This is a genomic window from Pseudomonas sp. FP597 (assembly GCF_030687435.1).
GTDB lineage: Bacteria > Pseudomonadota > Gammaproteobacteria > Pseudomonadales > Pseudomonadaceae > Aquipseudomonas > Aquipseudomonas lactucae.
This window is the reverse complement of sequence record NZ_CP117432.1, coordinates 4136846-4193430: the sequence shown is the minus strand read 5'-3', so window position 1 is coordinate 4193430 and position 56585 is coordinate 4136846. Positions and strand designations below refer to the sequence as shown.

The following is a 56585-nucleotide window of genomic DNA, read 5'->3' as shown; positions in this document are numbered from 1 at the left end:
CGAGGCTGCCGTCGTGGTGCGGGGTGAGCTGGAAAAAGCCGGTTTCCATCCCGGCGACCCAATTGCCCGCATCGGTGCGGGCGATGCAGGCGAGCATCTGCGGGGCTTTCCACGCGGCGAGGTGGCCGGTGTCGGCGCTCCAGCGTTGCAAGCCGCCGTTGGGGATATCCACCCAGTACAACGCGTTTTCCTCCGGCACCCACACCGGGCATTCGCCCACGGCATTGCGGGCGTCGACGATCAATTCAGCGGTCATGGCAACACATTCCCTTGGGTTGGTATGAACTCAGTCACCGAACGGCCCGGCCGCGCAGAACGCGCCGCCCTGATACACCGCTGCCGGGTCATCGGCGGGCACCGGCGGTTGAGCTTCGACCTGGGCGCGGAACACTTCGGAACTGTCCTTGGGCACAAAGCCCAGGTGCGCGGCGTAGCGGTTGTCCCACCAGGTGGCGAGGTTGTCCGACACACCGTAGACCACGGTGTGGCCCACATTCGGCGTGTACAGCGCACGTTCGAGCAGTTGGGTGAGGTCATCGAAGCTCAGCCAGGTGTGCATCATCCGGCGGTTCTGCGGCTGCGGGAACGAGGAGCCGATGCGGATGCTCACGGTCTCGATGCCGTAGCGGTCGAAGTAGAAACTGGCCATGTCTTCGCCATAGGACTTGGACAGGCCGTAGTAGCTGTCCGGGCGGCGCGGGGAGTGGGCGTCGATGGTTTCGGTCTGTTTGTGGAAGCCGATCACATGGTTGGAACTGGCGAAGATCACCCGCTTCACGCCATGGCGACGCGCCGCTTCGTAGATATGGAAGGTGCCGCTGATATTGGCGCCGAGGATTTCTTCAAACGGACGCTCTACCGATACACCACCGAAATGCAGGATGGCGTCGACGCCTTCCACCAGATGGTGCACGGCTTGTTTGTCGGCCAGATCGCAAGGCTGTACTTCTTCCGAGGCATCGGCGGCCGGGGCCATATCGGCGATATCCGACAAGCGCAATACCTGAGCGTAGGGGCGCAGGCGTTCGCGCAGCACTTTGCCAAGGCCACCGGCGGCGCCGGTGAGGAGCAGGCGGTTGAAGGGAACTGGGGTAGTGGTGGTCATGGGAATTCCAATTTTTTTGTTGTAGGTTGTCGTATGACTGTGTCGAAGTATTGTTAGGGAGCCCCAGGTTGTCAACGTTCTTCCCGACGAGTGAGATGATCGTTCCCACGCTCTGTGTGGGAACGATCATCAACCTTTAAAGCAAGGAGATTGGATAGCTGACAAAAATCCGATTCTCATCGAACTCGTTGGTGCTGAAATCCCGACGCAGGGTCGAGTTGCGCCACTTCACGTTGAGGTTCTTCAACGCGCCGCTCTGCACGGTGTAGGCCAGTTCCGATTCGCGCCCCCACTCCTTGCCATCGGTGATCGCCCCGGTGTGCACGTTGCTGCCGCTGATATAGCGGTTCATCAGGGTCAGCCCCGGTACGCCGAGTACCACGAAGTTGAAGTCGTGGCGTACCTGCCAGGATTTTTCCTTGGCGTTGTCATAACTGGAGTTGTAGCTGTCGTTGGCCAGGGTGCCGCCGCTGGTGCCGTTGACGCGCATCCACACGCTGTCGCCGGTGAGTTTTTGCAGGCCCACATAGAAGGTGTTGCCGCCGTATTTGGCCGAAAGCAGGGCGAAGGTGGTCTTGTTGTCGAGGTCGCCGGCCAGGGCGCTGCCGTCTTCCTTGCCGCTGAAGAAGCCGAGGTTGGCGCCCAGGGTCCAGTCGCCCACGGGTTGGCTGTGGGTCAGGTTGACGTAGCGTTGCTGGTAGATATCGCTGAGTTCGGCGTACCACAGGCCGACCTGGGTGCGTTTGTCGTTGAAGCTGTATTCGCCGCCGCCGAAGTTGAACCGGTCGGAGGTGAACGCGGCTTTGCCGTTCATGAACATGTCTTCCATGCTCGCGTCGTTGCGCGGGCTGTTGCCACGGAACTGACCGCCGTAGAGGGTCAGGCCGGCAATCTCGTTGGACGTCACCTGGCCGCCGCGGAAGGTCTGGGGCAGGGAACGGCCATCGTCGGAGCGCAGGATCGGCAGCACCGGCATCCATTCGCCGACTTTCAGTTCGGTCTTCGACAGCTTGGTCTTCAACGCCACGCCCAGGCGCCCGAAGTTATCGGCGGGACGGCCGTCGTCGTGGATCGGCAGCAACTGGGTGCCACCGGTGCCTTTGCCGCCATCGAGCTTCTGCGAATACAGGCCCAGCACATCCAGCCCGAAGCCCACGGTGCCTTGGGTGAAGCCGGACTTGGCGTCGAGAATGAAACTTTGCGTCCACTCTTCAGCCTTGCCCTGGGCGTTGGCCGGGTTGGTGAAATTGCGATTGAAGTAGGCGTTGCGCAGGTTGAGCGTGGCCTTGGCGTCGTCGACAAAACCATCGGCATGCGCGCCGAGAGGCAGGGTGAAGGCCAGGCTGCCGAGGCCGATAAGGCCCAGGCGTGAGGAGGAATTGCGGACGAATTGACTCACAGCGGTGCTCCCTTCTGTTTTGTTGTTTTTATTATTTGTTATACGTCGTCGTACAACATTGAGCGGATATTTACGGGGTTTCCGTGGAGTGTCAAGCGGAAGTTATACGATGACTAAATGTGAGATGACCTAAAGTGAGCAGGCTCAATGGAGTTGCATTCAAACTTGAGATCGGTGGGATTCAGCCAGCCAAGACCATCGGAGGCAAGGTGCCAAGCACTGAAACGGCGGCTACCGCACAAACACCCAGCCCCCATTCCAGCATCACACTGGTCTTCAGGGCGGCGAGGCGCTGCTCGCACTGCTCCAGGCGCAACCGGTTCAGCAAGGCCAGCGCCACCATGCCCAGCACCAGCATCACCTTGATCAACAGAATCAGCGCAAACCCGCTGAACAGCGGCGTGGGCCACAGTTGTCCGGTGAGCACGCGTACGTTGATCAGCCCGGTGACCAGCATGCCGGCAACCAGGCCATAGCCCACACCGCTGAAGCGCCGCAGGATCGGCGCCAGCGCAGATCCGGGCATTTGCCTGAGGATCAACACCAGCAACAACAACCCACCCAGCCATGCACCCACACACGCCAGGTGCACCACCTGGTTGAGGATCAGCAGTTGCCCACTCAGCCCGTCGAGCATCGCGCCATGGCCGACCGGGGCCAGGGTCGCCAGCAACAGCGCAAGCAACGGCAGGCGCACGGCCGGCCAGGGTTTGACCAGCGCGATCACCAGCAGCAGGTTCAGCAGCAAGTGCCAGATCCACACCTGGCCAAAAAAGGTCTTGCCCAGCACCAATTGCACCGTGGCCGGTTGCAGCGCTGCGTGCCAACTGCCGGCCATGCTCGCGGTGATCAACAGCAGCCATGCCACGCCGGAAATCAGTGCCACCCAGGCCAGCGCCCGGGTCGTGCGCAGCAGTGTGCGGTCCAGTGGCGGCTGCGGCGCAGCGCCCAACAGCCAGGGCCTGAACGCACAGGCACCGAACATCAGCAACACCACGATGAAATGCACGAAGCGGCACAGCACCAGCAGCGTTGCCATAGGTTATTGGCCGACCTTGAAACTGTATTCACCGCTGCTTTTATGGGTGTCGACCGACACTGCGTTCCACACGACTTTGTAGTTGCCGGCTGCCAGCGGAGCGGCAGGTGTGACCACCAGGACTTTCTTGTCTGCGTTCGGCGTTTCCAGGCCCTTGATGGCAATTTCGGTGCCGTCCTTGCTCAGGGACACCTTGGTGAAGGTGGCCTCGACGCCTTCGCTGAAGGTCAGGCGCAGCTCCTTCGGCGCCGTGACGCTGCTGTCGGCGGCGGGTTGCGAGCTTTTCAGATGGGCGTGGGCAAAGGCCGCCGAGGCACCCAGCAAGGAAGCAAGCAGGGCGAGGGTGGCGAGGGAGTTCTTGATCAACATCGTTCAATACCAATCAATGGGCAGGAGCGGGCAGTGTACGAAGTTTCGACTGCGCCTGTCGCCCCGATCTAGAGCGGATGGTAGTCTCTGAGCCAAGTTGTTGTCAGGGAGCCCTTATGGGCAATCACAAGATCGGAATTCGTCGGGTCAACGTCGAGAAAATCCTGCTGGCGGCGGAGAAAGTCTTCGCCGAGAAAGGCTATGGCAGCACCGCCATGGCCGACATCGCCAAGGAAGCGCAGCTGCCGCGCTCCAACCTGCATTACTACTTCACCACCAAGAGCGAGCTGTACAGTGCGGTGCTGTTCGACCTGCTCGATGTGTGGAAGCAGGATGCCTTGAGCTTTGAAACCTTCGATGATCCCCGTGTGGTGCTCAGCAGCTACATTCGCGCCAAGATGCAGCGTTCGCGCACGCGGCCGTATGGTTCCAAAGTCTGGGCCAACGAGATCATCCACGGCGCGCCAACACTGGGTGAGGCATTGGATGAGAGCCTGTACGACTGGGCCAAGATGAAAGAAGCGAAAATTCGCCAGTGGGTGGAAGACAAACGCATCTCGCCGGTGGAGCCGTCGAGCCTGCTGTACATGATCTGGGCCTCGACCCAGCACTATGCCGACTTTGATCACCAGGTGAAGATCTTGAATGATCACCAGCCGTTGTCGGATATGCAATTCGAGAGGGCGATACAGACGGTGACCAGTGTGATTTTGCGGGGGATTGGGTTGGAGCCCTGAGCCCTGTGGCGAGGCTGATGGCCCTATCGGGAGCAAGTCTCCCGATAGCGGTCTGAAGGACTACACAGCCTCCCGGTAAGGATTCCTCGGATCCTGTGTCCAGTTCAAAAACGGCTTACCCGTGTCCACCGGCACCATCTCGATACAGTCCGCGACCGGGCAGGTGATCTGGCACAGGTTGCAGCCCACGCATTCATCATCGATCACCTCGTAGGCATGCGTGCCGTCCGCCTGTTTCAAGCTGGCGATGGCCTGGTGCGAGGTGTCCTCACAGGCAATATGGCAACGGCCACAGCCGATGCAGGCCTCTTGATCGATCTTGGCTATCACCTGGTAGTTGATGTCCAGGTACTTCCAATCCGTGGTGTTGCCCACCGCTCGCCCGGAAAAATCCTGCAGGCGGGTGTAGCCCTGACTGTCCATCCATCGCGACAGCCCATCCTTCATCTCTTCTACGATGCGAAAGCCATGCAGCATCGCCGCTGTGCACACCTGCACCGCGCCGCAACCCAGGGCGACGAATTCGGCCGCGTCGCGCCAGTTGCCGATGCCACCAATGCCGCAGATCGGCAGGCCTTGGGTCTGCGGGTCGCGGGCGATTTCCGCGACCATGTTTAACGCGATCGGCTTGACCGCCGAGCCGCAATAACCGCCGTGGGTGCTTTGCGTACCGACGGTGGGCAGGGCAACCATGCGTTCCAGGTCGACACTGGTGATGGAGTTGATGGTGTTGATCAGCGACACCGCATCCGCACCGCCTCTATACGCGGCACGGGCGGCCACGCGGATGTCGGTGATATTCGGCGTGAGCTTGACGATCACCGGCAGTGAGCAATAGGTCTTGCACCAGCGCGTCACCTGTTCCACATACTCCGGCACCTGGCCCACCGCCGCGCCCATGCCGCGCTCGGGCATGCCGTGGGGGCAGCCGAAGTTCAGCTCGATGCCGTCGCAGCCGGTGGCTTGCACCAGCGGCAGAATGTTTTTCCACGATTCTTCAACGCACGGCACCATCAACGACACGATCAGCGCACGATCCGGCCAGTCCTTTTTGACCTGGGTGATTTCCCGCAGATTGATCTCCAGGGAGCGGTCGGTGATCAGTTCGATGTTGTTGATGCCCAGCACTTCGCGGTTGGCGCCGTAGTGCGCCGAGTAGCGCGACGACACGTTGACCGCCGCCGGGTCTTCACCCAGGGTTTTCCACACCACGCCGCCCCAGCCGGCCTCAAAGGCACGGACCACGTTGTAGGCCTTGTCGGTGGGCGGCGCGGAGGCCAGCCAGAAGGGGTTGGGGGCTTTGATACCGGCGAACACAATCGAGAGATCGGCCATTACGCAGCCTCCACATTAAGCATGAGTTGAGCGTGCATGGCTTCGGCGGCCAGCTTGCCGTGTTGCACCGCCTGTACGGTGAGGTCCTGGCCGAGGCTCACGCAATCGCCGCCGGCGTAGACCCCGGGAATGCTGGTGCGCAGCTGCTCGTCGACGAAAATCCGCTCGCCCACGCGGTGCAGCTGTTGGGCCAGCGGGTCGTGCAACGCCGCGTTATCGAAGCCTTGCCCGATGGCCTTGAAGATCGCATCGGCGGCCAGTTCGAAGGTTTCCCCGGTGGCGCTCAGGCGACCGTTTTCCAGGCGTGTGCGAGCAAAGCGCATGCCGCGCACATGGCCGTTGTCGTCGAGCAACACTTCTTCAGGCTGGGCCCAGGTCAGCAGGCGTACCTGGTTGGCCTTGGCGATGTCCTGTTCGTGGTGCGTGGCACCCATGTCCGCCAGGCCGCGACGGTAGACCAGATTCACGTCGCGGGCACCCAGGCGGGCCATCTGCACGGCCATATCGATGGCGGTATTGCCGGCGCCGAGCACGATGCAGCGGTCGGCCAGGGGCAGTTGGGTCAGGTCATCGGCCTGGCGCAGTTCGCGGATGTAGTCGGTGGCGGCCAGCAGGCCGGGAGCGTCTTCATGGGGCAGGCCGAGTTGCTTGCTGGCGGCGAGACCCAGGCCAAGGAACACCGCATCGAATTGCTGGTGCAGTTCGCTCAGGGTGAGGTTGTCACCCAGGCGCTGGCCGTGGCGAATGTCGATGCCGCCGATTTGCAGCAGGAACTCCAGCTCCTTCTGGGCGAAGTCGTCCACCAGCTTGTACTTGGCGATCCCGTATTCATTCAGGCCGCCGGCCTTTTCCCGTGCTTCGAAAATCACCACGTCGTGGCCGTGCAAGGCGGCGCGATGAGCGCAAGCCAGACCGGCGGGGCCGGCACCGACCACGGCGATGCGCTTGCCGGTCGGCGCGGCGCGTTGGAAGGGGTGTTCGCCAAAATGCGCGTTGTCGATGGCGTAACGTTGCAGCAGGCCAATCAGCACCGGAGCGCACTCTTCGGCGTTGTTGCGCACGCACGCCTGTTGGCAAAGGATCTCGGTGGGGCACACCCGTGCGCAACTGCCGCCGAGGATATTGGCCGAGAGGATTTTCTGCGCCGCGCCCTGCACGTTTTCGGTGTGGATGTTGCGGATGAACGAAGGGATGTCGATCTCGCTGGGGCACGCATTCACGCACGGTGCGTCGTAGCAATACAGGCAGCGCGAGGCTTCCAGTTGGGCCTGGCGGGCGTTGAGTGGGGGCGCCAGGTCGGTGAAATGGCCGGCGAGGGTTGCGCCATCTTCACGGGGGTGGGGGAGGTGCGTCAGGGTCTGGATCACGGTGGTGGCCTCACGGTTATTGAGGTGCTGCCTCTGATGGGCATTGTTTTTTTGTTGCCTGTGCTGGCCTCATCGGGGGCAAGCCCCCTCCCACATTTGACCGCGTTTTTCCAATTGGAATGAGATCAGTGTGGGAGGGGGCTTGCCCCCGATGACGGTCTCAGCGTTTCACAGCAATCGGTCTGGAATGCTCCGCCCGCTTGCTCAACTGCTCGAACACCGGCGGGTACGCCGGCCGCTCCACATAGCGCCCGGCCCCGCGCTCGGCGCGCAGGTCGCCGTCGGCCCACACGAGTTTGCCCTGGCTGATGGTATGGCTGGGTACGCCGCGCACGGTCTTGCCTTCGAAGATGTTGAAATCGACTTGCTGGTGGTGGGTCTTGGCGGAGATGGTCCGCGTACCTTCGGGGTCCCACAGCACCAGGTCGGCATCGGCCCCCACGCGGATGGCGCCTTTGCGTGGGTAGAGGTTGAAGATTTTCGCGGTATTGGTGGAGGTGAGTGCGACGAATTCCTGCATCGACAGACGCCCGCTGTTGACCCCTTCGTGCCACAGCAGCGCCATGCGGTCTTCGATACCGGCGGTGCCGTTGGGGATCTTGCTGAAATCGTCACGCCCGGCGGCTTTTTGCTCGGCGCAGAAGCAGCAGTGGTCGGTGGCGGTGGTGTGCAGGTTGCCCGCTTGCAGGCCATGCCACAGCGCCTCCTGGTGCCCGCGCGGGCGGAACGGCGGGCTCATCACGTAGCCGGCGGCGGTTTGCCAGTCGGGGTGCTGGTAGACGCTGTCGTCCAGCAGCAAGTGGCCGGCGAGCACTTCGCCGTACACCGGCTGGCCCTTGGCGCGGGCGTAGGTGATCTCATCCAGCGCCTCTTTGGTGGACACATGCACCAGGTACAACGGTGTGCCGAGGGTCTCGGCGATACGGATCGCGCGGCTGGCTGCTTCGCCTTCTACCTGGGACGGGCGCGACAGCGGATGCGCTTCCGGCCCGGTGATGCCCTGGGCCATCAGCTTGCGTTGCAGGTGGTACACCAGCTCGCCGTTTTCCGCATGCACGGTGGGCACCGCGCCCAGTTCCAGGCAGCGTTCGAAGCTGGCGACCAGGGTGTCGTCCGCCGCCATGATCGCGTTCTTGTAGGCCATGAAATGCTTGAAACTGTTGACGCCGTGATGGCTGACCAGCTCGGCCATTTCCTCGCGCACTTGCTCGCTCCACCAGGTGATCGCCACGTGAAAGCCGTAGTCGGCCGCGGACTTTTCGGCCCAGCCACGCCATTGGTGAAAGGCCTCCATCAGCGATTGCTGCGGGTTGGGAATCACGAAGTCGATGATCGAGGTGGTGCCCCCCGCCAAACCCGCCGCCGTGCCACTGAAAAAGTCTTCGCTGGCCACGGTGCCCATGAAGGGCAGTTGCATGTGGGTATGGGGGTCGATACCGCCGGGCATCAGGTATTGGCCGCTGCCATCGAGTACTTCGGTGCCGGCGGGAATATCCAGGTCCGTGCCGACGGCGCGAATCAGACCGCCCGCGCATAAAACATCGGCGCGGTAACTTTCATCATGGGTAATAACGGTGGCGCCACGGATCAACAGCGACATGTCGAGTTCCTCACAGGCTTGACCGGCTTATGCCAGTTCTAAGTGTTTTGATGTGGCTTGCCGATGAGTGGATTAATTCCTGTCATCGGTGACAGGAATAGAAACTAGCCCGAGTTTTTAGATTGGGCAAGAAGATTTTTTATAAGCTTATTCATGTATTAGCTTATTGATTTATAAGCATAAAAAATAAAAATCACCAAAATGCGGCGTGCGTTCACCATTTTGACGCACTTGACAGGTTCCCAATATGAGCAACATTTCTTATTGCAAATCAGGTGCTTGAGATATGCCGCTTGACGGCAGTAGGAAATAAAAATAATTGTGTTGCACCAGATTGAGTCCTGACAGTTCGGGCAACTTCCACATCATCCAGCCTGAGTGACGTTGCAAGTTCCCAAGGTGTGATCGGAAAGCTGATGGATATCAGCACGTTATATAAGCGGTGCGGGTGCGCTGGTGGTTTTCGGCACGGTTATTGAGTGCGATGCCGACTGGCCGGTCCCGTGACGTCATGTTGTTTACGAGGTACTCCGGCCAGCTGCGTTAACCCCGCAGGTGAGCAAAAAATAATTCGAAAAAACCGTGGAGCGGCCATGCAACAGAACAGATCGCAAGTCATTGAACGCAACGGCCTGTACGAACTCGACGCCGGCCCCGACGTCCTCGACAGCCCTCGCTACAACCACGACATGGCACCGACCAAGGTGCACGAACGCACCTGGAACAAGTGGCACATCACCGCGCTGTGGGTTGGCATGTCGATCTGCGTGCCGACGTACACGCTGGGCGGGGTGCTCACTGCGTATTTCGGGTTGTCGGTGGGCGAGGCGCTGATGGCGATCTTACTGGCCAATATCGTCGTGCTGATCCCGCTGACACTCAACGCCTTCCCGGGCACCAAGTACGGCATTCCATTTCCGGTGTTGTTGCGTTCATCGTTCGGCATTCTCGGCTCCAACGTACCGTGTTTGATTCGGGCGCTGGTGGCGTGTGGCTGGTTTGGCATCCAGACGATGTTTGGCGGGCTGGCGATTCACCTGTTCCTTGGGTCGATTTTCGAGGGATGGAAGGCCCTTGGCGGTACCGGGGAAGTGATCGGCTTCATGATTTTCTGGACGCTCAATTTGTGGGTGGTGCTGCGTGGCGCCGAATCGATCAAGCGCTTGGAAACCCTGTCGGCGCCGTTGCTGGTGGCGGTGGGCATTGGCCTGTTGGTGTGGGCGATGCCCAGTGTGTCGCTCAGCGAACTGATGGCGATCCCGCCCAAGCGTCCCGAAGGCGCGAGCCTCACCGGTTACTTCATGGCCGGCCTTACCGCGATGGTGGGGTTCTGGGCCACCCTGTCGCTGAACATTCCCGACTTCAGCCGTTACGCCAAAAGCCAGAAGGAGCAGATCCTCGGGCAGATTTTCGGCTTGCCGCTGACCATGTTCCTGTTCGCCGCCCTCGGCGTGGTAATGACCGCCGCGTCGGTGAAACTGGTGGGCGTGAGCGTGTCCGACCCGGTGACCCTGATCGGGCATATCCAGAGCCCGGTATGGGTGGCCGTGGCCATGGCGCTGATCATTGTGGCCACGTTGTCCACCAACACGGCAGCGAACATCGTCTCGCCCACCAACGACTTCCAGAACATCGCGCCCAAGCTGATCAACCGCACCACGGCGGTGATCCTCACCGGGTTGGTGGGGCTGGTGTTGATGGGGCATGAACTTCTGAAAAAACTCGGGCTGATCGTCTCCGATGTGAGCCTGGAGACGGTGTATTCCAATTGGTTGCTGGGCTATTCGAGCCTGCTGGGACCGATTGCCGGGATCATGGTGGTGGACTACTTCATCACCCGCAAACAGCAACTGGACCTGGCCGGTCTTTACCGCGACGACGTGTACCCGGCGTGGAACTGGACGGGCTTTATCGCCTTTGGCGTGCCGGTGGTGCTGACCTTGCTGTCGCTGGGCAGCGATGTGTTCAGTTGGTTCTACAGCTATGGCTGGTTTACCGGTTCGGCGTTGGGTGGGGTGTTGTATTACGGGTTGAATGCCAAGCGTGGAGTCAGTCCGGTCGCCGCCAAATCGTCGTTGTAACGAAGTGGAATGCAAATCCAAATGTGGGAGGGGGCTTGCTCCCGATAGCAGTCATTCAGCCAATGCATGGGCGACTGACCCACCGCAATCGGGAGCAAGCCCCCTCCCACATTTTGATCCCATTTCAAAAGTGGAATGAGTCAATCCATAAGAACATGTAGCCTGAGGAGATCCCCCATGAACGCTGCCCTCGACGTTCTGCAATCGAGCCACCCGCACGTCAACCGCGACCGCTTGTGGCAGTCGCTGATGGACCTGGCCACACTCGGTGCCACGCCCAAGGGCGGTGTGTGCCGCCTGGCGCTCACCGACCTGGACCGCAAGGCCCGCGACCTGTTTGTGCAGTGGTGCGAGGCGGCTGGATGCACCGTGACGGTGGATGGCATCGGCAATATTTTCGCGCGCCGCCCGGGACGCAATCCCGACCTGCCGCCGGTGATGACCGGCAGCCATATCGACACCCAGCCCACCGGCGGCAAGTTCGACGGGTGTTTTGGTGTACTGGCCGGCGTGGAAGTGCTGCGCACCCTGAATGATCTTAAGATCGAAACCGAGGCGCCATTGGAAGTGGTGGTGTGGACCAACGAAGAGGGGTCGCGTTTTCCGCCGTGCATGATGGGATCAGGGGTATTTGCCGAGAAATTCACATTGGCGGACACCTTGGCCAAGAGGGATGTGGACGGTGTCAGCGTGGGTGAGGCACTGAATGCGATTGGCTATGCGGGGACGCGGCCTGTCAGTGGGCATAAAGTCGGTGCGTATTTCGAAGCGCATATCGAACAAGGGCCGATTCTTGAGGATGAGAAAAAAACCATCGGCGTGGTGCTCGGCGCGCTCGGGCAAAAATGGTTCGACCTGAAACTGCGCGGCGTCGAAGCCCATGCCGGGCCGACGCCGATGCACTTGCGCAAGGACGCCCTGGTAGGCGCGGCGGCGGTGGTTGCGGCAGTGAATGCGGCGGCGTTGGGGCATCAGCCCCATGCGTGCGGCACGGTCGGTTGCCTGCAGGCGTACCCCGGTTCACGCAATGTGATTCCCGGTGAGGTGCGCATGACCCTGGATTTCCGTCACCTGGAACCGGCGCGGTTGGATTCGATGATCGCCCAGGTGCGCAAGGTGATCGACGACACCTGTGCCAAGCATGGGTTGAGCTTCGAGATGGAACCCACCGCCGATTTTCCGCCGCTTTACTTCGACAAAGGCTGCGTGGACGCCGTGCGGAATGCAGCGAATGGCTTGGGCTTGTCGAACATGGACATCGTCAGCGGGGCGGGGCACGACGCGATCTTCGTCGCCGAGCTGGGCCCGGCGGGGATGATTTTCGTGCCGTGTGAAGGCGGCATCAGCCATAACGAAATCGAGAATGCCAACCCGGATGACCTGGCGGCGGGGTGCGCGGTGTTGTTGCGTGCGATGGTTGCTGCATCGGCAGCCATCGCCAGCGGCAAACTCGCGGCCTGAAATGCGGTGAAAAATGTGGGAGGGGGCTTGCTCCCGATAGCGGTGGATCAGTTGAGACAAATTTACCTGAACCACCGCTATCGGGAGCAAGCCCCCTCCCACAGTTGAACTGCGGCGCTACAACCAAATTGCATCCCATAGCGGATAGTCGCCGATTCGCTTCACCAGCCCGGCGCGCAATGGATTGGCTACTACATACCGGGCCATTTTCACCAGATCATCCTCCTTGCGCAGCGCCCGGTCGTGAAAACTCTCCTGCCAAAGCCGCCCTTTACGACCGCTTGCACCATTAACGGCTCGCGTGCTTTTGGACTTCACCTGGCACATCAGGCTAGCCAGCGAGCCTTTTTGCAGTTCGATAATCCAATGAAAATGATCCGGCATGATTACCCATGCCAGAGAGTTCGCCAGTCCTTGGTACTGGGCCAATCGAAACTGCCAGACCACTAGGCGACCGAGATGGAAATTATCGAATATCGGCATCCGTTCGTGGGTGTTGGTGGTGATGAGGTAGATGCGGTTCGGTTCACTGAAGCGGCCGATGCGCAGGCGGTGTGAAGCGGGTAGATCTGCCATTCCCTGGCCTCTTGTGTAAGTGAGTTCAGAGAGGCTAGAACGCGTGAATTGAACTTGATCGGCAGGTTTTTGGCTGGATGTGTCTGGATTACCTATATCGGGAGCAAGCCCCCTCCCACAGGGGCCTGTGGTGTTCATACATTGTGTGTCTTGCACAAAACCAGTGTGGGAGGGGGCTTGCTCCCGATAGCGGTAGGTCAGTCACCCATGCCTCAACTGAAGCACTGCAACCGAAAGCCCCCCTCAGAACTGAGCGGCCCCTGAAAACCGCGTCAGGCACCCGGCTGCCAGCCGCCGCCGAGTGCGGTGATCAACCCCACACTCGCCTGCAACTGCCGCGTCTGCACCGCCTGCAGTGTCCTCTGCGCCTGTAATGCCGCCGTCTGCGCCGTCACCACATCCAGGTAGCTTACTGCGCCCGCTTGATAGCTGTTCATCGCCAATGCCTGGGTGTGCTGCGCCGCATCCGCCGCTGCTTGCTCGTCCTGTGCTTCCTGCTGCAAATCGCGCAGTTGCGCCAGGTTGTCTTCCACCTCGCGCACGGCCTTCAACACCTGGCTGCGGTATTGCGCCGACGCTTCTTCAAACTCGGCCCTGGCCTGGCGTTCATTGGCGCTCAGGCGCCCGCCGTCGAAGATCGGCAGATTCATCAGCGGCCCCAGCGCCCAGTACCGATTGCCGGCGGACAGCAAATTGCCCACGCCCTGCGTCTGCCCGCCGATCAAGCCGGTCAAGCTGAAATCCGGGAACCATGCGGCCTTGGCCACGCCGATCGTGGCGTTGGCGGCAAACACGCGTCGCTCCGCCGCTGCGATATCCGGGCGACGTTGCAGCAGCTGGCTTGGCAGTTGTGAAGGAATGCCCGGCAACGCCATCAACCCCTGGCTTGGCGGCAATGAAAAATCACCGGCCGCCACGCCCACCAATTCGCCGATGGCGTGTTCGGTGAGGTTACGTTGCCCCTGCACTTCATCCAGCTGCGCCTTGGCTTCGGCCAGTTGATTTTGTGCACGGGTCAGGTCCAGTTCCGACGCGATCTGGCCCTCGTACCGACTACGGATCAGTTGCAACGCCTGGCTGAAATCCTCCAGCGAACGGCTCAGGATTCGGCTCTGCGCGTCCAACCCATTGAGCTGCACATACAAACTCGCCAATTGATGTTGCAGGCTCAAGCGCGCCACCGCCAGGTCATCAGCGCTCGCTTGCGCCTGGGCATCGCCGGCCGCCACCTGGTTGCGGATTTTGCCCCACAGGTCCAGGTCGTAACTCAATGAAAAACCGGCGGTGTTGCTGTTGTACACCGACGGCTGGGTGGTGCCGCGCAACGGCCGCGAGTCCGATTGGCGCTGGCGCAGTGGCTGCGCGCTGGCGGTGATTTGCGCGAACAACCCTGCATGCAGCTGGCTGGCGTAGGCCTGTGAGGCGTCGAAGTGCGCGAGTGCCGCCGCCAAGTCCGGGTTGGCCTTGAGCAATTGCTGTTGCAGTCTGTCGAGACGTGAATCGTTGTAGAGCGTCCACCATGCGGGCGCCAGTGAGTCGGACGGTTGCGCGCTGTGCCATGGCCCATCGCTGGTCTGTTCGCGATAGCTCGCGGGCAGTTCAACCGACGGCGCTGTATAGGCCGGCGCCATCGAGCAGCCTTGCAGCGCCAGCAGCACTAGCGCCGCGAGAGGTTTAAGCCTTGGGCGCATGCGCACCTCCCGAGGCGTCGGCCAGTTGCACCGGATCGCCTTCGCGCAGGGCGTCGGGCGGGTTGTCGACAATACGGTCGGCGGGTTTCAAACCTTGGTCGATCACCAGGCGTTCGCCCAGGTCCAGGCCGATGTGGATGGTTTGCAGGTGCACATGATTCTGCGCATCCAACACCGCAACCTGGGTGCCCTGGGCGCGGAAGATCAAGGCGCTGGCCGGAATGCTCACGCCGTGGGTGTCGGCGGGGATCGGCAGGGTGGCTTCGGCGTAATCACCGGGCAGCAACTCACCGCTGGGGTTGTCGACCACGAACTGCGCGAGCAGGGTGCCGGAGCGGCGGTCGATGGCGGTGGAGTCGCCGATCAGGCGCGCCTTGAAATGCTCGCCGGGGTGTTCGGGCACGGTCAGCTCGGCTTCCAGGCCGGGGTGGATCACCGCCGCGTAGTTCTGCGGCACCGGCACGTACAGGCGCAACTGGTGGGTGTCGGCAATGTTGAACAGCTCCGGATCGCTGTCGGTATCGGCCTTGATCAACTGACCGATATCGGTGTTGCGCGCGGTGATGGTGCCGGCGAACGGCGCACGAATCGTCTTGTAGCTTTCCAGTGCCGAGAGCCGCGCGAAGTCGGCCGCGGCGGCTTCGGCGTTGGCTTTAGCGGCTGCGGCGTTGGAAGTTTTTTCATCGGCTTCCTGGCGCGATACCGAATGGCTGGCCACCAGGTTCTGCCAACGCGTGGCGGTGGTTTGCGCCAGGCGCGCATTGGCCTGTTCCTGCACCAGCCTTGCATGTGTTTGTGCAAGCTGTTGGTCCAGGTCCGGGCTGTCGATTTCGGCGAGGATTTGCCCGGCGTTGACCGGGCTGCCGATGTCGACTTTCCAATCCTTGAGGTAGCCGCTGACTCGTGCATGAATCGGCGCCTTGCTCCAGGCCTCAAGGTGCGCGGGCAAGCGCAGGGTATCGCCGGCGGCGTTCTGTTTGGGTTGGAATACCATTACCTGGGGCACGGCTGCGGTTTCGGTCCAGGCAGTGACGGATTGTTCGTGCAAGGTGCGGGCGTGCAGGCCGTTGGCGACCAGCAGGGCGGCGAGGGTCAGGCCACCGATACCCAGGAGCATCAGGCGCTTGCGCGAGGGGGTGTGATCAGACGACATGTGGGGTTTCTCCAACAACTGCGCGAGTAGGGTGACGACCGTGGACCAGGCTGAAGACCACGGGAACAAACAATAAGGTGGCGACGGTGGCGAAGATGAGGCCACCGATCACCGCACGACCCAACGGCGCGTTTTGTTCCTCGGACAAGGCCAGCGGCAACATGCCGATGATCATCGCCAGGGCGGTCATGCACACCGGGCGAAAGCGCGTGTAGCCGGCTTCCAGCGCGGCCTTGAGCGCATCGCCATGTTCGGCCAGGCGTTCGCGGCAAAAGCTCACCACCAGGATCGAGTTGGCGGTGGCCACGCCCATGCACAGGATCGCGCCGGTCAGGGCGGGCACCGACAACGAGGTACCGCTGAGGAACAGCATCCATACGATCCCCGCCAGCGCGGCCGGCAATGCCGTGATGATCACGAACGGGTCGACCCACGACTGGAAGTTGACCACGATCAGCAGGTAGATCAGCACCACCGCGCCGAGCAGGCCCAGGCTCAGGCCGCTGAACGCTTCATGCAGTGCATCGATCTGCCCGTGCAGGCTGATCGTCGCGCCTTTGGGGCGCAGGTGCGCGGTGTCATCCAGCACCTTTTGCACGTCGCGGGCCACGCCGCCGAGGTCGCGGCCTTGCACGTTGGCGTACAGGTCCAGGGTCGGTTCGATGTTGTAGTGGGTAACCACCGCCGGGCTTTGTACACGGGAGATGCTGGCCACACCGCCGAGAATCTGCGATTGGCCATCGGCGCCGGTGACCGGCAAGGCTTCCAGTGACGGCAGGCTGTCGAGGCGGTATTGCGGGGTGGCGGCGACGATCGAATAGGACACGCCGTTGGCCGGGTTGAGCCAGAACGTCGGTGCGACCTGGGAGCTGCCGGCCAGCGAGGCCACCATGCTGTTGGTCACGTCACGCTCGGTGATGCCCAGGCCTTCGGCGCGCAGGCGGTCGACATTCACTTGCAGGGACGGGTAGCCGGTGGACTGCTGGATACGCAGGTCGGCGATGCCCGGTACGTGTTGCAGACGGCGTTCAAGTTCGACGGCGTACGCACGGTTTTCGGCGTCGTTGCGCCCGGAGATCTTCACGTCCAGCGGGGCCGGTGCGCCGAAATTGAGGATCTGGCTGCTGATGTCGGCGGGCAGGAACGCGAAGTGGCTGCCGGGGAAACTTTGCGGCAGGGCTTCACGCAGTTTTTTCACATAGTCGGCTGTCGGAGCATGAGCCTTTTTCAGCGTGACCTGGATGTCGCCATCCTGCGGGCCGATAGTCCCGCTGCTGCTGTAGGCCATGTCGATGCCGCTGAGCGGGATGCCGATGTTGTCGACGATGGTGTCCAGCTCGTCGGCGGGGATGACCTCGCGAATCCGCGCTTCGATGCGGTCGAAAGCGGCGGCGCTTTCTTCGATGCGTGTGCCCAGCGGCAGGCGAACGTGGAGGGCCAGTGCGCCCGCGTCAGTGGCCGGGAAAAAGTCCTGGCCCAGGCTCGGCAGCAACACGAACGAGGCGAGGACGCAGGCCAGGAAACCGATGATAAAGCGGCGGCGCTGGCCCAGCGCCAGGGTGAGCAGGCCGTGATAGGTATCGCGGATATTCGAGAAATGGCGCTCGAAGCCCTGCTGAAAATTCAGCACCGCTTGCAGCGCGGGGTTACGCAGTTTGTTGTGCTGCTCACCCTCATGGTGGTTGATGAATGCATCTTCCGGGTGATGACCTGCGCCTTGCTCGGGTATATGCGGCTTGAGCAGGAACATCGCCAGCGTCGGCACCAAGGTACGCGAGAGGACGAACGAGCTGGCCATGGCAAAGATCACCGCCAGCGCCATCGGCCGGAACAGGTAACCGGCGATGCCTTGCAGGAGGAACATCGGCACGAACACGATGCAGATACACAGCAGCGAGACGAACGCCGGGCCGACGATCTGCGCGGCGCCGTCGAGGATTGCGGTCTTCACCGCCTTGCCTTGTTCCAGGTGCCAGTTGATGTTTTCGATCGTCACCGTGGCGTCATCCACCAGGATCCCCACGGCCAACGCCAGCCCACCGAGCGTCATCACGTTGAGGGTTTGCCCGGTGGCCGCCAGCAGTGCAATGGCCGACAGCACCGCCAGCGGAATCGACGCGGCGATGATCAGGGTGGAGCGCCAACTGCCGAGGAACAGCAGGATCATCGCACTGGTCAGCAGCGCGGCGATGATGCCTTCCTGGGCCACGCTGCCCACCGATTGCTTGACGAACACCGAGGCATCGCCCAGCAGCGAGGTCTTCAGCGATGGCGGCAGAGTTTCGTCGATGCGCGGCAGCATCTGGCGAATGCCGTCGATGATCGACAGGGTGGAAATGCTGCCGTTTTTCAACGCCGGCATCAGCACGGCGCGGTGGCCATCGACGCGCACAATGTTGGTTTGTGGCGGTGAGCCGTCACGCACATGGGCCACTTGGCCGATCGTGATCAGGGCGCCGTCGACGGTTTTTATCGGCAGGTCGTTGAGCTCATCGATGGCCTTGGGGCTGTTGTTGAGCAGGATCGTGTATTCGTTGGGGCCGAGTTTGGCGGTGCCCACCGGGATGATCTGGTTCTGCAACGCCAGGGCATTACCCACGTCTTGTGCCGACAAGCCTTTGGCGGCCAGCGCCTGGGGGTCGAGGTCGAGGGTGATCTGGCGCTGTTTGCCGCCCATGGGGGTGGGCATGGCCAGGCCGGGCAGGGCGCTGAGGGGCAGGCGGATGTTGTTTTGCACCAGGTCGCGGATTTTGGCTTCCGACAGGCTGGGGCTGGAAAACGCCATTTGCAGGATCGGTACCGTGGACGCGCTGTAGTTGAGGATCAGCGGCGGCGTGATGCCCGGCGGCATCTGTTTGAGCACGGTTTGTGACACGGCGGTCACTTGGGCGTTGGCGGTGCGGATGTCCACGCCGGGCTGGAAGAAGATCTTGACGATGCCCATGCCGGGCAGCGATTGCGATTCGATGTGTTCGATGTCGTTGACGGTGGTGCTCAGGGAGCGTTCGTAGGTGTAGATCACCCGACCGGCCATGGCATCCGGGGACAGGCCGTTGTACTGCCACACCACGGCGACCACGGGGATGCCGATATCGGGGAAAACGTCAGTGGGGGTACGCAGGGCCGCCATCGGCCCGACGATGCAGATGAATATAGCCAGCACGATAAACGTGTAAGGCTTTTGCAGTGCGGTCTTTACCAGCCCGAGCATGCGTGATCTCCGGAAAAAGCAGGATTGCAAACCCCGGCAGTCTTGCCCGACCCACCTAACACGCACCTTTCAGCCAGGTGAAGGAACATTTAGGTCAAGGCTGAAGAACGTTTCATAGGTATTCATTTGTTCTACACAGGACCGCTCGCCAAGCTTGTCGCCCATCGGACACATCGTCTTTTTGGAGCCCTGCCATGTCACTTAAACCCTTGTTGTTGATTCCCGCACTCGGTGCCGTCCTGCTGCTGTCGGCGTGCGCCGGCCCGATTCCCAAGGCGGACCCGAGCGAAGCCTGGATTGGTTTAAAGGAGGAAGCGCCGAACGACCTGATGGCCGAACGCTTGGATGGCAAGCGCGTGGATGACGGGCGCTTCTTTGAAGTGCCGCCGGGCGATCATCGGTTGGACGTGACGTTGTTTGAGGAGGAACCCGGTGACGACAACCAGCAGGATTGCCAGGGCCGCGTCGAGTACAAGCACTTCAAGGCGGGTGAGCACTACACCCTGGAAGAATCCAGCTTGGGCACCACCGTGCGCGCAACCTTGAAGGATGGCCACGGCAAGGAAGTTGCGGCGACGCAGGACTTCAATTGCATGCCTGGCTAGGCATGGTGCGCCGTCGCCTTATGCGGCTTGGCGGATTTGACGTGGGGGTGATGGTGCCGACGGGTAATGCGCAACACCCCCCACAACATGGCGCCGGCGACCGCCAGCCAACCCAGGATCAACATCATGATCGTCGTTACAAGGCTCATTCGGGCCTCCTTTCGCCCCGCACGGGGCACACACAGTCTTCTCAATGGACAGTCTAGCTACCTGACGGTTGCCTGCTATTGACCAATGGTCGTGTTCGTCCAACTTGTTTGCTCTATGCCGCACGGCGAACCATGGCTTTGGGCTATACCCGCGTGACGGAGCGTCCTATGATCAGGGCCCTTACCGGCAGTTGATCAAGAGAGTAAAAAAATTGCGGTTACGGTCGAACGTTACAACTTCCCTATTGCTGGCCTGCACCCTGGGGCTTGCCGCCTGTTCCGGGCACCCTTCGAAACTGCCCGGCCTGCCTGAACGCGTCGAACTCAACGGCGTGCCGACCTTTCGTAGCGAGGCTTATCAGAGCGGTCCTACGGCTTTGGCCAGCATGCTGTCGCAACAAGGCATTGTGATGACACCGGGCTTGCTGGATAAACCGCTGCGTTTACCGGGCGGCGAAGCGGACCTGGAGCGCAACATGCAGGTGCTGGCGCGCGAATACGGGCTGATGGTGTACCCGCTGGACGCCAAACTGACGGCGGTACTGGCGCAAGTGGCGGCGGGTTATCCGGTGATGGCGCGTCTGGGCGGTGGGCTGTGGTCTGACGCGCGCTACGTGGTCGTGGTGGGTTTCAACCAACAGAAAAGCACGGTGCTGTTGCGCTCGGGCATGGACCGGCGTTTGTTGATGAGCTTCAGCGACTTTGAATCGAAGTGGGCGAGCGCCGGACACTGGGCGATTCTTACCCAGCGGCCGAGCCAGTTGCCGGCGAATGTGGATGCGCAGCGCTGGCGCGAGGCGGCGAATGCGACGGCCCAGGCCGGGCAGGAGCGGGCGGCGGCGCAGGCGCTCAAGGTGCTGGCGGAACACAAATGAGAATATGGGAGGGAGCAAGCTCCCTCCCGCTGACATTGGACCTGTTGGGTTCAATAGGTGTGTCGGTCAGCGACGAACTTCCGCTGTATTCGGACGGCTTTTAAGGTTCTTGTCGGCCTTGTAGCGCAATGCCACATCCGGCACCGAACCGCCCTTGCCGGTTTCGACCCAGCTGCGAATACGGCTGGCATCGGCAAAGTGGGTGAACTTGCCGAACGCATCGAGGATCACCAGCGACACCGGGCGATTACCCATGCTGGTCACCAGCACCAGGCAATGGCCGGCCTGGTTGGTAAAGCCGGTCTTGGTCAGCTTGATGTCCCAGTTGGCGCGGTTGATCAGGTGATCGGTGTTGGAGAAACCCAGGGTGTAATTGGGTTTGCGGAACGAAACGGTCTTTTCCTTGGTGGTGCTCAGTTGGCTGAGCATCGGAAACTTGCGTGCATAGGCCAGCAGCTTGCTCAGGTCGCGGGCGGTCGACACGTTATGAATCGACAGGCCGGTAGGCTCGACGTAGTGGGTGCTGGTCATGCCCAGGGCCTTGGCCTTGGCGTTCATGGCTGCGATGAACGCTGCGTAGCCGCCTGGATAGTGGTGCGCCAGGCTCGCGGCGGCGCGGTTTTCCGAGGACATCAGGGCGATCAGCAGCATTTCCTTGCGCGGCATCTGGCTGCCGATTTTCACGCGGGAGAACACACCTTTCATCTCCGGGGTGTCGGTGATGTTGATGTCGATGTACTCATCCATGTTCTGCTTGGCCTCAAGCACGATAAGGCCGGTCATCAATTTGCTCACCGATGCAATCGGCACCACCACGTCGGGGTTGCTGGCGTAGATGACTTTGTTGGTCTGCAGGTCGACCAGCATGGCGCTGCCGGACGCGATTTGCAGCTTGGAGGGATCACGCGGCGCCAGGGTGGATTCGGCGGCGTGCGCAAAGGTGCCGGTGAAAGCAAAAAACAGGCTGACAATGGAAAGACGAATTTTCACGCGGATGAACTCGCTAAAAAAGTAATGAATACCGTTGGAAAACGGATTTTGTGAAAAATGACGTTACATTTTAGGAGTATGGATCAGAAACTGTCGAATGTTCTTCTACATCCAGACGAAAGTGCTTAAAAACTAAGAAAAAACAAGTTTCTGGCGGGCAATAAAAAGCCCTGCGCTAAGGCAGGGCTTTTTAAGTACGCCTGGTTATTAACCGTGCAGAGTCTCTGCGGCGTACAGCGTGTTTTCCAGCAGGCAGGCACGGGTCATCGGGCCAACGCCGCCCGGCACCGGAGTGATCCAGCCGGCGCGGGGCAGGGCGGTTTCGTACACCACATCGCCAACCAGCTTGCCGTCTGCCTGACGGTTGATGCCCACGTCGATGACGATGGCGCCGTCCTTGATCCATTCACCCTTGACCAGGCCCGGCTTGCCGGCTGCTACCACCACCAGGTCGGCGCGGCCGACGTGGCCGGCCAGATCCTTGGTGAAACGGTGGGTGACGGTCACGGTGCAGCCGGCCAGCAGCAGTTCCATGGCCATCGGGCGACCGACGATGTTGGACGCGCCGACGATCACGGCATCTAGGCCGTACAGGTCGACACCGGTGCTTTCCAGCAGGGTCATGATGCCTTTCGGCGTGCAGGGGCGCAGCAGCGGAATACGCTGGGCCAGACGACCGACGTTGTAGGGGTGGAAGCCGTCGACGTCTTTGTCCGGGCGGATGCGCTCCAGCAGCTTGGACGCGTCCAGGTGCTCGGGCAGCGGCAGTTGCAGGAGGATACCGTCCATCGCCGGATCATCATTGAGGCTGTCGATCAGGTCGGCCAGGGCCTGCTGGGTGGTGTCGGCAGGCAAGTCGTAGGCCTTGGAAATAAAGCCAACCTCTTCACAGTCTTTACGCTTGTGCGAGACATAAACCTGAGAGGCAGGATCGCTGCCGACCAGGATCACCGCGAGGCCAGGCGTGCGCAGGCCTTGCTGGCTGCGCTCGGTGACTCGTTTGGCGATCTGCTGGCGCAGGCTGGCGGCGATTGATTTGCCGTCGATAAGTTGTGCAGTCATTACGCGTGATTAACCATCGAGAGGGGGAAGAAAAGTGCGCGCATTCTCGCACGCCATGACGTGAGGGCAAAGGCGCTTGGTCTGCAAATTGGCCTAACCCCTTAAATAAAATGAATTTTTTTCAAAAAAGATTTGACGGGTTTCGAGGCCCTCTATACTATTCGTCGCACTTGTCGGGCACAGCCTAGCACTGGTTAAGAAGGTCGAGCAGAATGGTTATTTTGCAAGGCTGGAAAGCACTTAGTTTGTAATCCTCAAAGAGTACAGATTAATAAGGCGCCCGTAGCTCAGCTGGATAGAGCATCCGCCTTCTAAGCGGATGGTCGCAGGTTCGAGTCCTGCCGGGTGCGCCATTAGGCAGCTTTGGCACAAGTAGCGCTAGATGGTGGGCGTAGCTCAGTTGGTAGAGCACGGGATTGTGACTCCCGTTGTCGAGGGTTCGATCCCCTTCGTCCACCCCATATTCTGAAAAGGCGCCAGATTAATCATCTGGCGCCTTTGCTTTAAGAGCTTTATGCGCGGATGTGGTGGAATTGGTAGACACACTGGATTTAGGTTCCAGCGCCGCGAGGCGTAAGAGTTCGAGTCTCTTCATCCGCACCAATTAAAGCATTGCTCGGTCGACAGGCGGGGCAGGGCTCAACAAAGAAGTGGTTTGGTTTCTTTGTTAACGCAATATGGTGGGCGTAGCTCAGTTGGTAGAGCACGGGATTGTGACTCCCGTTGTCGAGGGTTCGATCCCCTTCGTCCACCCCATATTCGAAAGGCGCCAGATTTAACAGTCTGGCGCCTTTTTTGGTTTTGGCGGTTCGTATATCCGGCGTCTGCAGGTGTTGGATCGGATTGGCGGGGTGCTTCATCGCATTTATGTTTCTCGATGATGCTGTGCTGTCTGTCGGTCCTGCACGCAGCGTCGTGCGCCAGGGCGGTGACTGGCTCCTTCTATATATAGAAGAGGCGGTGCAGAGCCCTGGCGTGATTGGCTGGTTTTGTCGCCGGGGCGAGGTGCATCAGTGCCTTCGTACCGATAAAACGCCAGCTGTTTTCGCACGTATTTCCAGTAGGGTGACTTCTTGAGTTTGACCCACTAGAATGCATGCCCTTGATTGGGGTCGGAAATGGCCGGCTAACGTCTGTGCAACGAGGAATATCCATGCAAGTTTCTGTTGAAAATACTACTGCTATCGAGCGCCGCCTGAGCATCACCGTGCCAGCAGAGCGTATCGAGACTGCGGTCAACAAGCGTCTGCAGCAGACTGCCCAGAAGGCCAAAATCGCTGGTTTCCGTCCAGGCAAAGTGCCGATGAGCGAAATCAAGCGTCGTTTTGGTGCCGATGCGCGCCAGGAAGCTGTAGGTGACGTGATCCAGGCTTCTTTCTACGAAGCTGTTGTCGAGCACAAGCTGAACCCAGCGGGTTCGCCTTCCATCGAGCCTAAGTCCCTCGAAGCTGGCAAGGACCTGGAATACGTTGCCGTATTCGAAGTGTTTCCTGAGTTCGAAGTAGCTGGTTTCGACGGTATCGAAGTCGAGCGCCTGAGCGCCGACGTTGCTGATGCCGATCTGGACAACATGCTGGAAATCCTGCGCAAGCAGAACACCCGTTTCGAAGTGGCCGACCGTGCCGCCCAGAACGAAGATCAGTTGAACATCGATTTCGTAGGCAAGGTTGACGGCGAAGTGTTCGCTGGCGGCTCCGCCAAGGGCACTCAGCTGGTGCTGGGTTCCAACCGCATGATCCCTGGTTTCGAAGACGGCCTGGTTGGCGCTAAAGCCGGCGAAGAGCACGTCCTGAAGCTGGAATTCCCTGCTGACTACCAGAACCTGGACCTGGCCGGCAAAGCCGTCGAGTTCACCGTGACCGTCAACAGCGTTTCCGAGCCTAAGCTGCCAGAACTGAACGAAGAATTCTTCGCCCAGTTCGGTATCAAGGAAACCGGCATCGAAGGCTTCCGCACCGAAGTTCGCAAGAACATGGAGCGCGAGCTGCGTCAGGCCATCAAGTCCAAGGTCAAGAACCAGGTGATGGACGGTCTGCTGGCCGCCAACCCGATCGAAGTGCCTAAGGCTCTGCTGTCCAACGAAGTGGATCGCCTGCGCGTTCAAGCGGTCCAGCAGTTTGGTGGCAACATCAAGCCTGACCAGTTGCCGGCCGAGCTGTTCGAAGAACAAGCCAAGCGCCGCGTTGTGCTGGGCCTGGTCGTGGCTGAAGTGGTCAAGCAATTCGACCTCAAGCCTGACGAAGACCGCGTTCGCGAAATGATCCAGGAAATGGCCTCGGCCTACCAGGAGCCTGAGCAGGTCGTGGCTTGGTACTACAAGAACGACCAGCAACTGAACGAAGTACGTTCGGTTGTGCTGGAAGAACAAGTTGTGGATACTGTTCTGCAGAAGGCTAAGGTGACCGATAAAGCGGTCTCTTACGAAGAAGCAGTCAAACCGGCGCAAGCAGCACAAGCCGACTGATTGTCCAACTCGTTGGAAATATAACCATAAGCCAGCCTCGCGCTGGCTTATGCGTTTTCAAGACATGACTATTTGGGAGTAACTGCAGAGCATGTTCCGTAATTCCTATATTCAGCAGAACTCTGATATCCAGGCCGCTGGCGGCCTGGTCCCGATGGTTGTCGAGCAGTCCGCTCGTGGCGAACGTGCCTACGATATCTACTCGCGCCTGCTCAAGGAGCGAGTGATCTTTCTGGTGGGTCCGGTAGAGGACTACATGGCCAACCTGATCTGTGCGCAACTGCTGTTCCTTGAAGCGGAAAACCCGGACAAGGACATCCATCTCTACATCAACTCACCGGGCGGTTCGGTAACAGCGGGCATGTCGATCTACGACACCATGCAGTTCATCAAGCCGAACGTATCGACGACCTGTATTGGTCAGGCCTGCAGCATGGGTGCATTCCTGCTGACCGCCGGTGCCGAGGGCAAGCGTTACTGCCTGCCGAACTCGCGCGTGATGATTCACCAGCCGCTGGGCGGTTTCCAGGGCCAGGCGTCGGATATCGAAATCCACGCCAAGGAAATCCTCTTCATCCGCGAGCGCCTCAATACGCTGATGGCCAAGCACAGTGGGCACACGCTGGAAGAAATCGAGCGCGACACCAACCGCGACAACTTCATGAGCGCCGAAGCCGCACGTGAATACGGGTTGATCGACGCAGTGATCGAAAAGCGCCCCGCTTAATATAAGCAGCTCAAAATAGGGCAGGTCGGATTATCCGATCACTGGCGGGCTTGAAAAAGCCCGCATTAGCCTTCATCTTGTGTTGCAAGCCTATCGGATTTGGATCGAACGAATGACTGACACCCGCAACGGCGAGGACAACGGCAAGCTGCTCTATTGCTCCTTCTGTGGCAAAAGCCAGCATGAAGTACGCAAATTGATTGCCGGCCCCTCGGTCTTTATCTGCGACGAATGCGTCGACCTGTGCAATGACATCATCCGTGAGGAGGTGCAGGAAGCCCAGGCCGAGAGCAGCGCGCATAAATTGCCTTCGCCTAAAGAAATCAGCGGCATCCTTGACCAATACGTCATCGGTCAAGAGCGTGCAAAGAAGGTTCTGGCCGTAGCGGTGTATAACCACTACAAGCGTCTGAACCAGCGTGACAAGAAAGGCGACGAAGTCGAACTCGGCAAGAGCAACATCTTGCTGATCGGTCCTACAGGCTCGGGTAAAACCCTGCTTGCTGAGACCCTCGCTCGTCTGCTCAACGTTCCCTTCACCATCGCCGACGCCACCACCCTCACCGAGGCTGGCTACGTGGGCGAGGATGTCGAGAACATCATTCAGAAACTGCTGCAGAAGTGCGACTACGACGTAGAGAAGGCCCAGATGGGTATTGTCTACATCGACGAAATCGACAAGATTTCGCGCAAGTCCGACAACCCGTCGATCACCCGGGACGTTTCCGGTGAAGGCGTGCAGCAGGCGCTGTTGAAACTGATCGAAGGCACGGTTGCTTCCGTACCGCCACAAGGCGGTCGCAAGCACCCGCAGCAGGAATTCCTTCAGGTTGATACGCGTAACATCCTGTTTATCTGTGGCGGTGCGTTCTCGGGGCTGGAAAAGGTTATTCAGCAACGTTCCACCCGTGGCGGCATTGGTTTCAGTGCAGAAGTGCGCAGCAAGGAAGAAGGCAAGAAGGTGGGCGAGTCCCTGCGTGAAGTCGAGCCTGACGATCTGGTCAAGTTCGGTCTGATCCCGGAATTCGTTGGCCGTCTGCCGGTTCTGGCCACGTTGGACGAGCTGGATGAGGCTGCTCTGATTCAGATCCTCACCGAGCCGAAAAACGCCCTGACCAAGCAGTACGCCAAGCTGTTCGAAATGGAAGGCGTGGACCTCGAGTTCCGTACCGATGCACTCAAGTCGGTGGCCAAGCGGGCACTGGAGCGCAAGACCGGTGCGCGTGGCCTGCGTTCCATCCTCGAAGGCGTGTTGCTCGACACCATGTACGAAATCCCCTCGCAGTCGGAGGTGAGTAAAGTGGTGATCGACGAAAGCGTTATAGAAGGTAAGTCCAAGCCACTGTATATCTACGAAAACAGTGAGCCGACCGCCAAGGCTGCGCCAGACGCGTAAGCGTTGCGCAGTTTCGGTACAGACAAGGGGCCTCCAGAGGCCCCTTTGTTTTTTCAGATTTTTTTACTGTGTTTAACTGCTGGCAATAAGCTTGTTTTTTTTGCATGCAGCCCCCATCTTGGCTTCATGCTTATTTTTCAACTGTCATAGAGGCGAAATCATGAAGACAACCATCGAATTGCCTCTCCTGCCGTTGCGTGATGTCGTCGTCTATCCGCACATGGTTATCCCGCTGTTCGTGGGGCGCGAGAAGTCTATCGAAGCCCTCGAGGCCGCGATGACGGGCGACAAGCAGATTTTGCTGTTGGCCCAAAAGAATCCAGCTGATGATGATCCAGGCGAAGACGCCTTGTATCGCGTCGGCACCGTTGCCACTGTTCTGCAACTGCTCAAACTGCCGGACGGCACCGTCAAGGTGCTGGTCGAAGGTGAGCAGCGCGGCGCGGTGGAGCGCTTCATGGAGGTGGATGGCCACCTGCGCGCCGAAGTGGCATTGATCGACGAGGTCGAGGCCCCTGAGCGCGAGTCCGAAGTCTTTGTACGCAGCCTGCTCTCGCAGTTCGAGCAATATGTGCAGTTGGGCAAGAAAGTCCCGGCTGAAGTCCTCTCATCGCTCAACAGCATCGATGAGCCAAGCCGCCTGGTCGATACCATGGCCGCGCACATGGCCCTGAAGATCGAGCAGAAGCAAGACATCCTCGAAATCATCGACCTGTCGACCCGTGTCGAACACGTGCTGGCATTGCTGGATGCCGAAATCGACCTGTTGCAGGTCGAGAAGCGCATCCGTGGTCGTGTGAAAAAGCAGATGGAGCGCAGCCAGCGCGAGTACTACCTGAATGAGCAGATGAAGGCCATTCAGAAGGAGCTTGGCGACGGTGAGGAAGGGCACAACGAAATCGAAGAGCTGAAAAAGCGCATCGACGCCGCTGGTCTGCCCAAAGATGCTCTGACCAAAGCCACTGCCGAGCTGAACAAGCTCAAGCAGATGTCGCCCATGTCGGCTGAAGCCACCGTGGTGCGTTCCTACATCGACTGGCTGGTGCAAGTGCCGTGGAAAGCCCAGACCAAGGTGCGCCTGGACCTGACCCGTGCCGAAGAAATCCTCGATGCCGACCACTATGGCCTCGAAGAAGTCAAAGAACGCATCCTCGAATATCTTGCCGTGCAGAAGCGCGTGAAGAAGATCCGGGGTCCGGTGTTGTGCCTGGTCGGTCCTCCTGGTGTGGGTAAAACCTCGCTGGCCGAGTCGATTGCCAGTGCCACCAACCGCAAGTTTGTGCGCATGGCCCTGGGTGGCGTGCGTGACGAGGCGGAAATTCGGGGGCACCGCCGTACGTACATCGGTTCTATGCCCGGTAGATTGATTCAAAAGATGACAAAAGTGGGCGTGCGCAACCCGCTGTTCCTACTCGATGAAATCGACAAAATGGGCAGCGACATGCGTGGCGATCCGGCATCGGCGCTGCTTGAAGTGCTCGACCCGGAGCAGAATCACAATTTCAACGACCATTACCTGGAAGTCGACTACGACCTGTCCGACGTGATGTTTCTGTGCACCTCCAACTCCATGAACATTCCGCCAGCGTTGCTGGACCGGATGGAGGTGATTCGTCTGCCGGGCTACACCGAAGACGAGAAAATCAACATCGCCGTCAAATACCTCGCGCCCAAACAGATTTCGGCCAATGGCTTGAAGAAAGGCGAGATCGAATTTGAGGTCGAGGCGATCCGCGATATCGTCCGCTACTACACTCGCGAGGCCGGCGTACGGGGCCTCGAGCGCCAGATTGCGAAGATTTGCCGCAAGGCAGTCAAAGAGCATGCGCTGGAAAAACGCTTCTCCGTGAAGGTCGTTGCCGACTCCCTGGAACACTTCCTGGGTGTGAAAAAATTCCGTTACGGACTGGCCGAGCAACAGGATCAGGTAGGGCAGGTGACAGGGCTTGCATGGACCCAGGTGGGCGGCGAATTGCTGACTATCGAAGCTGCGGTGATCCCGGGCAAGGGCCAACTGATCAAGACCGGTTCCCTGGGTGACGTGATGGTCGAATCCATCACCGCCGCGCAGACCGTGGTGCGCAGCCGCGCCCGCAGCCTGGGGATTCCCCTGGACTTCCACGAGAAGCACGACACCCACATCCACATGCCGGAAGGGGCGACGCCCAAGGACGGCCCTAGCGCTGGCGTAGGCATGTGCACCGCGCTGGTGTCGGCCCTGACCGGCATTCCGGTGCGCGCCGATGTCGCGATGACCGGGGAAATCACCTTGCGTGGTCAGGTATTGGCCATCGGTGGCCTGAAAGAGAAATTGCTGGCGGCACACCGTGGTGGTATCAAGACCGTGATCATTCCTGAAGAGAATGTTCGCGACTTGAAGGAAATTCCTGACAATATCAAGCAGGATCTGCAGATTAAACCGGTTAAATGGATTGACGAGGTCCTGCAAATTGCGCTGCAATACGCGCCGGAGCCCTTGCCGGATGTGGCTCCGGAGATAGTCGCTAAGGACGAAAAGCGAGAGTCTGATTCCAAGGAAAGAATTAGCACGCATTAATGCGATTTAGCCTGGGGGCTTCCTTGACAGTTTTTTAGAGCCCTTGTTATAAAGCGGCTCTTAAGTGTCTGTAGGCCATTCAGCACTGATTTTTTGCTGTTTACCAAAAAACTTAGAATCATACTCAATAGAAATATAAGGGGACTTAGAGTGAACAAGTCGGAACTGATTGATGCTATCGCTGCATCCGCTGATATCCCGAAAGCTGCTGCTGGCCGTGCGCTGGATGCAGTAATCGAATCCGTCACTGGCGCTCTGAAGGCCGGCGACTCCGTGGTACTGGTAGGCTTCGGTACTTTCTCTGTGACTGACCGCCCAGCTCGCACTGGCCGTAACCCACAGACTGGCAAAGCACTGCAAATCGCTGCTGCCAAGAAACCAGGTTTCAAAGCCGGTAAAGCCCTGAAAGAAGCCGTTAACTAAGCTTCGATCAAGCCTTTGCTTACCCGGGTCGGACGCAGGTCTGGCCTGGCAGCGGAGCGGTAGCTGACCCACGTATTCATTGGGTCGCCACGCCGGGGGTGAGAATTCAAATCCCCGTCCGCTCCGCCAGTTACGAGAAGGCGCATCCTCGGATGCGCCTTTCTTCTATCCGGACTCTACCCACGCTCCACGGTTGCCTATTTTTGAAGTTCAACCGTTTCTGGGGGACGCATGCTGCAAAATATCAAGGACAATTCACAAGGCTGGATTGCCAAGACCATTATCGGGATCATCGTCGCATTGATGGCGTTCACCGGTATCGAAGCCATTTTCCAGGCCTCGGGTACTAACAAGCAGGACGTGGCCAAGGTCAACGGTGAAGCCATCACCCAGCCCGAGCTGAGCCAGGCCGTCGATATGCAACGTCGCCAGCTGATGCAACAGCTCGGCAAGGATTTCGATGCTTCGCTGCTGGACGAAAAACTGCTGCGCGATGCGGCCCTCAAGGGGCTGATCGATCGCAAACTGCTGCTGCAAGGCGCGGCCGATTCGAAGTTCGGCTTCTCTGAAGCTGCGCTGGACCAAGTGATCCTGCAAACGCCGGAATTCCAGGTGGACGGCAAGTTCAATGCCGAACGCTTTGACCAGGTGATCCGTCAGTTGGGCTACAGCCGTCTGCAGTTCCGTCAGATGCTGACCCAGGAAATGCTGATCGGCCAGGTTCGCGCAGGTATTGCGGGCAGCGGTTTCGTCACTGATGCCGAAGTGCTGGCGTTCGCCCGTCTGGAAAAACAGACCCGCGATTTCGCCACCGTGAACCTCAAGGCCAACCCTGCGGCGGTGAAACTCACCGACGACGAGGTCAAGGCTTACTACGACCAACATGCCAAAGAGTTCATGACCCCCGACCAGGTGGTCATCGACTATCTGGAATTGAAGAAGTCGTCCTTCTTCGACCAGGTCACCGTCAAGGATGATGAGCTGCAGGCCGCCTACGAGAAAGAAACCGCCAACCTCGCTGAGCAGCGTCGTGCCGCGCATATCCTGATTGAAGTCAACGACAAGGTCACCGAGGCGCAAGCCAAGGCCAAGATCGAAGAAATCCAGGCACGCCTGGCCAAGGGTGAGAAGTTCGACGCCCTGGCCAAGGAGTTCTCCCAGGATCCAGGTTCGGCCAACAATGGTGGCGACCTTGGCTTTGCCGGCCCTGGTGTCTACGACCCGGATTTCGAAACCGCCCTGTACGCGTTGAAGCAGGACCAGGTCTCGGCGCCGGTACGCAGTACCTTCGGTTGGCACTTGATCAAGCTGCTCGGCGTTGAAGCACCTGAAGTGCCGACGTTTGCCAGCCTGAAAGACAAGCTGACGCGTGAACTCAAGGCCCAGCAGGTCGAACAGCGTTTCGTCGAAGCAACCAAGCAATTGGAAGATGCGGCATTCGAAGCGTCCGATCTGGCTCAACCCGCGTCTGACCTCAAGCTGACCGTGCATACCTCCGCGCCATTTGGCCGTGAAGGTGGCGAAGGTGTTGCGGCCAACCGTGCCGTGGTCACCGCCGCGTTCAGCCCGGAAGTGCTGGATGAGGGAGCCAACAGCACCGCCATCGAGCTGGATCCGGAAACCATCATCGTGCTGCGTGCCAAAGAGCACCGCAAGCCTGCACAACTGCCGCTGGAAAGCGTTGCAGCGGCGATCCGCACCCAGATGGCCAAGGAACGCGCCAGCGCGGCGGCCAAGACTCACGCTGACGAGCTGATCGCCAGCCTGCGTGATGGCAAGACCCCGCTGAATCAGCCGGTCGACGGCCAGGCCTGGAAAGTCACCGAAGCGGCTAGCCGTAGCGCGGAAGCGGTTGATCCTGCCGTGCTGCAAGCCCTGTTCCGCATGCCCAAGCCTGCGGCCAAGGACAAGCCGACCTTTACCACCGTGACCCTGGCTGACGGTAGCCTGGTGATCGTGCGCTTGAACGGCGTGAACGAAGCGAGCGCCCCAACGGACGGAGAAAAGGCACAATACCGCCGCTTCCTCGCTTCCCGTGTCGGCCAGCAGGACTTCGCGGCTTACCGTAAGCAGTTGGAAACCCAGGCTGACATCAAGAAGTACTGATGGCGGTTTGAATAAAAGCCCCCGGCCTGAAAAGTCCGGGGGCTTTTTTTTGCGCCGAGGCCAGGATGGTAGAGCACCCCGCAGGTGGCAGCTGTTCCTGCAGGCCCCGTCGCATACGCCTGTGACGTTTTACCGACAGGAATGCGCGCGCCAAGGCCACTTTCTGTTGCACAATACCGGCCAGACCGTTTTCCTCAGGATTATCAATGTCGACATCATTTTACTTGCGCAGCCTCTGGGTGGCGCTGGTGTTGGCGGGCGCCGCGGGCTGCTCGTCACCCAAGACCGCTATTTACGAACATGAGAGCTTCGACGACTCCGGTACGTTTTCCCGGGATTACCCGGTCAGTGATACCGCTGCTTGCGAAGCTGCCCGGCGTGCCTTGCTGAGCCAGGGCTACATCATCACCAGCAGCGATCCGAAGCTGGTGGTGGGTAACAAGAGTTTCCAGCAGACCGGCGAAACCCATCTGCAGATCAGTTTCAACGTGGTGTGCGCCGATGACGGCAAAGGCACCCACCATTCGACGATGTTTGCCAACGCCTTGCAGGACCGCTACGCGTTGAAAAAGGTCAACAACTCGGCGAGCCTGGGTGTGGGCGTGCTGGGCTCGGTGTCGATGCCGATCGGCTCCACCGATGACTCGATGGTGAAAGTGGCCAGCGAGACCGTTTCGGCACCGAAGTTCTACGAGCGTTACTTTGCGCTGGTGGACGTGTTCCTGCCTCAGGAAGTAAAAAAGGCCGCGCATATTTCCGAGCAGCCGAAGGCGGAGCTGGGTGTGCCGGAACCCAAGGCCGCACCGGCTGCCGAGAAGGTCGAAGCGCCGAAAGAGGACCCCGCCGCTTCGCAGCCTCTGGCACCGCCGGCCGAGCCTGCACCGATCGCGCCTCAGCCAGAGCCGACAGCGGCACCGACCGAGACACCGACACAGGCACCGATACCTGCACCGGCGCCGACCAATCCGGACCTGCCTGCGCCGACAGAAGCGATTCCACCGCTGCCGACACCTGCGCAGTAAATCAGACTGCCGCGGGGTCGGCTTTGTCGACGTTGATCCCGTAGCGTTTGATCGCCCCACTGACTTTATCGCGACCGATCACGCCGTCATCGGCCAGTGCCTTCAAGGCCGCCAGTGCGATGAAGTGTCGATCCACTTCGAAGAATTCGCGCAAGGTTTCCCGTGTATCCGATTGCCCGAAGCCGTCGGTGCCCAGCGCCACGAAGCGTCGGTTCGGCACGAAAGGGCGGATCTGGTCGGCGAACAGTTTCATGTAGTCCGTTGCCACCACCACCGGCCCCGTGTGTCCGGCCAGGCCTTGCTCCACATAACTCACGCGTGGCGCATTTTCCGGGTGCAACAGGTTCCAGCGCTCGGCCGCCTGCCCGTCTCGGCGCAACTCGGTGAGGCTGGTCGCGCTCCACACGTTGCTGTACACGGCGAAATCCTCGGCGAGCAATCGCGCCGCCGCGATCACTTCGCGCAGGATCGAGCCGCTGCCCACCAGTTGCACCTGGGCCTGCGGGGCGACGCTCAGCGGGTACATACCCTTGAGAATGCCTTCTTCCACACCTTCGGGCATCGCCGGGTGGGGGTAGTTTTCGTTGAGCAGGGTGATGTAGTAGTAAATGTCCTCTTGCTCCACATACATGCGCCGCATGCCTTCGCGAATGATCACCGCCAGTTCGTAGGCAAAGGTTGGGTCATAGGACACACAGCACGGAATCACCGAGGCCAGGATATGGCTATGCCCATCGTCGTGCTGCAAGCCTTCGCCCATCAGCGTGGTGCGCCCGGCCGTAGCGCCCAGCAGGAAGCCACGCGCCCGCGCATCGCCTGCCGCCCAGGCCAGGTCACCGACGCGCTGGAAGCCGAACATCGAATAGAAAATAGAGAACGGCACGGTCATCAGGCCGTGGTTGCTGTAGGACGTACTCGCCGCAATCCACGAGGAAATTGCGCCGGACTCATTCAGGCCTTCCTGCATGATCTGTCCGTCTTTGCTCTCCTTGTAGTAGCTCAATTGCCCGGCGTCCTGGGGCGTATAAAGCTGGCCTACGGCGGAGTGGATGCCGATCTGCCGGAACAGGCTTTCCATGCCGAAGGTGCGTGATTCATCCGGCACGATGGGCACGATGGGCACGATCAGCTTGCCCACCTGTGGGTCTTTGAGCAGGGTGCCGAGGATGCGTACGAACGCCATGGTGGTGGAAATGGCACGCTCGCCGGTGTCCTTGAGTTGGGTGGCGAAGGTGGCCAGTTCGGGGATCTGCAGCGAGTCGACGGCACTGTGGCGCGCCGGCACGTTTGCAACCTTCTTGAAATCCCCCGGATGGTATTGCATGTCGTCGAAAGAGCCTGATGTCTGGTTCCGTTTTGTCCGGGCCCACAGGACGGTCTTCCGTGAAATCGAACGCCGCCTGGCCGAGGCAAACCTGCCGCCTTACGCCTGGTATGACGCCTTATGGGGCTTGGAAAGCGGCCCCGACGGCACCCGCCGCATGCACGAATTGGCCGATGTGCTGGCCATCGAGCGCTACAACCTCACGCGCCTGGTAGACCGCCTGGAAAAAGACGGCCTGGTGGTGCGTTCACGCTCCGATGGCGATGGTCGCGCCGCGTTTGCCTCGATTACCGAGGCCGGGCGGGTGTTGCGTAAAAAAATGTGGAAGGTCTACGAAAGCACGGTGGATGAACTGTTTTTGTCGCAGATCGAGCCGCAGCAGCGCCAGGGGTTTGCCGATGCGCTGGAGCGCACGGCGGGGCTGGCTATGGACGCGGGTGCGCAGACTCGCAGTCGACGCAAATCCTGAAGCATAACGAAGAGTCCCTGTGGGAGCTGGCGTTTCGAATCGTCGCACCGCTGCGATCAAACCCTTGCTACGCGTCATCCTGTTGATGTGATGTAGATACCTAAATCCGGATAACGCTGCTACGTTTAATCCTGAAGGGCGGGAATGTCATGACGCAGACTTTTTTTCGTCATGACGGCACTTTAGGCTGGCTATGCAGGTCATTAATCCTGCAACCGCTTTTAACAAAGAAGAGGAGTCCACGATGGACGATTATCAGGAAGAACTGCTGGAGTACCAGGCCTTTGAATGGGATCCGCTGGATCCGGTCGACGACGCCACCGAGCTGTAAGACCGACTTCAGGCGCAATGCCGTTGACTGCGGCGAAATTCGCCTGGGGTCTGGTTATTCCACCGCCTGAATGCCCGTTGAAACGCTTGGGCCGAGGCAAAACCGAGCAAGTAGGCGATCTCGCCGAACGCCAGTTCCGTATCGCGAATGTAGGTCATGGCCAGGTCGCGGCGGGTATCGTTGAGAATCGCGCGGAACTGAGTGCCTTCCTCGGCCAGTTTGCGGCGCAGTGTCCAGGTCGGCAGCTTCAAGCGTGCCGCCACTTCTTCAAGGTCGGGTTCCCGGCCGCCATGGAGCATCGGCCCGAGCAGTCGGGTAATGCGCTCGCGCAGGCTGCGGGTGCGCGTCAGTTGCTCCAGTTCCCGTTCACACAGTTGCAGCAACAGTTGCCAGGTGCTCGGGCAATGGTCCGGATTGCGCAGGGCCAGGGTTGGCTGGCTGAGGCGCAGTTGATTGGCAGCGGCGCCGAAGTGGATCGGGCTGGTACCCAACAGGCTGTAGTGCTCACTGTAGTCCGGGGCGTCGAATTCAATGTCGATCCGCTGCGCCTGTACCGGTTGTCGAGCCAGGCTGGAGAGCTGATGCAGCCAGCTGGACAGGATCGAATCCACCACAAAGCGGTTGTAGGCGTTATAGGGGCTGATGGAATAGAAACGCAGCCAGGCACCTTCCGCGTCCTCATGAAAACTCGATTGCCCACGGTAGTTGGACCCATACAGCGGCTCGAAGCGCGTCAGTGTGCGAGCGGCTTCGCGTACGGTGGGTGCCTGGGCGGCGGTGACTCCGGCCAGGCCCGCCTGGCTCAAACGGCTGAATTGCCCCATACGCAGGCCCAACGCTGGGTCGCCGGTCAGTTGGATGGCCGCATGGCCCAGGCGCATGTAGCGCGGGATCGACAACCGCGCGCCGGCTTCGGCGAGGCGGGCGGGGTCGAGACCGTATTGCAGCAGCAGCGGTTGCGGGTCCAGGCCGTGGCTGGCGACGGCATCGGCCAGGGTGTGTACGAAACCCACCGACAGATCTCCCAGACGCACCGGCTTCATGGCGTTACAGCCAGATATTCAGTAAGCGTGCGCCACGGGCGTCGCCGTCGGCGCTGATCTGCCCGTTGTGGCTCAGAAAGCTTTGCCCGGCGGTGCCCAGGTCCCAGAACTGCCCACGCAGGAAGACGCTCACGCCGGCGCCTGCCTGGCTCACCGGCGGCTGGCTGATCAAGGTGAGGCGACGCCACGCTTGGCCTTCGCTGAGTTCTTCGGGTTTGAGGCTGATTTCCTGCGGCGTAGACACGCTTTTGAAGCCGCGCCACGGGCGGTCCCAGGTCTCGCGGCCGAGCACAAAGGCCGGTACCGCGATCAATTGCGCGCCGTGCTCGTTGAGCTTGCGGTAGTTGTCCGGGTACCAGCTGTCACTGCCCACCAGCACACCGAGGCGACCGGCCGGAGTGTCGACCACGCTGATGATGTTTTCGTCGCCAGGCTCGATAAACCCACGCTCATCGTAGATCGGGTACAGCTGGCGCTGCGGATCACCGACCGGCAGGCCGTCCGCCGCGAACACCACGCTGGCGTTGTACAGCGCGCCGTGGCCGACCTGCAGTTGCCCCTGGCTCACACTGGGATTGGGCAGCGTGATGGAGCCGGCTACCAGCGTGACCCCGAACTCCTTGGCCAACCCACCAAACAGCACCTGGTAATCACGTGCCATCGCCGGCGCTTTCATGCGCAGGTAGGCATCGTTGGTGCGGTCATCGCCGGTAGCGCTGATCCAGGCGCGCAGGAACTGCAGCGGGTTGCTGATCGACAGCCAGTGCATGGCATCCTTGGCGTGCAGCGCCTGGTACACCTCATTTTTTTCGCCGGTCAGCATCAGCCAGGTGCCGATATGCTCGGGCAGCACCACGATGGTCTTGTCATTGATCAGGCCTTGGTCCCGTGCGTTGCGCAGGTAGGCGGCGAGTTTCAGGTGCAGGCGTTCCAGGCTCTGGTAGTCGGCGGGGAACAGCTCCGGCTGGATGCCCAGCAGGTTGCCGCGGTCGGCAGGCTGGCCCTCGTTGACCGCGAGGGTGCTGCGCAGGTCCGACAGGTAATGCGCCACGGGGCGCTCCTGAGTCCAGACCAGGTACGCGGCAACGGCGGCAACCAGAGCCAGGGTGACGGTAAAAGCGAGAAGTTTGCGCATGGGGCAACAGACAACAGACCGGGTGCAGGGTTCGTTGACTAGGGTAGGGCCCCGGCAGCGGCTTGCCAAGGGGTGCTGTGCATTTGGATCAATAAGTTGTGAGTTTCGGTCATTGAGCGGTAGGGCACCGACTCTTAGTCTGTGGGATATAAACCGATGGGGCGTCATTCGAACGTCCCACGTCCCGTGATGATCCGTTGTGGAGCTGTACCATGACCGCTGCTGCCTATCCGCATCTGTTGGCCCCGTTGGACCTGGGTTTTACCACCTTGCGCAATCGTACCCTGATGGGGTCGATGCACACCGGCCTTGAAGAAAAGCCTGGTGGTTTCGAGCGCATGGCCGCCTATTTCGCCGAGCGCGCCCGTGGCGGCGTGGGCCTGATGGTTACCGGTGGCATTGGCCCGAACGATGAAGGCGGGGTGTACGCCGGCGCGGCCAAGTTGACCACCGACGAAGAAGCGCAGAAGCACAGGATCGTCACCCAGGCGGTGCACGCGGCGGGCGGTAAGATCTGCATGCAGATCCTTCACGCCGGCCGTTATGCCTACAGCCCCAAGCAGGTGGCGCCAAGCGCGATCCAGGCGCCGATCAACCCGTTCAAGCCCAAGGAGTTGGACGAAGAGGGCATCGAAAAGCAGATCCGGGATTTTGTCACCTGCTCGCTCTTGGCCCAGGTGGCCGAGTACGACGGCGTGGAAATCATGGGTTCCGAAGGTTATTTCATTAACCAGTTCCTGGCCGCCCACACCAACCACCGCACCGACCGTTGGGGCGGCAGCTATGAAAACCGCATGCGCCTGGCGGTGGAAATCGTCAGCCGTGTGCGCGCAGCGGTTGGTCCGAATTTCATCATTATCTTCCGCCTGTCGATGCTCGACCTGGTGGAAGGCGGCAGCACCTGGGAAGAAATCGTGCAGTTGGCCAAGGCCATCGAGCAGGCCGGCGCGACGATTATCAATACGGGTATCGGCTGGCACGAAGCGCGTATCCCGACCATTGCCACCAAGGTGCCGCGTGGCGCGTTCAGCAAAGTGACCGCCAAATTACGCGGTGCGGTGCGGATTCCGTTGATCACCACCAACCGCATCAACACCCCTGAAATCGCCGAGCGGATCCTTGCCGAAGGCGATGCGGACATGGTCTCCATGGCGCGGCCGTTCCTGGCCGACCCGGAGTTCGTCAACAAGGCCGCCGCCGGCCGTGCCGATGAAATCAACACCTGCATCGGCTGCAACCAGGCCTGCCTGGACCACACTTTTGGCGGCAAGCTGACGACCTGTCTGGTTAACCCGCGCGCGTGCTACGAGACCGAACTGAATTACCTGCCGGTGCAACAGATCAAGAAAATTGCCGTGGTCGGCGCCGGCCCTGCCGGCCTGGCCGCTGCGACGGTCGCGGCCGAGCGGGGCCACAAGGTGACGCTGTTCGATTCGGCCAGCGAAATCGGCGGTCAGTTCAACATCGCCAAGCGCGTGCCGGGCAAAGAAGAGTTTTTCGAAACCCTGCGCTACTTCAAACGCAAATTGCAGACCACCCATGTCGAACTGTGCCTCGACACCCGTGTGGATGTGGCGCAACTGACGGCCGGTGGCTACGACGAAATCATCCTGGCCACTGGCATTGCGCCGCGTACGCCGGCCATTCCAGGCGTGGAAAACGCCAAGGTACTGAGCTACCTGGACGTGATCCTTGAACGCAAACCGGTGGGCAAGCGCGTCGCGGTGATCGGCGCCGGTGGTATTGGTTTTGACGTGTCGGAATTCCTCGTGCATCAAGGTGTGTCCACCAGCCTGGACCGCGAAGCGTTCTGGAAGGAGTGGGGCATCGACACCCAGCTGCAAGCCCGTGGCGGCGTGGCCGGGATCAAGCCCGAGCGCCATGCGCCGGCGCGTGAGGTATTCCTGCTGCAACGCAAGGCGTCCAAGGTCGGCGACGGCCTGGGCAAGACCACCGGCTGGATCCACCGCACCGGGTTGAAGAACAAGCAGGTGCAAATGCTCAACAGTGTCGAGTACCTGAAAATCGACGACGACGGCCTGCATATCCGCATCGGCGCCGAAGGCGAGCCACAGGTGTTGGCGGTGGACAACATCGTGATTTGCGCCGGCCAGGACCCGTTGCGTGAACTGCACGACGGCCTGGTCGCGGCCGGCCAGAACGTGCACCTGATCGGCGGTGCGGACGTGGCGGCCGAGCTGGATGCCAAGCGCGCCATCAACCAGGGCTCGCGCCTTGCCGCCGAGCTGTAAAGAGCGAGCGGTCAACCAAAGGTGCGGTGTTAGACTACCGCACCTTTTTTCATGCAGATGCGCCCCCCATGGGTCCCTTCGATTGGCTGCCCCAGGCTCCCCTTGAACCCTTGCAGTTGGACTGGCTGAACGGGGTCGAACTGGCCGTGCTGCGCCTGGACCGCATCGACCCGCTGATCAGCGGCAACAAGTGGTTCAAGCTCACCGAGCACCTGACCCAGGCCCGACAGGCCGGTGCCCACGGCATCATCAGCCTGGGGGGGGCCTACTCCAACCATCTGCACGCACTGGCGGCGGCGGGCAAACGCTTTGGTTTTCCCACCGTCGGCCTGCTGCGCGGCCATCGGCAAGACACACCCACCGTCCTGGACTTGAAAGCGTTCGGCATGCAGCTGCATTGGCTGGGTTACGGCGGCTATCGCGCGCGTCATGAGCCGGGTTTCTGGGCGTCGTGGCGTGAGCTTTATCCGCACCTGTTTCCCGTGCCCGAAGGGGGCGGCGGATTGGCCGGCGCAACAGGTTGCAGGGTGCTGGTCGAACAGGCCCGCGCGCAATTGAGCAACCTGGGCTGGCCCGACTACGACGCCTGGTGGCTGGCGGCGGGCACCGGCACCACACTGGCCGGGTTGGTACTGGCCGAGGCGGGCGCGCATCCGGTGTACGGCGCGCTGGCCGTGCCGGACGATCACGGGGTGGCGCAGAACGTGAGCGCCCTGGTGTCAGGCGGCTACGAACTGGTGGACGCCAGCCGCGGCGGTTTCGCCAAGGTCGATCCGGTGTTGCTCGACTTCATTGAAACCACCGAGCAAGCCTGCGGGCTGCTACTGGAACCGCTCTACACCGGTAAGGCCCTGCTGGCGTTGAAACAACAGATCGAGGCCGGACGTATCGCACCCGACACTCGCCTGATCTTCGTGCACACCGGCGGCCTGCAAGGTCGCCGAGGGTTTACAGCCTAGCGCGCTTGCCCGGCATCATGCGCAAGGCGGTGTTATCGCGCACTACGTAATGGTGAAAGATGCCCGCCAATGCATGCAGCCCGATCAGCCAATAACCGAGCTTGCCGAACCACACGTGCCAGCCTTCAATCTGCTTGGCCAGGGCCTTGTTCTCGCCAATCAACGGCGGCAACTCCATGCCGTAGAACAGCACCGAATGCCCTTCGGCGCTGACGACCAACCAACCGGCGATCGGCATACCGATCATCAATGCGTAGAGCGCCAAGTGCATCAGCGTGGCCAACAGGCTTTGCCATTGCGGCGGCGCCGGTTCGATCTTCGGTGCAACTCCCAGGCTGCGTGCAAACAGTCGCAGCCACACCAGCACAAACACGGTGAGGCCGAGCATGAAGTGCATCTCGACGATCAGCGTGCGGGCGCCGCTGCCTTTGGGGAACTGGCCGCGTAATTCAATGCAGGCGTAGACCACCGCCAGCAGCACCACCATCAACCAGTGCAGCGCAATCGACATGGTGCTGTAGCGCGTATCGGAATTTTTCCACGGCATCGCTGGGTTTCCTCATTTCATCAGGGCAAGCCTGTGGTGAGGGAGCTTGCTCCCGCTGGACTGCGTAGCAGTCCCCATTCTTTGTAAACAAAGAGCGGGCCGCTTCGCGCCCCAGCGGGAGCAAGCTCCCTCGCCACAGGCACAGATTTTTCACGGAACAGCATTGCGTTCTTTGGTGACGCAGTGTTTTAACTGTATGCCTGTTTTGATCGGATTGCCCGGTGCGAATGCCGCTGTTTTGACCTCTGTCAGTGGCTTTGCGGCATTTCACCGCGGGCCAGGCGCTGGTTGATATCGGCGATCACCGTCGGCAGGTCGGCGAGCGTGTCGATCAGGTAATGCGGGCGTGAGCCTTCGAACATCGCCTCGATGCGCTTGCGCTCGCTGGCCAGTGTGGCGTTGTCCAGGACGCGGAACTGCTCATAGGTCAGGCCCAGTGCATTGCCGGAGCAGGTCAGCGCCACGGTCCACATCCCGGCGCGACGGCCTTCGAGGATGCCCGGCACGGTGTCGTCGACCTTCACGCATGCCGCCACATCGTCTATGCCCAGCGCGATGACGTTGGCCAGCGCCTGGGCCGGCCAGGGTCGGCCGTTGGGCACTTCGTCGGTGGCCACCACATGGTCGGCGATGTAGCCGTTGGTGGCCGCCAGTGCCACGACCTTGTCCATCACTTGTTTGGGGTAGCCGGAGCAGGAGCCAATTCTGAGACCGTGCGCACGCAGCTGGGCGATGGTGTCGAGGGCGCCGGGGATCAGCGCGGAGTGCTCGGCGATCTTTTCGATCTGCAACGGCATGAAGCGCTGGTAGATCGCGGTCACGTCGTCGTCGGTGGGCGTGCGGCCGAACGCCTCGCGGTAGCGCTCGGCGACCTGCGGCTGGTTGCACAGGGTGCGGATGTGGTCCCACTTGCCCATGCCCATCGGGCCTCGGGCTTCTTCGATAGAGACTTGCACACCGAACTCGGCGAAGGCCTCGACAAAGATCTGCGTGGGTGCGAAGGAGCCGAAGTCGACCACGGTGCCGGCCCAATCGAGGATCACGGCCTGGAGCGTGTTGGGGGCTTGATAGTTCATGGGTGCGATCCAAAGGATGAGAGGGTGATGCCCATCGCTTGCAGTGCCTGGGCGATGGCGGTAACGGCGGCGCGCATGTCGGCTGCGTCGACATGGCCGATGCAACCGACGCGGAACGTCTCCAGCCGGGTCAATTTGCCGGGGTACAGAATGAAACCCTGGGCCTTGACCCGTTCATAGAATTCCTTGAAGCGGTAGCGCGGGTCTTGCGGGGCATGGAAGGTGACGATGATCGGCGCCTGGATATCGGCCCGCAGGAAGCTGCGCAAACCCAGCCCGGCCATGCCGTCGAGCAACGCCTGGCAGTTGTTGGCGTAGCGTCGATGGCGTGCGGGCAGGCCACCGTCCTCGGCGTATTGCCGCAGCGCTTCGTGCAGGGCGGCGACCACGTGGGTCGGCGGAGTAAAGCGCCATTGGCCGGTCCTGACCATGTAGCTGTGCTGGTCGAAGAGGTCCATCGCCAGGGAATGGCAGTTGCCTTCGGCGGCGGCCAGCGCCTGTTTGTCGGCGAAGACGAAACCCATGCCCGGTACGCCTTCCAGGCACTTGCCCGAGGCAGCGATCAGCGCGTCGAACGGCACTTGGCGAGCATCGATAGGCAGCGCGCCGAAGGAACTCATGGCGTCGATGATCAGCCGTTTGCCGTGGTTGTTCACCACTTGGGCAATCTGCGCCAGCGGGTTGAGAATGCCGGTGCTGGTTTCGCAGTGGATCAGCGCGACATGGGTAATGGTCGGATCGGCGCCCAGCAGGCGGTCTGCATCGGCGGCGGTGGTGGGTTGGTCTTCGGCGGTTTCAAAGGTGCTGAAGTCGCGGCCGAGCACCTCGCAGATCTTCGCCAGGCGCTTGCCGTAGGCGCCGTTGATCAGCACCAGTACCTTGCCGTTGCGTGGGACCAACGTGCCGATGGCCGCTTCGACGGCAAACGTGCCGCTGCCCTGCAACGGCACGCAGTGGTGGCTGTCGGCGCCGTGGATGATCGCCAGCAGTTGCTCGCGGACGCTGGCGGTGAGTTGGTTGAAATCCTCGTCCCATGAACCCCAATCCACCGTCATTGCCTGACGGGTTCGAGCAGACGTGGTCAGTGGCCCGGGGGTGAGCAGGATGGGCGCGGCGGTGGTCATCGGGTGTCCTCGCAAAACAACGGGTTGACTCTACGGCGCCTAAATTGCAGTTTGGCTTGTTATCAATCAAATTGTTTGTTGTTATGCGAGTTATCAGTGAGGCCGATAATGATGAACCTGTTCCAACTGCGCGCATTCGATGCCGTGGCCCGCGAGGGCAGCTTTACCCAGGCCGCCAAGCGGCTGTTTATCAGCCAGCCGGCGGTGACCGGGCATATCAAGGCCCTGGAGGAGCATTACCAGATCCCGCTGCTGCGCCGCACCGCGCGACGGGTGGAATTGACCGAGGAAGGCGTGCGCCTGGCGGCGATCACCCGCTCGATCTTCGGCCTGGTGGACGAGGCACAGGCGCTGTTGGAAGCCAATCGCCAATTGCTCACCGGGCGCCTGGAAGTGGCGGCGGACGGTCCGCACCTGGTGATGCCATTGATCGCGCGCCTGCGCACGCGTTACCCAGGCATTACCGTGAACCTGCGTCTGGGCAATGCCCAGGAAACCCTGGCCGCGTTGTTGTCCGAGCACGTGGATGTGGCGGTGCTCACCGAGGTGGAACCGCGCAATGGCTTGTACCTGCAGCCCTTGAGCGCGTCACGGATCTGTGCGCTGGTGCCCAGCGGGCATCCATGGGCAACGGCGGACAAGGGCATTGAATTGGCGCAACTGCACGAGGTGATCATGGTGCTGCGCGAACCTGGCTCCATCACCCGCCGCACCTTTGATGGCGCTTGCCTTGCAGCCGGTGTGCAGCCCAACGTGCTGCTGGAACTGGACAGCCGTGAGGCGGTGACCGAAGCCGTCGCGGCGCAATTGGGGGTGGGGGTGGTGTCGTCGATGGAGGTCAGCCCGGACCCTCGCGTGCAGGCGATAGCAATCCAGGGCGCTGGGCTGGTCAATCGGCATTTGCTCGGTTGTATGGAGCGGCGTCGCTCATTGCGCTTGATCCAGGCGTTTTTCCAGTTGGCGCCCTGAGGGTTTTTGGTGGAACGATGCGTTCTTGCGCTATAAACTCTGCCCCCAAAGCGCCGGCCAGTAGACGTCTCGGCGCTATGGATATCAGAGAGTGAGTCATGGGCGCACAGTGGAAAGTCAAACATAAAGAAGCGGCAGCCAATGCCAAGGGCAAGATCTTCGGCAAGCTGGTGAAAGAAATCACCATCGCCGCCCGCAACGGTGCCGACACCGCGACCAACGCCCACCTGCGGCTGGTGGTGGAACAGGCCAAAAAAGCCTCGATGCCCAAGGAAACCCTGGACCGCGCGATCAAGAAGGGCGCCGGTCTGCTCGGTGAGACCGTGCAATACCACCGTGTGACTTACGAAGGGTTTGCCCCGCACCAGGTGCCGCTGATCGTTGAATGTGTAACCGACAACATCAACCGCACCGTGGCGGAGATCAGAGTGGCGTTCCGCAAGGGCCAACTGGGGGCTTCGGGCTCGGTGGCCTGGGACTTCAACCATGTGGGCCTGATCGAAGCCTCGCCGGACACGCCGGACGCCGATCCGGAAATGGCCGCCATCGAAGCCGGTGCCCAGGACTTTGAAGCAGGTGAGGAAGAGGGGACGACCCTGTTTATCACCGAGACCACCGACCTGGATGCGGTCCAGAAAGCACTGCCGGAGCAGGGTTTTACCGTGCTGTCGGCCAAGCTCGGCTACCTGTCGAAAAACCCGGTGAGCGGTTTGACCGATGAGCAGATGGCTGAAGTCGAGGCGTTCCTGGAAGGTCTGGACAACCATGATGACGTGCAGGATATGTTTGTCGGTTTGGCGGGCTGATTTATAACTGAATAGACACTGTTCAAATGAGGGAGGGGCACAGCCCCTCCCTCGTTGGTTTCAGGGGTGTTGGCTAGATTCGAGCAAGACCTCGATCTCTTCAAAGCTTGGTCGCGCCAACACATCCGGTTGACAGCAGGTTCTTTGCAGTTCCTGCAGTTCGTCGCTCAGTCCCCCCTCAACCCGCTCCAGCAACTCCCCCAGCAACACCCCGAACGCCCGCACTTCAATGCGCTGCAGCGCCCGTGTTTCGAGGGTATCCGCCGTGGCATGGAACGACGCCGCGCCAAAATCCCCGAGCAGGCAATCCCCGGCTTCATTCCACAGGATGTTGTGGCCGTAGAGGTCGCCATGGGTAATGCCGTGCCGGTGCAGATGCGCGGCCACCGAGGCGATGCCCCGTGCCATACGCAAGGCCACTTTGGCGCTGAAACGCGTGTCGGGCGCGTAGATGTCACGGGTACACGAGGCCAGGCTCGGCAGGGCCGCCAGGTTGCGGTAGCTCGGGTCGATCAGGTCCATCACCAGCGCAGCCTGGTCATCGGGGTGGCCGATGACGCGGCCCTGCACCCTGATCAGGTTGGGGTGCAGCCCGGCGGCGATGCAGGCTTGCATTTCGTGCAACGGCGAACCGTCGCTGGTGATGGTGCCTTTGTAGAGCTTGACGGCAACGGGCGTGCCCGTGGGTTTACGCAGCGCTTTGCGAATCACCCCCGAAGCGCCTTCGCCCAGCACTTGGGCCAGTTCCAGCTCGGCCCAAGGAATGTCGGGCGTGGCGTCGTCCACCGCTACATCCACCGCCATTTCCACCGGGTTACCGGCATAGGCCAGCCAGGTCAGGCTGGGCAGGGTCAACAGCCACGCCGGCAGCTGGGTGAAGCGGTTGGACGCGATGCGCAGCAATTCGAGGTGGTGACAGTGACTCAGGTTCGGCGGCAGATGCGCCAATTGGTTGCCGGCCAGCATCAGTTTTTGCAGCAGTGGGCGCTCGCCCAATTCATCGGGCAATTGGCTGATACGGTTGTCGGTGAGGATCAGCCAGCGCAGCAACGGCGGCAGCGCGGCGGCGGACACGTGGCTGATCTGGTTGGCCTTGAAACCGATCATGCTCAGTTGCGCGCACTGGCCCAGGCATTCGGGCAGTTCGGTGAAGGCGTTGTCCGAGCAGAACAGTACCCGCAGGTGTGGCAGGCGATGCAGGTCGTCGGGCAACCGGCTCAGGGCGTTACCGCTGAGGTTGAGGATTTCCAGGGAGTCGGCCAGGTCGAAGATTTCCCGGGGAAATTCGGTGAGCCCGCAGGACAGGTCCAGGCGCTGGATACCGGCCAATTGGCCGGACTTGAGTTGGGCGAGGGTATGCATCAGCGGCGCGGTCACTCGGCTAGGGGGGCGTAAAGGGCGCTCATGATACCGGGTCGGGCACCGGTTGCGGGCTGGCCTGTTGCAATTGGTTCAGGCGGCTGGCGGTGCGGGCGAGGTCGATGGCCTCGCCACTCATCGCCTGTGCCAGTGGCTGTTCACCGATCAGCACCAGGTGCTTGTCTTTGTCGTAGAGCACGTCCACCAGGTTGATAAAGCGCTGCTGCACGGCAATCGGACACTCGGCCAGGTGAGGCAGGCCGTCGATGATCCAGTGGTCGAAATCTTCGCACAGCAGCAGGTAATCCATCACGGCCGTCAGTTGTTCGCATAGGTCGCTGAAGGTGAACGCGACCGTTCGCGCCTGATGGTAGCGACAGGCCAACTGCCGGTTGCCCACTGCCAGGGTATGCGCCGGGCCATCCATGGCGGGGAGGCCGAGCGTCGCGCGTTGGGCCGCGGTGCCGGGCCACACATACTGCCCCGTGGTAAAGCGTTGCGTGGCGTGGGCCTGGGGCAAGCGGCGAAAATCCTCGGGGGAGCTGACTTCCAAGACGTCCATGCGCGCGGCGATCAAGTCGATCACCGGCTTGAAACGCTCGTGGTACAGAGGGTTGGGCAACAGGCCTTCAGGCGGATAGTTGGAGGTGACCAGCACCCAGACACCGCGCCGGAACAGGGCCTGGAACAGCCGCGTGATCAGCATGGCGTCGCCGATGTCGTGGACGTGGAACTCGTCGAAACACAGCACCTGGCAGCCGTCGAGCAACTCATCGAGGGTCATGGCGAGCGCATCGTCCACGGCCCGGTGGGCGAACATGCCGCGGTGCAAGCGCGCGAAAAACTCATGGAAATGCACACGCTGTTTCTCGGCGATGGGCAGCGCCTGGAAGAAACCGTCCAGCAGCCAGCTTTTGCCACGTCCCACCGGACCGTGCAGGTACAGGCTTCGAGTGGGCCGGCGGGCGAGCCGGTGCCGGGTTTCGCGTGCCATGGCGGCGATTGCCCGGTCCTGGCCGGCGCTGAGGGTGTAACCCTGTTGCCGGGCCTGGTCCTCAAAGAATGCCTGGATGGGCGAGTTGTCGTGGGGGGCGCTGTGTTTACCGAGTAAACGACGGAGCAGGGGAAGCACGGCCAATGCGAGTCACTCTGTAGTGCGGTGGTCGCTCACTTTAGGGCGCTCGCGCTGATTTGACCAATACAGGAGCGCCCGCGCCTAGAACTGCAACAGGTGTGCGGGCACCTGGTCCGCCGGGCTGACGACCGCATAGTTGTAGCCGCCGCCGGACCAGTATTGCGCTTGCAGCCCATCTGCGGTGCGGCTGCCACGCGGTAGAAAACCGTTGTTCGGCCCCGGCGGCCGGATATAGAAACTGATGCGCCGGCCTTGCGCGTCCTGGTAAAGCACCATGGCGGCAGCGCCTTGCTCGGTGCTGAGCAAACGCCCGCTGACCGGCTTGAACCCCGATGGGCTCAAATCCGGCAGGCGATGGGCCTGGTTGAAATAGCGGTCGAGCCAGGCCTGCATGGTGCCGCTGTCCTGGGCGTTGTAATCGGCGGGCAGGATGCCGTCCTGGGCAAACAGCCGGAACGCTTGCATCGCGTCGGCCATTGGCTGTTGGGGTGATTGCGTGGCTTCACGGGCGTGCCAGCCGCCGAGGCCGCCAAGGCTCACGGCGATCAGCAACACGGCGGCCGTGGCGAAGTGGCGGCGCGACCGGTGCTGGATGCGCTGGCGAATCAGCGCCGGGTCAAGGTTGGGGTTGGCCGGCTGTTGCAGGGCGCCGCTCAATGACGCGCGCAGCAACTGCGCATCCTGCTGCCAGGCATGCACTTGGGCCGCGACGTCGGGGTGCGCGGCCAGCCACGTTTCGAGAACACGGCGATCGCTCTCCAGGAGTTGGTGATCGACGTAGGCATGCAGGTCGCGTTCGCTGGGGGGCAGGCTGATCATTTGAGTATCCGCAGGGAAGGGCTGGCAATTTCGCCGTCGCTGAGTTGCCGCAGGGCTTGGCGGGCGCGGGACAGGCGTGACATCACGGTGCCAAGCGGCACGTCGAGTATTTCGGCGACTTCCTTGTAGCTCAAGCCTTCGACCGAGACCCACAGCAACAACGCGCGTTGTTCGGTGTTGAGTTGATCGAACGCCTGCAGGGTCGACTGGGCGATCACCGTGCGCTCGACCGACGGCTGCGCATCTTCGCGGCCGGTGAAGAATTCCAGCATGCGCGCATAGCGCCGGGTGCGCCGGTGGGCATCGAGGAACTGGCGGTAGAGGATCGAGAACAGCCAGGCGCGCAGGTCGCCTTCGATGCGTTTGTCGGCCCAGCGGGTGATCGCCCGCTCCAGGGTCGACTGCACCAGGTCATCGGCACTGCTGGCGTTACGGGTCAGGGACACAGCAAAACGCCGCAGCCTGGGGATGAGTTCACGTAACGGTTCGTCGAGTTCATGCATGGGGTGTCTGGCTGGTCACTACGCTGGGACTAGAGAGACGCCCGGCGCCGGCGGTTATTCCAGGCCACGAAAAATAAATCCGTGCCCAGGGAATAGGGTGGGGCGGTGTTCGTCTCAATACACCGACCTTATGTTCACCCCCTAAGGCCACTGGCCCTGGAGTTTGTTTATGGTAGATCACTCATCACCGCCGCGTCCCCCGTTGAGCAAGGCGAGCCTGATCGCGCGGCTCGCCGGTATCGGTGCCGTGGTTGCTGTTGTGGCAGGGGCATTTGCCTACGTCAACGGCACGCTTGACCCACAGCGCCTGCGTCCGAAAACTCTGGTCAACGCGCTGGAAACCAATAACGGCGTGCATCCGGGCTTTCGGCGCAACCATGCCAAGGGCGTGTGCGTGGCCGGGTATTTCGAGAGCAGCCCCGAGGCCCGTGCGTATTCCAGTGCGCAGGTGTTCAGCGAGGCCAGGACCCCGTTGATCGGCCGGTTCGCCTTGCCCAGCGGTAACCCGTATGCGCCGGACAGCAGTGTGCCGATCCGCAGTTTTGCCGTGCAATTCAGCCAGGCTAACGGCCAGCAATGGCGCACGGGAATGAACAGTATGCCGGTGTTTCCGGTGGGCACGCCCGAGGCGTTTTACCAGTTGCTCAAAGCGGGCGCGCCGGACCCCGCCACCGGCAAGCCGGACCCTTTGAGCATGCCGGCGTTTTTTGCCGCGCATCCGGAGACTGCGCCGTTCCTGGCGTGGGTCAAGACCGCCAAGCCGTCTGCCAGTTACGCCACCGAGACCTATAACGGCATTAACGCGTTCTATCTGGTCAGTGCCGATGGCAAGCGCCAGGCGGTGCGCTGGAGCGTGGTACCACAGCGTCAGGATGCGCTGGGCGATACCGCGCCGGCCGGCGCAGACTTCCTCGAAAAAGACCTGGTGCAACACCTGGCCGCCGGGCCGTTGCGTTGGCAATTGAACATGACCCTGGCCAACCCCGGCGACCCGCTGGACGACGCCAGCAAGACCTGGACCGGCGAGCACAAAGTGTTGAACGCCGGCACCCTGGTGGTGCAGAGCAGCCAACCCCAGGCTGACGGCGATTGCCGCGACATCAACTTCGATCCGTTGATCTTGCCCAGCGGTATCGAAGCCTCCAATGACCCGCTGCTGGCCGCTCGTTCGGCCGCGTATGCCAGTTCCTACCTGCGCCGTGCCGGTGAAGTCAGCCCGTTGCACAGCGCCCCTCAGGAGTCGAAACCATGAATGCACAACCACGGTTTTTCGCGCCCCTGGCGCGGCTGCTGCATTGGCTGATGGCGCTGATGATCATCGCCATGCTGTTTATCGGCGCGGGTTTGGCGGCGTCCGTTTCCGAGCGGCATGAATGGTTGATCCACCTGCACAAGCCGCTGGGCATCGCGATCCTGGCGTTGGTGATCGTGCGTCTGGTGGTGCGTTTCTCCACTCGCCAACCGCCGTTGCCGTCTGATCTGCCCCTGTGGCAACGGCTGGCCGCCAAGGCGTCCCATGTGCTGCTGTATACATTGATGCTGGTATTGCCGCTGCTGGGCTGGGCGATGATTTCGGCGGCGGGCGACCCGGTGATGCTCAGCAGTTCGGTGCAGTTGCCGGCATTGGTGGGCGCTGATGCACCGTTGTTTGCACTGCTGCGCAAGGCCCACGGGTTTTTGGCCTACCTGCTGTTTTTGACCGTGCTGGCGCACCTGGCCGCGGCGCTGTTCCATGGGTGGATTCGGCGTGACGGTGTGCTGCAGAGCATGACCGGTACCAAGGGCTGAGCAAGTCAGTGTGGTCAACTCCTGCACCACACTGATTCAACGGGGTACGCCCACTATCAGCGCAGGACACCGACGATATCGGCGACGGTGCTCAGCACATCCTTGCCCAGTTGCTTGGAGCGTTCGCCTGACCAACCGGTGTGGGGGTTGGGGGCGTCGTCGTTGTCCTTGAAGGGCATTTCCAGGGTCAGTGACAGGCAGTCGTATTTCTCGCCGACGGCATTGCAGGCCAGGGTCATGTTGGCTTCGCCCGGCAGGTCGCGGGTGTAGCCGTGGGTGGTCTGGAAATCGCGGGTCAGTGCGCTGAGGTGGCGGCGAAAGTGTTTTTCCAGGGCTTCGATGCGTGGGGTGTAGCCGGGGTTGCCTTCGCACGCGGCGGTGAACACGTAGGGGATTTCTTCGTCGCCGTGGATATCCAGGAACAGGTCGACGCCGTATTTTTCCATTTGTTGCTGTACGAACAGTACTTCGGGGCTGGTTTCCGGGTTCGCGCTTTGCCAGGCGCGGTTGAGGTCCTGGCCTGCGGCATTGGTGCGCAGGTGGCCGTGGAAGGCGCCGTCGGGGTTCATGTTCGGTACCAGGTACAGGTCGGCGACGGCCAGCAGTTTTTTCATCTGGGCATCACCATCCTGTTGCAGGCGTTCGATGATGCCTTCCATAAACCATTCGGCCATGTGCTCGCCGGGGTGTTGCTGGGCGATGATCCAGATATTGCGTCGGCCTTCGCCACCTTTGCCGCGACGCAGCAGTTGGATGCTGCGGCCTTCGACACTTTTACCGGTGGCCAGCAGTTGGGTGCCGGCGTATTTCAATGCTTGCTCGATCAGCCCGTCGTGGCGCTCGCGGCTATAGGGTTCGAAGTATGCGAACCACGCGTGTTTCTCGCGGGTTTGCAGGCTGATGTGCAGGATCTCGCCGTCAAACACCGTCGGCACCCGAAACCAGTTGACGTGGTCATAAGACGCGACAGCCTTGTAGCCGCTCCACGCATGCCTGTAGGAAGATTTACCGGCATTGCTCAAGCGAAAAGTGTGGGTGTGGCCCACGTGCATGCCTTCGGCCTTGAAGTGGAACCATTGGAAATGTTGGCTGCGGGTATCGGGTTTGATTGCCAGCAGCAACTGGTAGGCATCGCTGGCGTCGAGCACCTGGATATTGCCACTGTCGAAGTTGGTGCTGATCTTGATGGAGGTCAAGGCCACGGTCATAGTCTGGTTGCCTGAATATGAGTTATGGCGGCTATATTACACAGGACGCTGGTAAAGGCTGGACGCAAAATTGTTGCGCAGGAGGGGGCATCATCCCTGACGCGGCCGCAGCTTAGGTTCTATGAGATTGATTCTCAAGCGCTATTTCGCAGAGATGTGAGCCAGAGCGCTCGGCTGGGTTTCTTTGGGCGATGGTCTTTTGCTACCATGCGTGTCATCAAGCAACACACAGTCTTCATTAGCCTGAAGCCATGCCAGGGAAACTGGCAAAAAAAAGACCCGGCCAAAGAGCCGGGTCAAAAACCGTGATTAGCCTGATGAGGAGATATTCCAAGAGTCCGACCTAAGGTCCCTTGGTCTATCGACTGATCTCGCGATCAGCTGGGCCCAATAATAATAATTATCATTTGCAAGTCAAATGTTTTTATCCGCCGGATAGAAATATTTTTCTTTCGCGTCGTTATACGTTTGCCTGACTCGGCGGCGGCTGCAACGAACGCTCCACCATCGCCTTCGCCATATCGATCAAATACACCACCGAAAACGCCAGGTCCCGCTGATTGCCCTGATGGCTGCTCGCCGACTCATAGGCCGTGGCCGCTGCGCTGCGCAGCAGGTCGGAGGCATGCACCAGGGCTTCTTCCTGGCTGATGCCGGGTTTTATGGCGAACAGGGTCTGATCCGCCGTCGCGGCCGACATTTCTTCTTTCAAGTAAAAATCCAGCGCACGCTGGGCAGCGCCGCTGCTGCGCAGGTGTTGCAGGTCGTTGTCTTCGAGTGTTTCGGGCAGGAGATACGGGCTCGTCGTCATAAGGGGCGGTACTCTGTGTGGGTGTCGAAAACCTTATGCCTGATGATAGTACGTATCGTATTTATGTCGTTTTATGGATTACTACAAACTGTTTATTGCCCTGAAAACTGGCTGACGTATCGTCGCGTCCATGGATAACTGGATAGCGTTGGTCAAGGCCAACATGAAAGACCGCAAGGTCACGCAAGGTGAGCTGGCTGAGCGCCTGGGGATGTCCCAGGGCGGTGTCGGCCACTGGCTCAACAAGCGCCGCGTACCCAGCCTGGAGGACATGAACCGGGTGTTGGAGGCTCTGGGGCTGGGCTACCTGGAGGTGGTGCAGCAGGTGCGAGAGAGGGCCGATGAAGCACCGGCCCTGGTCAAGCGGTACAACCCGTATTTCCGTTATCCGGTCAGTGACTGGGACGCCCTGTGTGAAGTCTGCGATGAGCGCCCGGCCTATGGCGATGCGCGCTTCGAACTGAGCGATTACCACGCTCGGGGCGATGCCTTCTGGCTACCGGTGACAGGCGATGCCATGACCGCGCCCACAGGCCTGAGCATCGCGGCGGGTATGCTGATTCTGGTGGACCCAGCCCTTATCGCCGAACCCGGCAAACTGGTGGTCGCCCAATGGGCCGACAGTCCCCAGGCCACCTTCCGCCAGTTGCTCGAAGAAAGCGGCCAGCGTTACCTGGTACCGCTCAATCCCACCTATCCGAAACAGCGGTTCACCGTCGATTGCCGCATCCTCGGCGTGGTGGTGCAGGCTTGCGCGAAGTTCTAGTCCGCGCTTTCCAGCTCCACCAATGCGCAACCCTCTGCAACCATTTCGCCTTCCTGGCAGAACAGCGCCTTGACCACCCCGGCCTGCGGCGCGCGGATGCTGTGCTCCATTTTCATCGCCTCCAGTACCACCAGTTGCGCGCCGGCCTCGACCGCTTGGCCCACCGCCACCAGCACGCGCACGATGCTGCCGTTCATCGGTGCGGTGAGGCCGCCCTGATGAGCCTGGCTGGCGTCCACCGCCGCAATCGGGTCGAACAGGCTGACGCCGTGCATCTCGTCGTCCCAGCGCAGGAATACTGAACCTTGGCTGCGTATTGCCAGATGTGAACGCCGTACGCCCTCACGTTCGATCAGCAACTGCTCACCGCGCAACTGCGCCGCAGTGCCCGCCAAGGTCACCAGCCGATCCTGCCCATTGCAGCTCAGATGCAACGACACCTCAGCGGGCAAACCGGCGCGAAAACCACGTGTATCCGCCCACGGCCCGTCCCCCACTGGCAAGCTCTGCATAAACGCCGAGCCCGCCGCCTGCCAGAATGCGTCGCTCAACTCGCCGGGCACGGGTAGCAACTGATCCTGATAACGCGGAATAAACCCGGTATCCAGTTCGGCCGCCGCAAACGCCGGGTGCCCGATGATGCGCCGCAGGAAGCCCAGGTTGGTCTTCAGCCCACCGACGGCAAATTCGTCGAGCATGCTCAGCAAGCGCAGCCGCGCCTGCTCGCGGTCTTCGCCCCAGGCAATCAGCTTGCCGAGCATCGGGTCGTAGAAGGGCGACACGCTATCGCCTTGCTCGACGCCACTGTCCACCCGCCGGCCAGGGCCCGCGGCAGACTCGCGGTACAGCGCCAGGTGCCCGGTGGCGGGCAGGAAATCATGGGCTGGGTCTTCGGCATATAAGCGCACTTCAATCGCGTGGCCGATCAGCGGCACCTGTTCCTGGGTGATCGGCAGCGCCTCACCCTGGGCCACGCGAATCTGCCAGGCCACCAGGTCCAGGCCGGTGATCGCCTCGGTCACCGGGTGTTCCACCTGCAACCGTGTGTTCATCTCCATGAAGAAAAACTCGCCGCGTGCGTCCAGCAGGAACTCCACGGTGCCGGCACCTACGTAGCCGATCGCCTGGGCCGCGCGTACGGCGGCTTCGCCCATGGCCCGGCGTTGTTCAACACTGAGCCCTGGCGCCGGTGCTTCTTCGACGACTTTTTGGTGGCGACGTTGAATCGAACAATCGCGTTCATTGAGATACAAACAATGCCCGTGTTGATCGGCAAATACCTGGATCTCCACGTGGCGCGGCTTGAGCAGGTATTTCTCCACCAGCATTTGCCCATTGCCAAACGACGACAGCGCTTCACGCTGGGCCGAGGCCAGGGCTTCGGCGAGTTGGTCGACGTGCTCGACCACCTTCATGCCCTTGCCACCGCCGCCGGCGGTGGCCTTGAGCAGCACCGGGTAGCCAATGCGCGCGCAGGCTTCGCGGAAGGTTTCCAGGTCCTGGGCTTCGCCGTGATAACCCGGCACCAGCGGCACACCGGCGGTCTCCATCAGCGCCTTGGCGGCGGATTTGCTGCCCATGGCGTCGATGGCCGAGGCGGGTGGACCAAGGAAGATCAGGCCCGCGCTTTCAATCGCACGGGCAAAGGCGGCGTTTTCCGACAAAAAGCCATAGCCCGGATGAATCGCCTGGGCACCGCTGGACTGGGCGGCGGCAATGAGTTTGTCGATCTGCAGGTAGCTCTCGGCAGCCTTGCTGCCGCCCAGGTCGACGCGGATATCCGCCTCGCGGCTGTGCCGTGCATCGCGGTCGATGGCGCTGTGCACGGCGACGGTGGTCAAGCCCATGGCCTTGGCGGTACGCATCACCCGGCAGGCGATTTCGCCACGGTTGGCCACCAGTACAGTGGTCAATGTGTTCATGAACGCGGCTCCTGCGACTGCCAACTCGGCGCACGTTTTTGCAGGAAGGCCCTTAACCCCTCCTGGCCCTCGGCGCTGACGCGAATCCGCGCGATGGCATTTTCGCAATAGCGGCGCAGGGCAGGGGTGAGGGCGCCGTTACCCACCTCACGCAGCAGGTCCTTGCTGGCGCGCATTGCGGCCGGGCTGTTGTGCAACAGGTTGGCGATCCACTGCTCTACGTGCGTGTTCAACTCCTCCGCTGGGTAGCTTTCCGCCAGCAGGCCGATGTCGCGCGCGCGCTGGCCGCCAAAGCGTTCAGCGGTCAGGGCATAACGGCGTGCCGCGCGTTCGCCGATGGCCTGCACCACGAAGGGGCTGATCACCGCCGGTGCCAGGCCGATGCGCACTTCCGATAAACAGAATTGCGCGTCATCGGCGCCAATCGCCATGTCGCAGCAACTGATCAAGCCCAGCGCGCCGCCGTAGGCCGCGCCTTGTACCACCGCCAGGGTGGGGATTTTCAGTTTGGCCAGGTTGTACATCAGCTCCGCCAGTTCGCGGGCGTCGTCCAGGTTGGTGTGATAATCCAGCTCGGCCGACTGCTGCATCCAGGCCAGGTCCGCACCGGCGCTGAAGTGCTTGCCGCGCCCGCGCAACACCAGAAAGCGCAGGGAGGCGTCACCTTGTACCTGGTCGAGGGCGATGATCAGTTCGCGGATCATTTCGGCGTTGAACGCGTTGTTCTTGGCTTCACGAC

Annotated in this window: 49 protein-coding genes, 4 tRNA genes and 1 pseudogene (2 of these 54 running past the window's edge); 25 read left to right on the top strand and 29 right to left on the bottom strand. The window is 61.0% G+C overall.

Going from position 1 to position 56585, the window contains the following annotated elements:
- From PSH66_RS19000 to copC, 5 genes are all read right to left on the bottom strand, one after another.
- Positions 1-256 carry the start of an SMP-30/gluconolactonase/LRE family protein gene (locus tag PSH66_RS19000; protein ID WP_003174843.1) on the bottom strand. It extends 620 nt beyond the left edge of the window, so the window shows 256 of its 876 coding nt (coding positions 1-256); it begins with the start codon at positions 254-256; its stop codon lies off the left edge, out of view.
- Positions 257-286: 30 nt separating this feature from the next.
- Positions 287-1105 (bottom strand): NAD(P)-dependent oxidoreductase, encoded by an 819-nt coding sequence (locus tag PSH66_RS18995; RefSeq protein ID WP_003174841.1) that lies wholly within the window; start codon positions 1103-1105, stop codon positions 287-289.
- A gap of 136 nt (positions 1106-1241) precedes the next feature.
- Positions 1242-2504: an OprD family porin gene (locus PSH66_RS18990; protein WP_003174840.1), complete on the bottom strand. Its 1263-nt coding sequence runs from the start codon at positions 2502-2504 to the stop codon at positions 1242-1244.
- Positions 2505-2685: 181 nt separating this feature from the next.
- Positions 2686-3543 carry a copper homeostasis membrane protein CopD gene (copD, locus tag PSH66_RS18985; RefSeq protein WP_305427441.1) on the bottom strand — a complete coding sequence of 286 codons (858 nt, stop codon included), beginning with the start codon at positions 3541-3543 and terminating at the stop codon, positions 2686-2688.
- Between the two features lie 3 nt (positions 3544-3546).
- Positions 3547-3912, bottom strand: a complete 366-nt coding sequence (gene copC, locus PSH66_RS18980) for a copper homeostasis periplasmic binding protein CopC (RefSeq protein WP_003174838.1) — start codon at positions 3910-3912, stop codon at positions 3547-3549.
- Positions 3913-4028: 116 nt separating this feature from the next.
- Between copC and PSH66_RS18975 the strand changes: the two genes are divergently transcribed.
- The gene (locus tag PSH66_RS18975) at positions 4029-4649 is read left to right on the top strand and encodes a TetR/AcrR family transcriptional regulator (protein WP_003174837.1); all 621 of its coding nucleotides are present in this window, start codon (positions 4029-4031) and stop codon (positions 4647-4649) included.
- A gap of 60 nt (positions 4650-4709) precedes the next feature.
- Here the strand turns inward: PSH66_RS18975 and preA are convergent, their stop codons facing one another.
- The 3 genes from preA to hydA form a co-directional block, all read right to left on the bottom strand.
- Positions 4710-5984, bottom strand: coding sequence for an NAD-dependent dihydropyrimidine dehydrogenase subunit PreA (preA, locus tag PSH66_RS18970; protein ID WP_003174836.1), 1275 nt, complete (start codon positions 5982-5984; stop codon positions 4710-4712).
- Positions 5984-7351: an NAD(P)-dependent oxidoreductase gene (locus tag PSH66_RS18965; protein ID WP_305427440.1), complete on the bottom strand. Its 1368-nt coding sequence runs from the start codon at positions 7349-7351 to the stop codon at positions 5984-5986. The genes preA and PSH66_RS18965 overlap by 1 nt, the downstream gene beginning before the upstream one ends.
- Positions 7352-7511: 160 nt before the next feature.
- Complete coding sequence (hydA, locus tag PSH66_RS18960) at positions 7512-8951, bottom strand: dihydropyrimidinase (RefSeq protein WP_078733790.1); 1440 nt, start codon at positions 8949-8951, stop codon at positions 7512-7514.
- Between the two features lie 593 nt (positions 8952-9544).
- On the opposite strand from hydA, the gene PSH66_RS18955 reads away from it, so the two are divergent.
- Positions 9545-11032: an NCS1 family nucleobase:cation symporter-1 gene (locus PSH66_RS18955; protein ID WP_305427439.1), complete on the top strand. Its 1488-nt coding sequence runs from the start codon at positions 9545-9547 to the stop codon at positions 11030-11032.
- A 177-nt stretch (positions 11033-11209) separates the two neighbouring features.
- Positions 11210-12493: a Zn-dependent hydrolase gene (locus PSH66_RS18950; protein WP_003174832.1), complete on the top strand. Its 1284-nt coding sequence runs from the start codon at positions 11210-11212 to the stop codon at positions 12491-12493.
- Between the two features lie 117 nt (positions 12494-12610).
- Here the strand turns inward: PSH66_RS18950 and PSH66_RS18945 are convergent, their stop codons facing one another.
- The 4 genes from PSH66_RS18945 to PSH66_RS18930 form a co-directional block, all read right to left on the bottom strand.
- Positions 12611-13069: a transposase gene (locus PSH66_RS18945; RefSeq protein WP_078825277.1), complete on the bottom strand. Its 459-nt coding sequence runs from the start codon at positions 13067-13069 to the stop codon at positions 12611-12613.
- 272 nt (positions 13070-13341) lie between these two features.
- Positions 13342-14760, bottom strand: a complete 1419-nt coding sequence (locus tag PSH66_RS18940; RefSeq protein WP_305427438.1) for an efflux transporter outer membrane subunit — start codon at positions 14758-14760, stop codon at positions 13342-13344.
- On the bottom strand, positions 14744-15913 hold the full coding sequence (locus PSH66_RS18935; RefSeq protein ID WP_305427437.1) for an efflux RND transporter periplasmic adaptor subunit: 1170 nt from the start codon (positions 15911-15913) through the stop codon (positions 14744-14746). The genes PSH66_RS18940 and PSH66_RS18935 overlap by 17 nt, the downstream gene beginning before the upstream one ends.
- A complete protein-coding gene (locus PSH66_RS18930) occupies positions 15903-19124 on the bottom strand; it encodes an efflux RND transporter permease subunit (protein WP_305427436.1) in 3222 nt (1073 codons plus the stop codon). Before PSH66_RS18930 ends, PSH66_RS18935 begins: the two co-directional genes overlap by 11 nt.
- 194 nt (positions 19125-19318) lie before the next feature.
- On the opposite strand from PSH66_RS18930, the gene PSH66_RS18925 reads away from it, so the two are divergent.
- Positions 19319-19729, top strand: a complete 411-nt coding sequence (locus PSH66_RS18925) for a hypothetical protein (RefSeq protein ID WP_003174828.1) — start codon at positions 19319-19321, stop codon at positions 19727-19729.
- Here the strand turns inward: PSH66_RS18925 and PSH66_RS18920 are convergent.
- A complete protein-coding gene (locus PSH66_RS18920) occupies positions 19726-19878 on the bottom strand; it encodes a hypothetical protein (protein ID WP_003174827.1) in 153 nt (50 codons plus the stop codon). The two genes, PSH66_RS18925 and PSH66_RS18920, sit on opposite strands and share 4 nt — an antisense overlap.
- A gap of 212 nt (positions 19879-20090) precedes the next feature.
- On the opposite strand from PSH66_RS18920, the gene PSH66_RS18915 reads away from it, so the two are divergent.
- Positions 20091-20753 (top strand): peptidase C39 family protein, encoded by a 663-nt coding sequence (locus PSH66_RS18915; protein ID WP_003174826.1) that lies wholly within the window; start codon positions 20091-20093, stop codon positions 20751-20753.
- Between the two features lie 66 nt (positions 20754-20819).
- Here PSH66_RS18915 and pbpG read toward each other — a convergent pair whose 3' ends face one another.
- Both pbpG and folD read right to left on the bottom strand, forming a co-directional pair.
- The gene (gene pbpG / locus PSH66_RS18910; protein WP_003174825.1) at positions 20820-21743 is read right to left on the bottom strand and encodes a D-alanyl-D-alanine endopeptidase; all 924 of its coding nucleotides are present in this window, start codon (positions 21741-21743) and stop codon (positions 20820-20822) included.
- Between the two features lie 207 nt (positions 21744-21950).
- Positions 21951-22805 (bottom strand): bifunctional methylenetetrahydrofolate dehydrogenase/methenyltetrahydrofolate cyclohydrolase FolD, encoded by an 855-nt coding sequence (gene folD, locus PSH66_RS18905; RefSeq protein WP_003174824.1) that lies wholly within the window; start codon positions 22803-22805, stop codon positions 21951-21953.
- 276 nt (positions 22806-23081) lie between these two features.
- On the opposite strand from folD, the gene PSH66_RS18900 reads away from it, so the two are divergent.
- The 11 genes from PSH66_RS18900 (at position 23082) to PSH66_RS18850 (ending at position 33500) form a co-directional block, all read left to right on the top strand.
- Positions 23082-23158: transfer RNA gene (locus PSH66_RS18900), tRNA-Arg, on the top strand.
- 32 nt (positions 23159-23190) lie between these two features.
- A tRNA-His gene (locus PSH66_RS18895) sits at positions 23191-23266 on the top strand.
- A gap of 57 nt (positions 23267-23323) precedes the next feature.
- Positions 23324-23408, top strand: a tRNA-Leu gene (locus PSH66_RS18890).
- Between the two features lie 77 nt (positions 23409-23485).
- Positions 23486-23561, top strand: a tRNA-His gene (locus PSH66_RS18885).
- Between the two features lie 397 nt (positions 23562-23958).
- Positions 23959-25269, top strand: a complete 1311-nt coding sequence (tig, locus tag PSH66_RS18880; protein ID WP_003174823.1) for a trigger factor — start codon at positions 23959-23961, stop codon at positions 25267-25269.
- Positions 25270-25360: 91 nt separating this feature from the next.
- Complete coding sequence (clpP, locus tag PSH66_RS18875; RefSeq protein WP_003174822.1) at positions 25361-25996, top strand: ATP-dependent Clp endopeptidase proteolytic subunit ClpP; 636 nt, start codon at positions 25361-25363, stop codon at positions 25994-25996.
- A 112-nt stretch (positions 25997-26108) separates the two neighbouring features.
- Positions 26109-27392, top strand: a complete 1284-nt coding sequence (gene clpX / locus PSH66_RS18870; protein ID WP_003238279.1) for an ATP-dependent Clp protease ATP-binding subunit ClpX — start codon at positions 26109-26111, stop codon at positions 27390-27392.
- Between the two features lie 160 nt (positions 27393-27552).
- Positions 27553-29949, top strand: a complete 2397-nt coding sequence (gene lon, locus PSH66_RS18865; RefSeq protein ID WP_003174820.1) for an endopeptidase La — start codon at positions 27553-27555, stop codon at positions 29947-29949.
- Between the two features lie 150 nt (positions 29950-30099).
- Positions 30100-30372: an HU family DNA-binding protein gene (locus tag PSH66_RS18860; protein WP_003174819.1), complete on the top strand. Its 273-nt coding sequence runs from the start codon at positions 30100-30102 to the stop codon at positions 30370-30372.
- Positions 30373-30603: 231 nt separating this feature from the next.
- The gene (locus tag PSH66_RS18855) at positions 30604-32478 is read left to right on the top strand and encodes a SurA N-terminal domain-containing protein (RefSeq protein ID WP_305427435.1); all 1875 of its coding nucleotides are present in this window, start codon (positions 30604-30606) and stop codon (positions 32476-32478) included.
- Between the two features lie 206 nt (positions 32479-32684).
- Positions 32685-33500, top strand: a complete 816-nt coding sequence (locus PSH66_RS18850; RefSeq protein WP_305427434.1) for a DUF2242 domain-containing protein — start codon at positions 32685-32687, stop codon at positions 33498-33500.
- Between the two features lies 1 nt (position 33501).
- Here PSH66_RS18850 and aceE read toward each other — a convergent pair.
- Positions 33502-34785: pseudogene (aceE, locus tag PSH66_RS18845) on the bottom strand (pyruvate dehydrogenase (acetyl-transferring), homodimeric type); the annotation flags it as partial.
- Between the two features lie 37 nt (positions 34786-34822).
- On the opposite strand from aceE, the gene PSH66_RS18840 reads away from it, so the two are divergent.
- On the top strand, positions 34823-35293 hold the full coding sequence (locus PSH66_RS18840) for a MarR family winged helix-turn-helix transcriptional regulator (RefSeq protein WP_003174814.1): 471 nt from the start codon (positions 34823-34825) through the stop codon (positions 35291-35293).
- Positions 35294-35486: 193 nt separating this feature from the next.
- Complete coding sequence (locus tag PSH66_RS18835; protein ID WP_003174813.1) at positions 35487-35624, top strand: hypothetical protein; 138 nt, start codon at positions 35487-35489, stop codon at positions 35622-35624.
- An 8-nt stretch (positions 35625-35632) separates the two neighbouring features.
- Here PSH66_RS18835 and PSH66_RS18830 read toward each other — a convergent pair whose 3' ends face one another.
- Positions 35633-36667: an AraC family transcriptional regulator gene (locus PSH66_RS18830; protein WP_003174812.1), complete on the bottom strand. Its 1035-nt coding sequence runs from the start codon at positions 36665-36667 to the stop codon at positions 35633-35635.
- Between the two features lie 4 nt (positions 36668-36671).
- Positions 36672-37802, bottom strand: a complete 1131-nt coding sequence (locus PSH66_RS18825; RefSeq protein WP_305427433.1) for a carbon-nitrogen hydrolase family protein — start codon at positions 37800-37802, stop codon at positions 36672-36674.
- 212 nt (positions 37803-38014) lie between these two features.
- On the opposite strand from PSH66_RS18825, the gene PSH66_RS18820 reads away from it, so the two are divergent.
- Positions 38015-40054, top strand: a complete 2040-nt coding sequence (locus PSH66_RS18820) for an NADPH-dependent 2,4-dienoyl-CoA reductase (RefSeq protein ID WP_305427432.1) — start codon at positions 38015-38017, stop codon at positions 40052-40054.
- Positions 40055-40122: 68 nt separating this feature from the next.
- Positions 40123-41013 (top strand): 1-aminocyclopropane-1-carboxylate deaminase/D-cysteine desulfhydrase, encoded by an 891-nt coding sequence (locus PSH66_RS18815; protein ID WP_141064872.1) that lies wholly within the window; start codon positions 40123-40125, stop codon positions 41011-41013.
- Here the strand turns inward: PSH66_RS18815 and PSH66_RS18810 are convergent.
- From PSH66_RS18810 to PSH66_RS18800, 3 genes are all read right to left on the bottom strand, one after another.
- Positions 41003-41560 carry a cytochrome b gene (locus PSH66_RS18810; protein ID WP_003174808.1) on the bottom strand — a complete coding sequence of 186 codons (558 nt, stop codon included), beginning with the start codon at positions 41558-41560 and terminating at the stop codon, positions 41003-41005. The two genes, PSH66_RS18815 and PSH66_RS18810, sit on opposite strands and share 11 nt — an antisense overlap.
- A gap of 248 nt (positions 41561-41808) precedes the next feature.
- A complete protein-coding gene (phnX, locus tag PSH66_RS18805; RefSeq protein ID WP_003174807.1) occupies positions 41809-42636 on the bottom strand; it encodes a phosphonoacetaldehyde hydrolase in 828 nt (275 codons plus the stop codon).
- Complete coding sequence (locus tag PSH66_RS18800) at positions 42633-43760, bottom strand: 2-aminoethylphosphonate--pyruvate transaminase (RefSeq protein WP_305427431.1); 1128 nt, start codon at positions 43758-43760, stop codon at positions 42633-42635. The genes phnX and PSH66_RS18800 overlap by 4 nt, the downstream gene beginning before the upstream one ends.
- Before the next feature lie 111 nt (positions 43761-43871).
- Here PSH66_RS18800 and PSH66_RS18795 point away from each other — a divergent pair, with 111 nt between their 5' ends.
- Positions 43872-44729, top strand: a complete 858-nt coding sequence (locus tag PSH66_RS18795; protein WP_305429631.1) for a LysR substrate-binding domain-containing protein — start codon at positions 43872-43874, stop codon at positions 44727-44729.
- 98 nt (positions 44730-44827) lie between these two features.
- Positions 44828-45535 carry a YebC/PmpR family DNA-binding transcriptional regulator gene (locus PSH66_RS18790; protein WP_003174804.1) on the top strand — a complete coding sequence of 236 codons (708 nt, stop codon included), beginning with the start codon at positions 44828-44830 and terminating at the stop codon, positions 45533-45535.
- A 60-nt stretch (positions 45536-45595) separates the two neighbouring features.
- On the opposite strand, the gene PSH66_RS18785 is transcribed toward PSH66_RS18790, so the two are convergent.
- The 4 genes from PSH66_RS18785 to PSH66_RS18770 all read right to left on the bottom strand — a co-directional run bounded on the left by PSH66_RS18785 (position 45596) and on the right by PSH66_RS18770 (position 49351).
- The gene (locus PSH66_RS18785; protein WP_305427430.1) at positions 45596-46897 is read right to left on the bottom strand and encodes a protein kinase; all 1302 of its coding nucleotides are present in this window, start codon (positions 46895-46897) and stop codon (positions 45596-45598) included.
- Positions 46898-46937: 40 nt separating this feature from the next.
- The gene (gene zapE / locus PSH66_RS18780) at positions 46938-48032 is read right to left on the bottom strand and encodes a cell division protein ZapE (RefSeq protein ID WP_305427429.1); all 1095 of its coding nucleotides are present in this window, start codon (positions 48030-48032) and stop codon (positions 46938-46940) included.
- 78 nt (positions 48033-48110) lie between these two features.
- Positions 48111-48848, bottom strand: a complete 738-nt coding sequence (locus PSH66_RS18775; RefSeq protein WP_078825258.1) for an anti-sigma factor — start codon at positions 48846-48848, stop codon at positions 48111-48113.
- On the bottom strand, positions 48845-49351 hold the full coding sequence (locus PSH66_RS18770; RefSeq protein ID WP_003174800.1) for a sigma-70 family RNA polymerase sigma factor: 507 nt from the start codon (positions 49349-49351) through the stop codon (positions 48845-48847). Before PSH66_RS18770 ends, PSH66_RS18775 begins: the two co-directional genes overlap by 4 nt.
- 169 nt (positions 49352-49520) lie before the next feature.
- Here PSH66_RS18770 and PSH66_RS18765 point away from each other — a divergent pair, with 169 nt between their 5' ends.
- A complete protein-coding gene (locus tag PSH66_RS18765) occupies positions 49521-50603 on the top strand; it encodes a catalase family peroxidase (protein WP_003174799.1) in 1083 nt (360 codons plus the stop codon).
- Positions 50600-51139: a cytochrome b gene (locus PSH66_RS18760; RefSeq protein WP_141064878.1), complete on the top strand. Its 540-nt coding sequence runs from the start codon at positions 50600-50602 to the stop codon at positions 51137-51139. The genes PSH66_RS18765 and PSH66_RS18760 overlap by 4 nt, the downstream gene beginning before the upstream one ends.
- Positions 51140-51195: 56 nt before the next feature.
- Here PSH66_RS18760 and PSH66_RS18755 read toward each other — a convergent pair whose 3' ends face one another.
- The gene (locus tag PSH66_RS18755; protein ID WP_003174797.1) at positions 51196-52347 is read right to left on the bottom strand and encodes a M14-type cytosolic carboxypeptidase; all 1152 of its coding nucleotides are present in this window, start codon (positions 52345-52347) and stop codon (positions 51196-51198) included.
- Positions 52348-52807: 460 nt separating this feature from the next.
- Positions 52808-53158, bottom strand: a complete 351-nt coding sequence (locus PSH66_RS18750) for a DUF3077 domain-containing protein (protein WP_003174796.1) — start codon at positions 53156-53158, stop codon at positions 52808-52810.
- 130 nt (positions 53159-53288) lie between these two features.
- On the opposite strand from PSH66_RS18750, the gene PSH66_RS18745 reads away from it, so the two are divergent.
- Positions 53289-53924, top strand: coding sequence for a LexA family transcriptional regulator (locus PSH66_RS18745; protein WP_003174795.1), 636 nt, complete (start codon positions 53289-53291; stop codon positions 53922-53924).
- On the opposite strand, the gene PSH66_RS18740 is transcribed toward PSH66_RS18745, so the two are convergent.
- Together PSH66_RS18740 and PSH66_RS18735 are read right to left on the bottom strand one after the other, a co-directional pair.
- Complete coding sequence (locus PSH66_RS18740; RefSeq protein ID WP_305427428.1) at positions 53921-55846, bottom strand: acetyl/propionyl/methylcrotonyl-CoA carboxylase subunit alpha; 1926 nt, start codon at positions 55844-55846, stop codon at positions 53921-53923. The two genes, PSH66_RS18745 and PSH66_RS18740, sit on opposite strands and share 4 nt — an antisense overlap.
- On the bottom strand, positions 55843-56585 hold the 3' portion of the coding sequence (locus PSH66_RS18735) for a gamma-carboxygeranoyl-CoA hydratase (RefSeq protein ID WP_003174793.1). 64 nt of this gene lie beyond the right edge of the window; only the last 743 of its 807 coding nucleotides appear in the window; its start codon lies off the right edge, out of view — the gene reads right to left on this strand; it ends in the stop codon at positions 55843-55845. Before PSH66_RS18735 ends, PSH66_RS18740 begins: the two co-directional genes overlap by 4 nt.

Bases quoted from the DNA above. Each gene is read 5' to 3' on its own strand.
- PSH66_RS18995 (WP_003174841.1), bottom strand. From the start codon at position 1,105: ATGACCACCACTACCCCAGTTCCCTTCAACCGCCTGCTCCTCACCGGC.
- copD (WP_305427441.1), bottom strand. From the start codon at position 3,543: ATGGCAACGCTGCTGGTGCTGTGCCGCTTCGTGCATTTCATCGTGGTG.
- copC (WP_003174838.1), bottom strand. From the start codon at position 3,912: ATGTTGATCAAGAACTCCCTCGCCACCCTCGCCCTGCTTGCTTCCTTG.
- PSH66_RS18975 (WP_003174837.1), top strand. From the start codon at position 4,029: ATGGGCAATCACAAGATCGGAATTCGTCGGGTCAACGTCGAGAAAATC.
- preA (WP_003174836.1), bottom strand. From the start codon at position 5,984: ATGGCCGATCTCTCGATTGTGTTCGCCGGTATCAAAGCCCCCAACCCC.
- hydA (WP_078733790.1), bottom strand. From the start codon at position 8,951: ATGTCGCTGTTGATCCGTGGCGCCACCGTTATTACCCATGATGAAAGT.
- PSH66_RS18955 (WP_305427439.1), top strand. From the start codon at position 9,545: ATGCAACAGAACAGATCGCAAGTCATTGAACGCAACGGCCTGTACGAA.
- PSH66_RS18950 (WP_003174832.1), top strand. From the start codon at position 11,210: ATGAACGCTGCCCTCGACGTTCTGCAATCGAGCCACCCGCACGTCAAC.
- PSH66_RS18945 (WP_078825277.1), bottom strand. From the start codon at position 13,069: ATGGCAGATCTACCCGCTTCACACCGCCTGCGCATCGGCCGCTTCAGT.
- PSH66_RS18940 (WP_305427438.1), bottom strand. From the start codon at position 14,760: ATGCGCCCAAGGCTTAAACCTCTCGCGGCGCTAGTGCTGCTGGCGCTG.
- PSH66_RS18935 (WP_305427437.1), bottom strand. From the start codon at position 15,913: ATGTCGTCTGATCACACCCCCTCGCGCAAGCGCCTGATGCTCCTGGGT.
- PSH66_RS18930 (WP_305427436.1), bottom strand. From the start codon at position 19,124: ATGCTCGGGCTGGTAAAGACCGCACTGCAAAAGCCTTACACGTTTATC.
- PSH66_RS18925 (WP_003174828.1), top strand. From the start codon at position 19,319: ATGTCACTTAAACCCTTGTTGTTGATTCCCGCACTCGGTGCCGTCCTG.
- PSH66_RS18920 (WP_003174827.1), bottom strand. From the start codon at position 19,878: ATGAGCCTTGTAACGACGATCATGATGTTGATCCTGGGTTGGCTGGCG.
- folD (WP_003174824.1), bottom strand. From the start codon at position 22,805: ATGACTGCACAACTTATCGACGGCAAATCAATCGCCGCCAGCCTGCGC.
- tig (WP_003174823.1), top strand. From the start codon at position 23,959: ATGCAAGTTTCTGTTGAAAATACTACTGCTATCGAGCGCCGCCTGAGC.
- clpP (WP_003174822.1), top strand. From the start codon at position 25,361: ATGTTCCGTAATTCCTATATTCAGCAGAACTCTGATATCCAGGCCGCT.
- clpX (WP_003238279.1), top strand. From the start codon at position 26,109: ATGACTGACACCCGCAACGGCGAGGACAACGGCAAGCTGCTCTATTGC.
- lon (WP_003174820.1), top strand. From the start codon at position 27,553: ATGAAGACAACCATCGAATTGCCTCTCCTGCCGTTGCGTGATGTCGTC.
- PSH66_RS18855 (WP_305427435.1), top strand. From the start codon at position 30,604: ATGCTGCAAAATATCAAGGACAATTCACAAGGCTGGATTGCCAAGACC.
- PSH66_RS18850 (WP_305427434.1), top strand. From the start codon at position 32,685: ATGTCGACATCATTTTACTTGCGCAGCCTCTGGGTGGCGCTGGTGTTG.
- PSH66_RS18840 (WP_003174814.1), top strand. From the start codon at position 34,823: ATGTCGTCGAAAGAGCCTGATGTCTGGTTCCGTTTTGTCCGGGCCCAC.
- PSH66_RS18835 (WP_003174813.1), top strand. From the start codon at position 35,487: ATGCAGGTCATTAATCCTGCAACCGCTTTTAACAAAGAAGAGGAGTCC.
- PSH66_RS18830 (WP_003174812.1), bottom strand. From the start codon at position 36,667: ATGAAGCCGGTGCGTCTGGGAGATCTGTCGGTGGGTTTCGTACACACC.
- PSH66_RS18825 (WP_305427433.1), bottom strand. From the start codon at position 37,802: ATGCGCAAACTTCTCGCTTTTACCGTCACCCTGGCTCTGGTTGCCGCC.
- PSH66_RS18820 (WP_305427432.1), top strand. From the start codon at position 38,015: ATGACCGCTGCTGCCTATCCGCATCTGTTGGCCCCGTTGGACCTGGGT.
- PSH66_RS18815 (WP_141064872.1), top strand. From the start codon at position 40,123: ATGGGTCCCTTCGATTGGCTGCCCCAGGCTCCCCTTGAACCCTTGCAG.
- PSH66_RS18810 (WP_003174808.1), bottom strand. From the start codon at position 41,560: ATGCCGTGGAAAAATTCCGATACGCGCTACAGCACCATGTCGATTGCG.
- phnX (WP_003174807.1), bottom strand. From the start codon at position 42,636: ATGAACTATCAAGCCCCCAACACGCTCCAGGCCGTGATCCTCGATTGG.
- PSH66_RS18800 (WP_305427431.1), bottom strand. From the start codon at position 43,760: ATGACCACCGCCGCGCCCATCCTGCTCACCCCCGGGCCACTGACCACG.
- PSH66_RS18795 (WP_305429631.1), top strand. From the start codon at position 43,872: ATGAACCTGTTCCAACTGCGCGCATTCGATGCCGTGGCCCGCGAGGGC.
- PSH66_RS18790 (WP_003174804.1), top strand. From the start codon at position 44,828: ATGGGCGCACAGTGGAAAGTCAAACATAAAGAAGCGGCAGCCAATGCC.
- PSH66_RS18785 (WP_305427430.1), bottom strand. From the start codon at position 46,897: ATGCATACCCTCGCCCAACTCAAGTCCGGCCAATTGGCCGGTATCCAG.
- PSH66_RS18775 (WP_078825258.1), bottom strand. From the start codon at position 48,848: ATGATCAGCCTGCCCCCCAGCGAACGCGACCTGCATGCCTACGTCGAT.
- PSH66_RS18770 (WP_003174800.1), bottom strand. From the start codon at position 49,351: ATGCATGAACTCGACGAACCGTTACGTGAACTCATCCCCAGGCTGCGG.
- PSH66_RS18765 (WP_003174799.1), top strand. From the start codon at position 49,521: ATGGTAGATCACTCATCACCGCCGCGTCCCCCGTTGAGCAAGGCGAGC.
- PSH66_RS18760 (WP_141064878.1), top strand. From the start codon at position 50,600: ATGAATGCACAACCACGGTTTTTCGCGCCCCTGGCGCGGCTGCTGCAT.
- PSH66_RS18755 (WP_003174797.1), bottom strand. From the start codon at position 52,347: ATGACCGTGGCCTTGACCTCCATCAAGATCAGCACCAACTTCGACAGT.
- PSH66_RS18750 (WP_003174796.1), bottom strand. From the start codon at position 53,158: ATGACGACGAGCCCGTATCTCCTGCCCGAAACACTCGAAGACAACGAC.
- PSH66_RS18745 (WP_003174795.1), top strand. From the start codon at position 53,289: ATGGATAACTGGATAGCGTTGGTCAAGGCCAACATGAAAGACCGCAAG.
- PSH66_RS18740 (WP_305427428.1), bottom strand. From the start codon at position 55,846: ATGAACACATTGACCACTGTACTGGTGGCCAACCGTGGCGAAATCGCC.